This is a genomic window from Asanoa sp. NPDC049573 (genome assembly GCF_040676615.1).
Classification (GTDB): domain Bacteria; phylum Actinomycetota; class Actinomycetes; order Mycobacteriales; family Micromonosporaceae; genus Asanoa.
Genome location: NZ_JBFAPI010000013.1, coordinates 110,694 through 167,245, shown reverse-complemented (window position 1 = coordinate 167,245; position 56,552 = coordinate 110,694). Strand labels below are relative to the sequence as shown.

Below are 56,552 nucleotides of genomic sequence, written 5' to 3'. Positions count from 1 at the left end.
CCGGGATTGGCGGGCTGCGGGCATAACTCGGCATTCTATCGGTAGCCGGCCGGACGCTCGCGCGACGACAGTTCAGGGCATGACGACGATGCGAGCGGCCGTGTGTGTGCGGGCGGGTGGCCCGGAGGTCCTGGAAATCCGCGAACTGCCGGTGCCGGCGGTGCGCGACGGTTGGAGCCTGGTGCGGGTGATGGGCGCGGGCCTCAACCGGTCGGAGTTGCGTACCCGGCAGGGGCACTCACCCGGCGTGCGGTTCCCGCGCGTGCTCGGGATCGAGTGCGTCGGCGTGTTGGCCGCGTCGACCGATCCCACGCTGCCGGAGGGCGCGACGGTCGCGGCGGTGATGGGCGAGATGGGCCGGCAGTTCGACGGCGGCTACGCCCAGTACGCGCTGCTCCCGAACCCGCTGCTCATGCCGGTGAGCACCACGCTCCCGTGGGAGGTGCTGGCCGCGCTGCCGGAGACCTACCTGACCGCGCGGGGCGCACTCGACGCGCTGGGGACCGGGCCGGGCGAGCGCCTCCTGATCCGTGGCGGCACCTCGTCCGTCGGCCTGGCGGCCGCGTCGATCGCGCACGCCGCCGGCGTCGAGATCGCGGCCACCACCCGCCAGCCGGCGAAGGCCGGCACGTTGACCAGGGCCGGGGTCGACCACGCGCTGATCGATGACGGCGGCCCGCTGCGCCTGCCCTGGCCCGACGGGCCGGGCCACGTCCTGGATCTGGTCGGTGCCCGCACGGTCGCCGACTCGCTGCGGCTGGTCCGCCGCGGCGGCACCGTCTGCGTGGCCGGCTCCCTCAGCGGATGGTCGATTTCCGACTTCGAGCCGATCGCGATGATCCCCTCCGGAACCCGCCTCACGGCCTTCCACAGCGACGACGCGAAGGGCGGCGCGGGCGCGGCCGTGCTCGAACGGGTGGTCCGCGACGTCGAGGCCGGGGATTACCGCCCCAACGTCGACCGGGTCGTCGGGCTGGCCGAGATCGCCGAGGCACACGGATACATGGAGACGAACCAGGCGGCCGGCAAGGTGGTCATGCTGCCCTGGAACTGAGCCTGGGTGCCGCGAACCGGATCAGGAGCGGTGGTGGCGCAGGTACTCCAACGGGATGTCGAGGGCGGCGGCGAGCCGCTCGACGACGGTCGGATCCGGGCTCCAGCCGTGACGGAGGGCGCGGATCGTCGACTCCGACAGGAAGCACTGCCGGGCCAGCGCCCGGGTCGAGACCCGGCGCACGTCCATCACCGCGCGGATCACGGCCGCCGCCGGGTCCGGTTCCGGCTCGCCCGGGGGCGTGGTGCCGGGGCCGATCACCGTATTGCCGATCTTGGCCTGGAACCACAGCAACTCGGTGTCCTGGAACCGGACCCGGGCGGCGAACGGGAGCGGACCGGCGTCGTCGGCGGCGGCCGACCCGGGCACGGCGACCTCGGAGAAGTCCGACGGCGCGACCCTCGCGAAGCACGGCCGGGCCGGCCGGACCTCGGTGATCCGCCACGCTGGGTTCCACCAGGGCAGGTCGCCCAGCAGGTCGGTGAAGAAGGGCGGCAGCACCGTCAGGTCGACCGGCTCGTGCGGGCGCGGCCGGTAGTCGGGCCAGAACGTCAATGCCGTGACCACGTCGGTGCTCAGGCGCATCGCCGGAGCCTAACCGCCTACGATCCGACGCGTGGATCTCGACGCTGTGCGCACGTTCGTCGCCGCCGCGGATGCCGGTCAGTTCCAGGATGCCGCCGTGGCGCTGTCCGTCACCCAGCAGGCCGTGTCCAAGCGGGTCGCGGCGCTCGAGAAGGATCTCGGTGTGCGGCTGTTCACGCGCACGGCCCGCGGCGTGCGACTCACCATCGACGGCCAGACGTTCCTGCCGCACGCCCGGGAACTGCTCCGGGTGGCGGCGCGGGCCGACGCGTCGGTGCGGCCCGGCCGGCGCGCCCTGCGCATCGACGTCCACAGCCGACGGACCGCGCCGGCGGTGCTGTTGCAGGAGTTCCATCGCGCGTACCCCCGGATCGACCTGGATGTCGTCACCCTCGACGCCGACGCGCGTGGCGCGACCGCCGCCGTCGAGGCGGGCACGGTCGACGCCACCTTCCACGCCGTCCCGGTCTCCGCGCGCGACCTGCCCGGCGCGGTCCGGACGGCCCGCGTGATCGACGAGCACCACGAGATCCTGGTCGGGCCGCGCCACCCGCTGGCCGACGCCGATGCCGTCACGCCCGCGCGACTCGCCGACCACCGCATCTGGATGCCCGGCCTGGCCCCCGGCACCGAATGGGCGAGCTATTACGACGAACTCGCCGCCGCGTTCGGGCTCACCATCGACCTGGTCGGGCCGGCCTTCGGCAACGAGGCGCTACTGGCCGAGATCGCCGACTCGGCGGAACTGGCGACGCTGGCCGGCGAACGTACCCGATATCTGTGGCCGGACAGCTATGACCTGCGGCGCATTCCGGTACGCGACCCGGCACCGATCTATCCGATATCGCTGATCTGGCGTGTCGACAACCCGCATCCTGGGCTCGCCACGCTCCGTGAACATCTCGGTCAGCGACGGGTGAGCACGGCGGACGAGAAGGTGTGGCTGCCGACCTGGTCGGACCCGGACCGGAGATGGGTGTGACCGACGCACGCCTTGACCCGCGCTGGTAGCGTGCCACGTCGACATGACGATCATGGGGGAGGCAGCAATGCATCGGTCCCGGCTTGTCCTGGGGGCCGCCGCCCTCGCGGCGGTGATCGCGCTCGCGGGATGCGACCCACAGTCCACATCGGATGGATCGAGCTCGCCGCACCCCGCTGGCACCAGCGCCGCCCCGGCCACCAGCGCGGCCACCATCCCGCCCATCGACACGGTCACCGAGAAGGCCTGCACCGACCTCAAGAAGGACATCAAGGACAACGCCGACAAGGTGGCCAAGGCCGAGAAGATCGGCCCGCCGGCCGGCTACACCGCGGTCAGCGCACAGTGGGCGGCCGGATCGGCCATCGTCATCGCGCACTCGATCGGCGCCAAGGAAACCGTCAGCGCCGCCGCCGACAAGGTGCAGGCGGAGATGATGAAGCTGAGCGAGGCGACCGGCAGGTCGGCCGACGCCAAGCCGAGCCGGAAGAACCTGGAAGCCGCCATCGCGGAGCTGACCGCCGCCTGCGCGCAGGCCTGAACCCGGGGCCACCTCGGCCCCGGTGAGGGTGCGCGGCTAGCCGGCGTCCCAGAAGGCCATGGCCAGGGCGAAGGCGCGGAGGTCGCCGGTCGTGGTGCCGGACATCCTGTTCATGGCGTACGCGATGGTGGTGTGTGCGTCCAGGTCGATGATGGCCAGCGAGCCGCCGTAGCCGCCCCAGTAGAGGGTGTTCGGGTTGGGCATGAAGCCCGTGTTGAGGGCGAATCCCAGACCCCACCTGATCGGCACCCCCAGGATCAGGTCCGTGCCCTCGACCTGTGCCTCGAGCGCCCGCCGGCAGCCGGCCTCGGACAGGAAGCGCCGGCCCCGGGCCATGCCGCCGTTGGCCAGGATCGCGTGGATCCCGGCGATGGCGCGGGCGTTGCCGATGCCGCCGACGGCCGGGATCTCCGCGCCGCGCCAGGCCCTGGTCCGGGTGATGTCGACCGCCAACCGCGGGTTGTCGGCCACGTTCGCCTGCAACTCGCTGTCGCCCACCGCGGGCGGTGCCGGCGGCGGGATCAGGTCGGCGACCCGCGCGTCCTGCGACGCGGGCAGGCCGATGTGGAAGTCGGCGCCCAGCGGTTCGGCGATCTCCTCGCGGAACACCGTGCCCAGCGAGCGGCCGGTGACCCGCCGCACGACCTCGCCGACCAGGAAGCCCTGGGTCATCCCGTGGTAGCCCGACCGCGTCCCGGGAGCCCAGTAGGGCTCCTGGGCGGCCAGCAACGCGGTCACCTTCTCCGAGTCGTAGAGGTCGTCCGGCGTGACCGGCTCCCGCCAGCCGCACAACCCGGCCGAGTGGCTCATCAGATGGGCGACCGTCACGTCCTGCTTGCCGCCGGCCGCGAACTCCGGCCAGTAGCGGGCCACCGGCGCCGCGAAGTCGAGGTCGCCGCGGTCGGCGACCAGCAGGGCGGTGAGCGCGGTCATGGTCTTGGTCGTCGAGTAGACGCCGACGATCGTGTCGGCGCCCCACGGCCGCGTGCGACCCTCGTCGGCGAACCCGCCCCAGAGGTCGACCACGGTCTCGCCGCCGACGGTGACGCAGAACGAAGCGCCCACGTCGTCGCCGCTGGCCAGGCTGCGCTCGAACTCGGCCCGTACCCCAGGGAACCCCATCGGCCGACCATGAAGCAGCGCACCGACCGTGTCCAGCCATTTACCGAGGGCCGCTAGCCGCTGCGGTCCCGGCGGGTGGTTGAGCTCAACCCGGGTTGAGGTGCTTGGCTGTCGGCCATGGATCTCACGGGCCTGCGGGTCGCCGTCACCGGTGCCGGGCGGGACACCGGGCGGCTGCTGGCCACCGCGTTCGCCGACCGGGGCGCACATGTCTTCGTCTCCGCCCGCGAACGGGCGGCCGCCGAGCGGGTCGCCGCCCTGGTCAACGAGCGCGGCCCGGGTCGGGCCGAGGCGTTCCCGTGCGACCTGGCGGTGCCCGAGTCGGTGCGGGGGTTCGCCGCGTTCGTGGCCGGGCGGACGGGGCACCTCGACGTGCTGGTCAACAACGGTGCCGTCTACGTCGACGGCGCCGACCTGACCGACGCGTCGGACGAGACCATCCAGACCGTGATGGCCGCCGGTGCGACCGGCACGATGCTCCTCACCCGGCACCTTCTTCCGTTGTTGCGGGCCTCGTCGCGGCCGGACATCGTCAACCTGGTCTCGGCCTGCGGCGAGGTGGGACACCACCGGTCCGGCGCGCATCCGGCCTTCTACGCGGCCAAGCACGCGCACGCCGGGCTCGCCGAGATCCTCTCCCACCGGCTGCGGCCGGAGGGCATCCGGGTGGTCTCGCTGTTCCCGCCCGACTTCGTGCAGGACGGCCCGCGGGCCGCCGGCGGCGAGCTCACCGCCGCGTCGGTCGTCGACTGCGTGCTGTTCGCGGTCGGGCAACCGCGCGACTGCTTCATCCGCGAGTTCCGCTTCGAGCAGGTGCGCGTTCAGTCGACGTCAAGTGCGCCTTCGTAGCGTCGAGTCCGCAGATGTCGCTGAACCCGAGGGGCGTACGACGATGACAACCACCACCCGCCGCACCGTCCTGGCCGGATCCGCCGCCGTCGCGGCGGGCGCCCTGCTCGGTGCGCCCGCCGCCCAGGCCCGCGGCCGCGGAGCGCACGGGCCCAAACCGACGGTCGTGCTCGTGCACGGCGCGTTCGCCGACGCGTCCGGCTGGAACGACGTGGCCGGACGGCTGATCCGCGACGGCTATCCGGTCCTCGCGCCGGCCAACCCGTTGCGCGGCGTCGCCGCCGACTCCGCCTACCTGGCCAGCATCCTGGCCACGGTCAGCGGCCCGGTGGTGCTCGCCGCGCACTCCTATGGCGGGATCGTCATCACCAACGCGGCGACCGGCAACCCGGCGGTCAAGGCCCTGGTCTACGTGGCCGCGTTCGCACCGGCGCGGGACGAGACGCTGGTCGGCATGCAGAGCCGGTTCCCCGGCAGCCAACTGAGCGAGGCGGCGCTCGAGTTCCGGCCGTATCCGGAGGGGGTCGACGCCTACATCAGGCAGGAGGTGTTCCACGACGTCTTCGCCGGCGACCTGCGGCGGTCGACGACCGAGCTGATGTGGGCGGCGCAGCGGCCGGCCGACGTGCGCGCACTGCAGGAGCCCTCGGCCCCGCCGGGGTGGGCCACCATTCCCTCCTGGTATCTGGTCGCCCGGGACGACAAGGTGATCCCGCCGGCGGCGCAGCGGTTCATGGCGCGGCGGGCCGGCGCACAGGTCCGCGAGGTGGGCGCCTCGCACGTCGCGATGATCTCGCAGCCCGCCGCCACGTTCGACCTCATCAAGCGCGCCGCGGCCTGAGACCAGGGAGCCTGGACATGCCCACTCGAGTGAACCGTCAGACGGTCGACCTGTCCGCGTACCCTGACCTGATCGTCATGTATCTGGGCATGCGGGTGAACCACTTCTACGGGATCCGCACGTTCTTCAGCTTCGGCCGCAAGATCAGCCAGTCAGTGGCGGGCAAGCCGGACGGCCTGTTGCTGCACGAGCCGGTCTACTACTCGATCTTTCCGATGAACATGGGGATGCGGCAGTACTGGCGGGACCTGCCGTCGCTGCTGGAGTACGCCCGGACAGCGGAACACCGCGAGTGGTGGATGAGCTTCCTGAAGGACTCCGGCGGCACCGGCTTCTGGCACGAGACCTATTCGGTCAAGGGCGGAATGGAAGCCGTGTACGACGACGTGCCCAAGCCGCTCGGCTTCGGGCAGTTCGCCGGGCTGCGGCGGGCGCGCGGACCGATGTTCGGCTCGGCCGCCCGGCTGGGACGCGAGGACGGCGGAGCCCCGGTTCTCGACGAGACGGAACTCTACGAGTCGTAGGCGGCGTCGAGATGCGCGGCCAACCGGGCGAGCGCCGGCGGCAGCCGCTCGCACAACTCGATGACCTCCGCGAAGAGCTTGCGGCCCACGGCCTCGCCGGTCAGGTCGCGATGGACGAGCACCTGGCGGTAGGCGTCGCGCAACTCCGGCCCCGGGCTGATGCCCAGGTCGTCGGCGAGCCTGCGGCGGATCGCGCGGTAGGCGGCCAGCGCCTCGGCCCGGCGGCCGGCCGTGGCCAGCACGGTGACCAGGGCCGCCTGGACGGGTTCGTGGAGCGGGTCCATCTCGGCCGCTCGGCGCACCGGCGCGATGAGCAGCGACGAACGGCCGAGCGGGACGGCCAGGCGGGCGGCGGCCAGCGCCGCGTCGAGGAACTCGCCGTCGACGCCGGCGAACACGGCCCGGGCCGCCGGCGTGTCACCGACGCCCTCGCCGGCCGGGCCGTGCCCGAGTCGCAGCGCCTCGGCGTACAGGTCGAGTGCGCGGTCGCCCTCCGCCTGGCGCTTCGCCTCGGCGGCCAGCCGCCGGAACCGGACCAGGTCGAGGGTGTCCGGCCCGGCGGTGAACCGGTAACCGTCGCCATGGCGTACGACGTAGCGGCCGGGCGTCCGCGACGGCAGGCCCGGCTCGAGCAGGCGGCGCACCGCGCCGACGTACTTCTGGATGATGTTGGTCGCGGTCGGCGGTGCGCCCTCGCCCCACAGCGCATCGATCAGCTCGCCCGTGCTGACCGGCCGGCCCTCCCGCGCCAGCAGGAGCGCGAGTAGGCACCGTTGCTGCGGCGGCCCGGTGTCCACGTCGGTGCCGGCCCGGCGGACCCGCAACGGGCCCAGGATCTCGAGGCGCACGGTCATGTGCCTGACGGTAGGCAGCGGACCGGCCGGTCAGGCTACGTCGGATGACGTAATCTTCCGGGCCAGTTCGGCGCGCGAGCTCACCTGGATCTTCGGGTAGATCCGGTAGAGATGGGTGCTGACGGTCCGCGGCGACAGGAACAACCGCTCGCCGATCTCCCGGTTGCTCAGCCCCTCCGCCGCCAGCCGGGTGATCTGCTGCTCCTGCGGCGTCAAGGTGGCCAGCGCGTCCAGCGGCTTGCGCCGGGTCTCGCCGGTCGCCCGCAGTTCGGCCCGCGCCCGGTCGGCCCACGGCGTGGTGCCGAGCCCGTCGAACGTCGTCGCCGCGGCCCGCAGCAGCGGCCGGCTCTCGGTGATCCGGAAGGCCCGGCGCAGCGCGGCGCCGTAGGTGAGCTGGAGCCGGGCCCGCTCGAACGGCCAGCCGCTCAGGTCGTCGGCCAGCGCGGCGGCGAAGTCGCCGCTGAGCACCGCGCGGGCATAGCCGAGCCCGACCCGCAGCGAGGGCGACTGGCTCCGCTCGGCGACGGGTTCCAGCTCGGTGACCACGGCGCCCAGTCGCTCGTGGAAGCCGCCGAGGACGGCCGCCTCGGCCAGGTCGGCCAGGGCGTGCAGGTGGTAGTTCGGGAAGTAGGCGCTGTCGGCCGGATCGAAGATCCGGAACAGCTGGCGGAACGCGTCGTCGGCGTGGCCCTCGGCGAGCGCGGCGACGCCCCGCGCGCGCTGCACCAACGCCAGCAGGGGCAGCCGGCGGGCGGCGACCAGCACCGGCTCGACGGCGTCGGCGAGGCGGCGGGCGGCCGCGCCGTCGCCGCGCAACGCCTCGGCGTGCGCCAGCAGGAGCTTGCTGCCGAGCAGCCAGGTCGACTGGTGCGTCTCCTCGGCCAGGGCCACGCACTCGGCGGCCAGCGGCAGCGCGGCGCGGGCGTCGCCCAGGCCGACGCACGAGGACGCGGCGGAGTTGAGGGCCCGGGTCAGTGTGCCGATCCAGCCCTGCGTGCGCAGTTCGACCACACCGGACAGGGCCAGCGAGCGGCCGATGTCGAACGCACCGATGGCGAAGGTGGCCACCGCCAGGTCGAAGCGCATCGCGGGGGCCAGGTCGATCCGGTGCACGAGGGCGCGGAGCCTTTCCAGCCCGGCGGCACCGTGCGCGACCGGGTCGATCAGCAGCAGGAGCACGGTCAGCCGCGGATCGTCGTCTGGGAGACCGAGCGCCAGGGTGACCTCGGTGAACCGGTCGCGGACGGCGGCCGGCACGCTGGAGTAGTAGATCCGCAACCCGAGTTCGATCATCGCGCCGGCGGCGGCCTCGGTCTCGCCGTCGCGGTGCATCGTCTCCACGGCGTCCGCGTAGGCCAGCAGCCGTTCGTGCCCGGTCCAGGGGGTCTCGAACACCGCCTCGCGCAGCCAGTGCAGCCGGGCCTGGTCGGCCGGTCGCAGGGCGCTCGGGTCGACCTCGCCCAGCAGGCGCCGGACGCCGTGCGCGTCGCCCTGTTCGTACGCCAGTTGGGCGGCCACGAACTGCCGCCGGGCGCGCGCGCCCGGGTCCTCGCTGAGCTGGACCGCCCGGCTGACCGCGGCGAGCGCGAACGCGGCCGCGTGCCGCTCCGCGGCGCCGGCCGCGGCGTCCGTCAGCTGCCGGGCCAGCGCCTCGTCGGGACCCGGCACGGCCGAGGCCCGGTGCCACAGACCGCGTTCCGGGCTGGCGGCGAGGACCTCGGCGAGCGCGGCATGCACCCGGCGGCGGTCTCCCGGCGCGGCCTGCTGGCGCAGCGCCGACCGCAGCAGCGGGTGCCGGAACCGCAGCTCGTACTGCTCGTCGACGCTCACCAGGCGCGCGGTCACCGCCGGCTGGACCGTGTCGGCCGGCACCGGGACGCCCGTCAGGATGCCCGCGGCGGCCAGGATCTCGTCGAGGTTGCCGCCGTCGTGCAACGCGGCGATCAGCAGCAGGTCGCGGGTCGGCGGCGGCAGCTCGGCGACCAGGCCGCCGAAGGTCTGTTCGATCCGGGTGCTCAACGGGACCGACGACGGCAGCAGCGCCGAGCCACCGGAGCGCGCGGCGGCGGCGCCGAGCTCGACCAGGCCGAGCGGGTTGCCGGCCGCCTCGTCGAGCACCCGCGCCCGCAGGGTGCGCGCCAGATCGGGCGCCACCCGGTCGAGGAGGGCGCCGGCGTCTGTTGTGGACAGTGGCTCCAGCCGCAACTGGGCGAGGCCGGCCGCGGCCAACCGGCGGTCGATGTCGTCGCCCTCGCGGACGGCCATCACGACGGCGATCCGGTCGGCGCCGATGCGGCGGCACAGGAACGTCAACGTCTCCCAGCTGGCGCCGTCGAGCCAGTGTGCGTCCTCGACCGCGAGCAGGACCGGCTCACCGAGGTCGCCGAGCAGTTCCAGCACCTCGACCGCGACCCGGTAGGGGGAGCGGTCGGCCATCGGGGCGGGGCGCAGCGGCCGGAGCAGGTGCTCCAGGGCGGCGTACGGAACCTGCACCTCCACCTGCACGCCCGTCACGCTCAGGACACGTACACCGCGCTGGTGTGCGGTTTCGACGGTCTGCTCGAGCAGCGCCGACTTACCGATGCCGGCCTCACCGCGCAGCACGAGAACGGCGCCCTGCCCACCGGCGGCGTTGGCGAGCAGGGCTTCGAGCGCGGCGACCTCGTCGTCGCGCCCAACGATCTCCATGCCCTAATAGTGCAGCGGCACGGAGGGTGACCTCCAGCGGGTTCAGCCCGCGGCGGCGGCCAGGATCGCGTCGATCGTCGCTTGTGGATGCGAGACCATCGACACGTGCGAGCCGGCGACCTCGCTGATCGTGGCTCCGGCCCGCTCGGCCATCTTGCGCTGGACGTCGGGCGGGATGACCCGGTCCTCGGTGCCGACGACGGCCCAGCTCGGCCGGTCGCGCCAGCCGGGTGCGCCGGACGGTGTCTGGTTGGCGCTCAGCGTGATCGGCCGCTGGCCTTCGAGGATGAGCCAGCGGTCGGCCTCCGGCAGGTCCTGCGCGAACGAGTCGAACACCGTGTCGTGCTTGAGGAACGCCTCGGCGTCGCCCTCGGGCGCGCCCGGGTAGCCGGCGATGTCGAGCACGGTGGTCGGATCGGGCACGGCCAGCGCCGAGCCGGAGCCGCCGAGGATCTGGAAGACGGTCTCGCCCTCGTCGGGGATGAACGCGTCGACGTAGACCAGCGCGCGCACGTCACCGGCGGTGGCGGCGTTGGTGATGACGAACCCGCCGTAGGAGTGGCCGACCAGCACGACCGGGCCGCTCGTGCGCTGGGCGACGAAGGACGCGAGGTAGGAGGCGTCGTGCGACAGCCCGCGCAGCAGGTTGGGTGGCGTGAGGACGGAGAAGCCCTGCTCCCGCAGGGCCGTCGCGACGGCGTTCCAGCTCGAGGCGTCTGCCCACGCACCGTGGACGAGGACAATGGTCGGCTTCATGGACGCGAGCGTAGGTAGCGCGTCTGAACAGACGCTGAACAGCGCTCACGGTTTGCGGGCGACACCGCCGAAGGCGTCGGTCTGCTCGGGCTCGGCGTCGGCGTCGGCGTGCCAGGCGGTGATCTGGGCCAGGCCCGGCTCGACGAGTTCCAGACCGGTGAAGACCGAGGCGAGGTCGGCCTGGCTGCGCAGGTGGTATTCGTCGCCGCCGCTCTCGACCAGGCGCTTGGCTCCTTCGACCACGCTCGGGGTCGTGTCGGTGCTGTCCCAGAACACGAGGTAGCTGCCGGAGGCGGTGGCGGCCACGACCCGGTCGATGATCGACCTCACCACGCCCAGGTCAGGCTCGTAGCCCATCACGCCCATGAACATCACCGCGACCGGCTTTCCGAAGTCGAGCGTCCGCGCGGCCTGTTCGAGGATCTTCTCCGGCTCGTAGTAGTCGGCCTGCAGGTAGGTGACGTGCTCGTCGGAGCCGGCCGCGCCCAGCAGCGCCCGGGCGTGCACCAGCACGAGCGGGTCCTTGTCGACGTAGACGGTGCGGCTCTCCGGCGCGATCTCCCGGGCGATCTCGTGGGTGTTCTGCATCGCCGGCAGGCCGGTGCCGATGTCGAGGAACTGCCGGATGCCGCGTTCGGCGGCCAGGAACCGCACCGCGCGGGTCAGGAACCGGCGCGAGTCGCGGGCCATCAGCCGGATCTCCGGGTAGACGCCCGCGACGGCGTCGCCCGCCGCCCGGTCGGCGGGGTAGTTGTCGACTCCGCCCATCCAGTAGTTCCAGATGCGGGCGGCGTGCGGGATCTCCGGCCGAAGCTGGGCGGTCAGGTCGGAATCCGAGATGGTCATGCGCCGATTCTTCCACGGCGATGATCGTGGTCGATAGGTCCGACCGCCCGGTCAGAAGATGACCACCGACCGCAGGGCGTCGCCGCGGCGCATGGTGTCGAAGGCCGCCTCCACATCGGTCAGGGCGATCTCCTCGGTGACGAAGGCGTCGAGGTCGAGGCGGCCCTGGCGGTAGAGGTCGACCAGCATCGGGAAGTCGCGGCTGGGCAGGCAGTCGCCGTACCAGCTGGACTTGAGCGCGCCGCCGCGGCCGAACATGTCGATCAGCGGCAGGTCGGGAACCTTCATGTCGGGGGTCGGCACGCCGACCAGGACCAGCGTGCCGGCCAGGTCGCGGGCGTAGAACGCCTGCTTCCAGGTCTCCGGCCGGCCGACCGCCTCGACCACGACGTCGGCGCCGTCGGCACCCTCGTACACCTCGGCGCAGATGCGTTTGATCTCTTCCACCGGGTCGGCCTGCGACGAGTCGACGGTGTGGGTGGCGCCGAGGTCCTTGGCCTTCGCCAGCTTCTTGGCGTCGATGTCGACGGCGATGATCGGGCTCGCGCCGGCCAGCGCCGCGCCGGCGATGGCGGCCACCCCGACGCCGCCGCAGCCGATCACGGCAATGCTCCGGCCGCGGGTGATCCCGCCGGTGTGGATCGCGGCGCCGATGCCGGCCATCACGCCGCAGCCGAGCAGGCCGACGGCGGCCGGCCGGGCCGCCGGGTCGACCTTCGTGCACTGGCCGGCGGCGACCAGGGTCTTCTCGGCCAGCGAGCCGATGCCGAGGGCGGGGGAGAGCTCGGTGCCGTCTTCGAGGGTCATCTTCTGCTTGGCGTTGTGGGTCGCGAAGCAGTACTGCAGGTCGCCGCGCTTGCAGGCCCGGCACTGGCCGCAGACGGCGCGCCAGTTGAGCACCACGAAGTCGCCGGGCGCCACGCCCGTCACGCCGGGGCCGACGGACTCGACGACGCCCGCGGCCTCGTGGCCGAGCAGGAACGGGAAGTCGTCGTTGATCCCACCCTCGCGATAGTGCAGGTCGGTGTGGCAGACCCCGCAGGACCGCACCTCGACCACGGCCTCACCCGGGCCGGGGTCGGGCACGTTGATCGTGACGATCTCGACCGGTGCGCCCTTCTCGCGGGCCACCACTCCCTGAACCTGCTGCATCCTGGCGCTCCTGCCTGCTGGGCCGACCTGCCCATTCAACACGAAGACGACCCGAGCAGGTCAGACGCGATAGGGGGTGAGGTCGAGCCCGGGATAACGCAGGGCCATGCCGGCCAGGGTCTCCGCTGCCCAGTAGGGGTGTCCGGGCGGCGGGAAGCCCAGGGCGCCCAACTGGCGCGGGGTGGCCCGGGCGACGAAGTCGACCCAGGGATCGAGGAAGCTGCGGACGGCCCAGCCCACCCGCTGTCCCCAGTGGACGCTGGCCGGGCGGAAGCACAGTTGCATGCTGTAGCGGGCGCCGCCCGGCGCGGTCAGCTGCGTGCCGCGATGGAAGGTGCCCGGCTCGAAGGCGATGACGGTGCCGGCCGGACCGGCGCCGGAGACCTCGGCCGCGTAGAGGTCGGGGCTGCCGCTGCCGTCGTCGTAGCGGAACCCGGCCGGCCGGCCGGGCCGCAGGTACCAGTTGGGCACCGCCGGCAGGTGTGCGGTGTGCCGGCGCGGGACCAGGTGCGGCGGCCCGAGTTCTTCCGGGACGTCGTGCAGGAAGACGAACATCTCGACCTGCCGGCAGCCGGGGGTGGTGCTGGGCACCAGGATGGTGTGGTTGAGATAGTCGCGGTGCAGGTCCTGGTCGTAGTCGCAGGCGCCGGTGTATTTGGCCCACGCCTCGGCGCCGTACATCAGGATGTCGTCGTCGTCGAGCAGGGCCGCGGCCAGCGTCAGCACCTTGTCGTGCACGGCGAGCAGGCTGAGGTCGGTGCTGGCGAACGGGAACGTGTCGATGCCGGCGAACTCGTCGCCGACGAAGCGGTCGCGGCGCGGGTCGGTGCCGCTGTGGAAGCCCTCCGCCGAGGGGAACATCGGTTCGAGATCGGCCTCGAGGTCTTCGGCCGGGATGAACCCGGGCAGGATCACGAAACCGTCGGTCTGCCAGGCTCGCACCGCGCTGTCGAGGTCCACCGGGCCAGGATCGGCGGGGCGCGTCCGGCCCGGCAACCGGTTTTCCTCAGCCGCCGGGCAGCAATGCGTGGAAGAGGTCTTCGATCGGGCCGAGCAGGTCGTCTTCCCGCGCCGAGGCCAGCGGTTCCATTGTGGTGTTCGACCGGAGCAGGGCGAGGCCGAGCGCGGCCGACAGCGCGATCTGGGCCCGCAGCAGGTGCGCGTCGTCGCCGGCGGGTCCACCGGCCGCGGCCGCCATCCGTTCGGCGAACGACCGCAGGATGCCGAGCCGGATCTGCTCGGCCCGCTCGTCGCCCGACGAGCGGAGCAGGAGCAGCAGTTGGTCGGGGTGTTCGCCGGCGTGCTGGCCGGACAGCTGCCGGGCGATGGTGCGGGGCACCTGGTCGAGCCCGACGTCGGAGCGGACGGTGTCGCCGAGTTCGTCGCCGACCCCCCGCAGGCACGCCTCGAACAGGCCTTCCTTGGACGCGAAGTAGCGGCTGATCAGGGCCACGTTGACGCCGGCCTCGTCGGCGATGTCGCGCACGGTGGTGGCCGCGTAGCCGTGCTGCGCGAACCGGCGCCGGGCGGCACGCAGCAGCAACCGTCGGGTGCTGGCGGCGTCCCGGCGCCGCTGTTCGCCTGCCGTCACCCGGCCAGCGTACAAGCGCGCCGAATGTGATGTAAACCATCGTTGACTTAGCACCTGACGTGCGGATACTTGACAAGTCAGCAGTTGTTTACAACGCGCTTCGGGGATTCCATGACAGAGATCATCGAGCGGCGGCGCCAGGCCGCCGCCGGCCGCGCGGCCGGCCACCGCCCGAACAGCACGCTGGTGGTGCTGTTCCTCTCGCTGGGCGGCCTCGCGTTCGCGGTGCTGCAGTCGCTGGTCGCACCCGCGTTGTCGACGATCGGGCGGGACCTGGGCGCCTCGACGGCCGACGTGAGCTGGATCCTGACCGCCTACCTGCTGTCGGCGTCGGTCCTGACGCCGATCCTGGGCCGCCTGGGCGACATGATCGGCAAGCGCCGGGTGCTGATCGTGGTGCTGATGGTGCTGCTGCTCGGCACGTTGCTGGCCGCGCTGGCGCCCAACCTGGTCGTGCTGATCGTGGCCCGCGCCCTGCAGGGCGCCGCCGGCGCGATCCTGCCGCTGTCGATCGGCATCGTCCGTGACGAACTGCCGCGCGAGAAGGTCGGCGTCACCGTCGGCCTGCTCTCGGCGATCTTCGGCGTCGGCGCCGGTGTCGGCATCGTCGCCGCCGGCCCGATCGTCGAGCACCTGTCGTGGCACTGGCTGTTCTGGCTGCCGCTGGCGGTCGTGGTCATCGCCCTGGTAGGAGCGATCTTCGGCATCCCGGAGTCGCCGGTCCGCAAGCCCGGCCGCCTCGACGTGCTCGGTGCCGGGATCCTGTCCGTGGCCCTGGTGTCGCTGCTCCTCGCGATCAGCAAGGGCCAGAGCTGGGGCTGGGGTGCCACCTCCACCGTGGGCCTGATGGTGCTGGGCCTGGTCGCCCTGGTCGTCTTCGTCCTGGTCGAGTCGCGGGTCCGCGAGCCTCTCGTCGACATGCGCCTGATGAAGCGCCGCGGTGTCTGGGCGACCGACGTCGTCGCCCTGGGCCTCGGCTTCGCGATGTTCGGCACCTTCCTGCTCATCCCGACGCTGCTGCAACTGCCCGCGGCGACCGGCTACGGCTTCGGCAAGTCGGTCTCCGAGTCGGGGCTGTTCCTGCTGCCCACCGTGGCCACGATGGTGGTCTTCGGCCCGCTGGCCGGCCTGCTCGACCGCCGCTTCGGCCCCAAGCTTCCGATGTTCCTCGGCGTCAGCCTGGTCGTGGTGTCGTTCGCCCTGCCCGCGATCGGCCACGGCGCGGTCTGGCAGATGCTGCTCTCCGGTGTGCTCACCGGCGCCGGCATCGGCCTGGCGTTCGCCGCGATGTCCAACGCCATCATCGAGAGCGTTCCGGCCGCGCAGACCGGGGAGGCGACCAGCGTCAACACGATCGCCCGGACCATCGGCAGCAGCATCGGCACCGCTGTCGTCGCGGCCGTCATCACCTCGCACAGCACCCCTGCGGGCCTGCCCACCGACGACGCGTTCACCTACGGTTTCTGGGTCTGCGCCGCCGCGGGCCTCGTGGCGGTGCTGGCCTCGCTGGTCCTGCCGTGGGGCCGCGGTCGCCGCGAGCAGCCCGTCAAGGCCTAGCCTGTCGGGGTGTCGCTGACCTTGAACGAGGCCCGGGCCCGGGCCGCCATGCTCTCCGACGTCCGCTACGACCTCGAGTTCGACGTCACGGCTCCGGACACGTTCCGGAGCCGGGTCGCCGTGCGGTTCCACACCACCGGCGGCGACACGTTCCTCGAGCTGCACCGGGCCGAGTCGCTCGAGGTGACCCTGGACGGGTCGATCGTCGCGCCCGGCTACGACGGGCGCCGGATCCCACTCGACGGCCTGGCGCCGGGCTCGCACGAGGTGGTCGTCGACGCGCGGCTGCGCTACGTCACCGACGGTGAGGGGATGCACACCTTCACCGACCCGGTCGACGGCGAGCGTTACGTCGGCGGGTATCTGGGCGTCGACATCACCCAGCGCCTGTTCGCCTGCTTCGACCAACTCGACCTGAAGGCCCCGATCACACTGACGGTGTACGCCGATCCGACGTGGACGGTCCTGTCCAACGGGCGGCGGACGGGAGCCGATGGTGGCCGGTTCACGTTCGCCACCACCCAGCCGATCCCGTGCGACATCTTCGCCGTCGTGGCCGGGCCGCTGCACTCGGTCACCTGGGAGCACCGCGGCCTGCCGATGGGCTGGCACGCCCGCCGCTCGCTGGCCGCCGAACTCGACCGCGACGCCGCAGAGCTGCGGCGGGTGACCGAGGTCTGCTTCGACCACTACGCGCGGATCTTCACCGAGCCGTTCCCGTTCGACTCCTACGACCAGGTCTTCGTGCCCGAGCTCAACTGGGGCGCGATGGAGTGCCCCGGCTGCGTGACGTTCGCCGAGGACATGCTGCCGCGGGCGCGGGTCACCGACGACGACCGCCGGCACCGGGCCGAGGTGATCGCGCACGAGATGGCACACATGTGGTTCGGCGACCTGGTCTCCCCGGTGTGGTGGGAGGACATGTGGCTCAACGAGTCGTTCGCCGACTTCATGGGCTTCGAGGTGGCCGAGACCGTGGCCGGCTACGCCGGCACCCGGGTGTCGTTCGAGGCGGCCTACAAGCCGCGCGCCTACCTGGCCGACCGGCGCCGGTCCACCCATCCCGTCGCGCCGAACGCCGAGGACGTGCCCGATGTCGACACCGGGACGACCATTTTCGACCACATCTCGTACGGGAAGGGCAACGCGGTCCTCCGGCAGTTGGTGACCTGGCTCGGCGAGGCCGACTTCCTGGCCGGGGTCAACGCTCACCTGACCCGGCACCGGTTCGGCAACGCCACCCTCGAAGACCTGCTGGCCGCGCTAGACGCCGCCTCGCCGCGCGACGTGCGCGGTTGGGCCCGGCTGTGGCTGCGGCAGTCGGGCCACGACACCATCCGGGTCGAGCGCCGGGGCGAGGTGCCCGTGCTTCGCCGGGACGGCGTCCGCCCGCACCGGTTCACCGTGGCCGCGTTCACGCCGGCGCTCGAGCAGGTCGGCGCCCGGCTGGTCGACCTGGACGACGAGCCGGTGGACCTGCCGGATTGGGCCGGGCTGGTCGTGGTGCCCAACGCCCACGGCGAGACGTTCGCCCGGATCGACCTCGACCCGTTCTCGCACGACGCCGTGTCGCGCGGCCTGACCGACGTGGCGGACCCGTTGGTGCGGGCGGTGCTCTGGGCCACGGTGCTCGACCAGGCGCCGCCCGCGGCCCACCTCGACCTGCTGGCCCGGCACCTGCCCCGGGAGCCCGTGCCGACGCTGGTGAGCGCGGCCCTCGACCGCACCCTGCGGCTGCTGCGCGGCGTGCCCACCGACGCGTCCGCGGCGCTCGCGACCGTCGCCGCGGCGTGCGCCGTCGAGGCCGAGCCGGACGAGCAGCGGGCGGTCGCGCTGGCGCGCGGGCTGGCCTGGAGCACCAGCGACACCGCGCTGTTGCGGGGCTGGCTGGCGGCCGACGCCACCGGCCAGGGGCTGGCGCTCGACCCGGGGCTGCGCTGGGCCGCGGTGCGCCGGCTGGCCGAACTCGGTGGCCTGGACGCCGGGGAGATCGAGGCCGAGCGGCTGCGGGACGGCACCACGTCGGCCGACCTGGGCGCGGCCACCGCCCTGGCCGCCCGCCCGACGGCCGAGGCGAAGTCGGCGGCGTGGGCGGCGATGACCTCGGAGCCCGACATCCCGGTCAGCAGGTTCCGCGCGCTGGGCGCCGGCCTGTGGTCGCTGTCGCAGCGGGATCTGGTCGCGCCGTACGTCGCGGACTACGTCGCGACCGCGCCGGCGCTGGCCCGGCGGGGGTCGGCGTTCGCCGAGGCGGTCGGCCGGGCGTTCCCGGCCCTGCCGCTGACGGCGGCCGAGCTGGACCTGGTCCGCGAGGCGCTGCGCGGCGACGTGCCCGCCGTGCTGCGGCGCGTCTGGGAGGACGAGCTCGACGACCGGCCCTGAGCGTTCTAACCGTTCTTGTCAGTGCCGTCCGGTTTGCCGGCGGGGCGGCGGCGGCGACCCGTCGGCGGGTCGAGGTCTTCGTCGTCCTTGAGGTGGTTGAGGTCCTTGAGGATCGGCTTCAGCAGGACCGCGTCGGTCTTCGAGGTCTTCTCGTGACTTTCTTCCGGCTCGCTCACGGTGGTCCTCCTCGGTTCGTGTCACCAGCGCCTACCCGCCTGACGGCCGGACATGCGTCGTGCCCGTCGGCCGCTACGAGCGGACGTGACGGCGGACGCGCGGAACTCCCGGTGGTCGTCGACGATCAACACGGTCCGCCGCACCCGTCGACGCTCGCACGGTCGACGCCGCCTTCCATTGTGGCCACCCGCAGGTGGGCCTAGCCTGGCCGCCATGATCGAGCAGATGTCGTGGTTGAACGAGCCCGCCGAGTGGTCGCTGGACGGCGCTGTGCTCTCCGCCGTTACGGAGCTCAGGACGGACTTCTGGCGGGAGACGTTCTACGGTTTCGTCAACGACAACGGGCACTTCTTCAAGCAGTCGGTGACCGGCGACTTCACGGCCGAGGCGGTCGTGTCGGCCGAGCACACGACGCTCTTCGACCAGGCCGGCATGATGGTGCGGGCCGACGAGCGCAACTGGCTCAAGAGCGGCCTGGAGGTGACCTCGGGCGCGGTGCAGGTCAGCACCGTGTTCACCCGCGGGTTCTCCGACCTGTCCATCGCGCCGGTCACACCGTCGACCGGCGAGGTCGCGATGCGGGTGACGCGCTTCGGCGAGGCGCTGGCCGTGCACTGCCGCGGTGGCGACGGAGGGTGGCAGTTGCTCCGCCTCGGTCACCTCGACCTGCCCGCGACGGTCGACGTCGGCGTCATGTGCTGCTCGCCGGAGCGGGCCGGGCTGCGGGCCACGTTCCGCAACTTCCGGGTCGGGCCGCCGATCTCGCGCGAGGGCCTCGAGTGAGGTGACCTACGACCGGCCGCGGGTCGCGCTGGCCTAGCATGTGGCGATGGCGATCGCCGGGGCCGGGCAACTGGCCAAGCTCGGGATCCGTCCTGGCGTTCGCTGGGACGTGGTCGGTGCTGACGGCGACTGGCGTTTCCAGGAGCAGCCCGCTGCCGGGGATCGTTCGGCCGCGGCGGCCGATGTCGTTCTCGCCTTCGCCCGTGACCTGGCCGACGTCGCTTCGGTGGTGTCGGCGCACGAGGGGCGGATCTTTCCGGCCGGGGCGCTCTGGGTGGCCTGGCCGCGGAAGGCCGCCGGCCACGCCAGCGAGGTCACCGAGAACGCCATCCGCGACGCGGCCCTGCCGCGCGGCCTGGTCGACGTGAAGGTCGCCGCCGTCGACCACGACTGGTCCGGGCTCAAGCTGGTCTGGCGCAAGGAACGCCGCGGCTGAATCAGGCGTGTTCGGCCTGGAGGCTTTCCGTCACCGGCCGGCGGCCGCCGAGGCGTGCGGGCAGCGCGGTCAGGGCGGCCACCACCAACACCGTCGCCGCGACCAGCGCCAGCAGTTGCCAGGCCGACGGGAAGGTGGCCCGGTCACTCTCGCCGCCGGTGATCGCGATGATGGCGTCGAACAGGCCCCAGCCGCCTGGGAATATGCCCAGGACGGCACCGGCCAGGGCCGGGAACACCTGTGCGGCGGCCAGGGCCAGGGTCACCTGGCGCGGCGTCGCGCCGAGGGCGCGGGCCAGGGCCGAGGCGTGCCGGTTGTCGAGCACGGTCGCCCAGGTGACGAAGACGGCGTTGACCGCGGCCAGGGAGAGCAGGACGACCATGACGACCAGGAGTACCTGGCGCAGCGAGTCGGTCTGTGCCCGGTCGTAGCCGCCGACGAACGGGTTGTCGCGCAGGTAGGTGTCGAGCATCAGGATCACGAACGTGCCGCTGACCGTGATCGCGATGCTGAGCACGCCGAGCACGACCCGGCGCGGCCGGCGGCCCGCGACCCGCAGGGCGAGCAGCAGCGGCACCGGCAACCGGGTGGACGCGGCGATCAGCCAACCGGTGCGGCGGGGCGGGCGGGCCGCGTCGGCCAGCGCGCTGACCGTGCTGGTGCGGGCGGCCCGCAGCGCCGGGGCGGCGGTGGCGACCACGGCGACCCCGAGCGCCACCGCGGTCACCAGGGCGATCGTGGGCCAGGTGAGCGACGGCGTGCCGGCGCCGCCGAGCAGGCCCGGGCCGGCCCGGGTGAGCAGCGGCGCGGTCAGCGCGCCGAGGGCCAGGCCGGCGGCGGCCGCGACGAGGGCGATCAGCACGTATTCGGCGAGCAGCACGGCGGCGACCAGGCCCGGCGTGCCGCCGACCGCCTTGAGCAGGCCGACCCGGCGCGTCTGGTCGGCCATCCGGCCGCCGACGAGCACCGCGAGGCTGGCCACCGCGAGCAGGCCGAGCAGCCACGCGCCGATCAGCAGCAGGATCCGGGCGTCGCCGGCCAGTTCGGTCGCGTCGGCGAGGACGTCCTGCCAGGGCTGGAGGCGCAGTCCGGGGTCTGTGGCCCCGAACGCCGCCGCCGCGGCCGGGTCGGCCAGCTTGAGGTTGACCGTGTAGGCCAGCGAATCCGGGTGCAGGCTGAGCAGGTCGGCCCGGGTGAGCCAGATCAGGCCGGGGTTGCGCAACACGTCCGGCGGCAGGTCGTCGGTCGGTGAGCCGTGTGCGCAGGGGACGAGGACGACACACGAACCGCCCGGGTAGGGCGCCACCGCGGCCGTGACCGCGAACCCGGCGACCACGAACGAGCGGCCGTCCACCGTGACCGGATCGCCGACCCGCACACCGAGGGAGTCGGCGAACGCCGCCTCGACGACGACGCCGCCCTCCCGGACCCAGCCACCCCGGACCACCGACGGCTGGTCGACGGAGGCGGGTGCGGCGTCGCGCCCGATCGCCTGCACGTCCGACCTCTGGAAGCTCGCCGGTGCGATCGGGAACGGTCCACTGTGGTCGATGACACCGGCCGCGCCGGTCAGGCGGTCGAGGTCGGTCGGCGTCGCCGAGCTGGCGACCAGGTCGGGGCCGTTGGTCGCGACCCTGGTCTCCTGGAACGGGTCGCTCGCCGAGTCGCGGAGCACCAGGCCGAGCGTCAGCGTCGTGGTGGCCGCCAGCACGGCGAGCAGCAGCAGCGCGGCCTCGCCGCGGCGGCGCCGCAGGTCGCGCACGGCGAGGCGGCTGACGAGCAGGATCCTGCCCATCGCCGTCAGCCGTCCAGCCCGACGAGGGTGCCGAGGTGGCCGGTGCTGCCGCCGGTCAGCCGGGTCTCGTCGACGAACGCGCCGTCGCGCATCGAGATCAGCCGGTCGGCGGTGGCCGCGATGCGGGCGTCGTGTGTGACGACGACCAGCGTCTGGCCGGCCTCGTGCAGGCTCTCGAAGAGCTGCAGCACGTCGAGGGTGGCGGCGCTGTCGAGACTGCCGGTCGGCTCGTCGGCGAGCACGACCGTGGGCTCGTTGATCAACGCACGGGCGACCGCGACCCGCTGGCGCTGGCCGCCGGAGAGCGCCGAGGGCAGGAAACGGGCCCGGTCGGCGAGCCCGACGCGGTCCAGCAACTCCACGGCCCGCCGCCGGGCGGCGCGCGGTGAGCTGCCGGCCAGCAGCGCCGCCAACTCGACGTTCTCCACCGCGGTGAGCTCTTCCATCAGGTGGAAGGCCTGGAAGACGAAGCCGACGGCGGTGCGCCGGACCCGGGCCAGGGCCTTCTCGCCCAGCTCGTCGATGCGGGCGCCGTCGAGCCAGACCTCGCCGCCCGAGGGCCGGTCGAGGCCGCCGAGCAGGTGCAGCAGCGTCGACTTGCCGCAGCCGCTGGGCCCCATCACGGCCACCGTCTCGCCGGCGGCCACGTCGAGGTCGATGCCGTCGACCGCGCGTACCAGACCGGTGCCCTTGCCGTGCTCCTTGTGCAGCCCCCGGGCCCGCAGCATGGTCACGATCCACTCCTTCGGTGTGTCCAGGTCCGCTCGCACGCTTCGAGCCAGCGCAGGTCGGCCTGCAGGCGCAGGACGACGCCCTCCAGCAGCAGGGCCGCGTTCGAGCCGGGCGGCTCGGCCATCGCGGCCCGCTGCGCCTCGCGCAGCCGGCGGAGCAACTCGCGGCGCTGGGTGTCGACGATGGTCAACGGGTCGGCGATCCCGGCCGCGGCGGCCGCGACCAGCTTGAGGTGGAACTCGGCGAGATCGGGTTTGGGCCAGCTGACCTCGGCGATCCACTCGGCGACCCGCTGCTGGCCCGCAGCCGTGAGCGCGTACACCTTGCGGTCGCGGTCGGCGCCCTCGGCCGCCAGCAGGCCGGCCTTCTCCAGCCGGGTCAGCGTGACGTAGACGTGCCCGGCGTTGAGCGCGTCGCCGAGCGGGCCGAGCGCGTCGCGGAGCCGGGCCCGCAGCTCGTAGCCGTGCGACGGCTCCTTGGCCAGCATGGCCAGCAACACTTCCTGCTGCATCGCACCCCCTCTAACCGTTAGCCCCTATAGCTAACGGTTAGCTGGTGGCGCTGTCAAATGTGGAGCGCCCGTCCGGGTGTTCTGTGGTGCAATGTGGAGACTGTGGACCCTCAACCGCGGCGCGTGCCGCCGGCCGACGAGTCCGTCGACGCGCTCGCGGACCGCCCGCTCGCGTTCTTCAACGCCCTGCTGACCGAGCACTTCGTCCTGGAGTCGGCGCGGGGGATCACCGTCAACGAGTCGAGCAGTCGCGCGTCGCTCTACCTGATGACGCTGTCCAGTTCGCTGGTCGCGTTCGGGTTCCTCGCCTCGACCCACTTCGCGCTGTACTTCCTCGCCGTCATCATCCCGGTCGTCTTCATCCTGGGCGTGTTCACGTACGAGCGGCTCGTGGAAACGTCGCTCGAGGACGTCGCGGCGCTGGTGTCGATACAGCGGATCCGTCGCTACTACGGCACACTGCTGCCCGGCGCGGACCGCTACTTCCCGGTGCCCACCGCCGAACGTGCGCCCAACGAGATGATCGATATCGGCCAGCGCGGCTACCGGCGCGGCGTATTCTTCACGATCTCATCGGCGATCGCCGTCATCAACTCGATCGTCGCCGGTTCGGGCGTCTCGCTGCTCGTCTACCAACCGACGAGGAGTATCGGCATCGCGATCGGGACCGGCGCCGCCACGGGCGCCGTGCTGATCGTTGCGCACGGCGCCTACCAGGAGCACCGCTACGGGCGCCACCGCGACATCATCAACGCGCAGCGGTAGCGCCAGGCATAGCAGTCAGAGCTAACGACGGGCGCTCCAGTGTGCGACGAGTTCGCCGCCCGCGGCGCGGTGTTCCCGCAGGTGGTCGAGCCACGACGGGCCCAGCTGGGTGAGCTCGACGAGGTTGCCGTCCGGGTCGTGGACTGCCGTGATCCACGACTCGGTGCCGAACTCGACCGGTGGGTAGCGCAGCTCGACACCCTGCGCGGTCAACCGGGTGACCAGCGCGTCCAGGTCGAACACCAGGAACGCGAGCTTGACACCGCCGCCGCCGGTCGGCTCGCCGGGATAGTCGTCGGCCGGGTGGATCGCGAAGTGCACGTCGCCCAGCTCGCAACCCCAGTGCGGCGCGGAGTCGCCGTGTCGCTCCTCGACCAGCGGCACGCCGAGCAGGTCGCGGTAGAAGTGGACCAGGCGATCCGGCTCCGCCGACACCACGATGAGCCCGGAGAGGAACCGCAGGTTCTCGGACATCGCCCATCCCCTCGTCGGCAAGCGACGGCATCCTATCGACCGGGCGGGGCACCCCGTTGGACCAGCGCGCCGAGCCCCGTGGCCCGCAGCGTCCGGGCGACCGTCGGGCTCGGCCCGACCAGGGCGAAGGACACACCACGAGACCGCGCCACGGTGTACGCGCGACCCAGCGCGGCCGCGCCCGCGGCGTCCAGCAGCGGCACCCGGCGCAGGTCGACCCGTACGCCCGTGCGGGCGTGCCGGCAACAGTGCGTCAACGCGGCCCGCAGCCGTTCGGCGTTGTCGGCGTCGACCTCGCCGCGCGGGGCCACCACCGTGACGCCACCCGCCGGGGCGACCTCGATCGCCAGGTCGCTCTCGTCGGAGCCCGGCCACGGCGGCGGCGTGTCGCTCAGCATCGCCTCGCGCAGCCAGCCCAGCGTGCGGGAGAGCAGCCGCGACACGTGCATCTGGGACAGGCCGGTTTCCGCCGCTATCTCGGCCTGCGTGCGGTCGCCGTAGAAGCGCAGCGTCAGGATCCGCCGCTCGCGGGCCGGCACCCGGGCGAGCAGGTCGCGGACGGTCAGCCGGTCGTCGACCAGGTCGAGTTCGCGGTCCGGCGCGCCGATCAGGTCGCCGAGGTCGCAGGCGCCGACGGCGACCGGGGCGTCGAGCGACCGGGCCACCTTCGCATCGCTGGCCAGCAGCGCCGTCGTCAGCTCCACGGTGGAGACCCCGAGCCGGGCCGCGACCTCGGCGCGGGTCGGCGGCCGGCTCAGCTCGGTGGTCAGGTCGTCGGTCGCCGCCCACAGCCGCAGGGTCAGCTCCTGCACCGGCCGGGGCACGTGGGCGTGCCAGCTCAGGTCGCGGAAGTGCCGCCGGAGCGCGCCACGGACCGTCACCACGGCGTACGCGGTGAACGAGCCTCGCTCGGGGTCGATCCGGTCGACGGCGTTGAGCAGCGCGAGCCGGGCGACCTGGCGCAGGTCGTCGTCGGGCACGCCGCGCCCCCGGTAGCGGCCGGCCAGCCGGTCGGCGAAGGGCACGAGCGCGGTGACGAACTCGTCCCGGTCCCGGCCACCGGACTCCTGGTAGCGCCGTGCCACCCCGTCCAACGAGCCGTCCGGCACGGACGTGCAACCCGGAGCGGACATCTGGACACCCCCAACCAACGTCACTTGTCGCGCGACAAGTATCACGCCGCGGTCGTCCACCCGCAGTGCGAGCGGGAGTTCGCGTCGGTTGTGGTGGGGTACCCGCGAGCTGGTCAAGCAGATCGTCGAGGCGCTGACCGTGCACACCTACATCGAGAACGAGTGCATGTATGCAGAGCTCGATGTCGCCGCGTCACCGAAGGGTCTCAAGAACGCGTTGAACGCACTGACCGCGTGAAACGGCGGGTTCGCCCGCCCGGGACGGGCGGGCGAACCTGACGACCGTCAGGGGCAGGGGGAGAACAGCCGGCGGGTGCCGGTCGTGTAGGCCGCCTTGTCGCTGAAGCGGCAGCCGAAGTCGGGTGCGGCGAGGGACCTCGGGTCGACCCGGTCGCCCGCCGGCCTGCGGTTGTGCCGGACCCAGCCGACCAGGTCGTCCCAGGCGGCGCCGGCCTCGCCCGGGCTGAACTCGCAGTGCTCGGTGGCCCGGACCGCCCGCTGCACCAGCAGCCGGCCACGGCCGTTGCGGTCCACGTCGGCCTTGTACTGCTGCTCGTTGACGAACGGCACGAACATGTCGCCGATCGTGTGCAGCGACAGCACCGGCACCCGCGGCCGGCCCTCGATCTTGGGCACCTGGGTGAGCCGGCCGGACAGCCGCTGGTAGAGGTCTTCCGGCGCGACCCGCTGGACCTCGCGGTTGACGTCGACCGGCGCGTTGGGCGAGTAGCGCGTGAACAGGTTGGTCGCGATCAGACCCGGGTCCTGCGCCGGCGTGTCCGTCGCGGCGCTCGGCGCGCCCAGCCCGAACACGAAGTCCTTCCAGTACGCGAACGACGCCGCCGCCGCCGGGCGCGGGCCGCCGGTCAGGTTGACGACGATGTCGCGGAACTGCCGGCCCAGCGCGTTGGCCGGCTCCGGCGCGAGCGGGTTGATCGTCGCGATGCCGAGTCGCTGCTGCGCCGCCGGCACCACGCTGGTCAGGTAGTCGGCGCCCGCCGGGTAGGTCTTCACGCCGCTGAGCGCCCCGGCGGTGAGTTGGAAGTCGAGGAAGTAGTCGATCAGGCGCTGGTCGCCCATGACGCCGCACATCGGCAGTGCGCCGTCGTACAGGCTCGGGTATTCCTCCAGGGCGCGGCCGATGATGTAGCCGCCCATCGAGACACCCGCGATGTAGGTGCGGTGTGGCCGGCGGACCGTCCGGCTGAAGTGGTCGGTCAGGTCCTTGGTGCTGAGCACGCCGGCGCGGATGTCGAAGCCGTTGCCGCTGTAGGAGGACGCCGCCCACGCGTACCCCTGGTCGAGAAGTCGTTGCCGCAGCCCGAAAGCGGGCGGGTCGACGGTCAGCACGGTGCCCTGGCCGCGGTAGCCGTGTGCCCACATCACCAGGTCGCCGTTCCAGCGGGCGGGTACCTCGATGATGTAGGCGGCGTGCGCGTGGGTGCCCTGCTTGACGGTGGTCGCCTGGCCGCCCGCGGTGGCCGGCGCCAGCGGCGGGTTGACGATCGTGTAGCCGGGAAGCGGTTGGTCGCCCGGTGTGCCTCCGGCGGCCGCCGCCGCCGCGGGCAGGGCGGTCGCCGCGGTGACGGCGGCGACCATGGACACCAGGACGCGGAACAGGAGGGTACGGCGCATCGTCGCGCTCCTCCCCGAGGGGTTGGGGAGTCGACGGTAGGCAGGCCGGCTGACGGGTGTCAATACTGCACTGCGAGTGCGAAAACCCCGTCCGCCCACGGCTGGGCGCCCGCTGCGCCTATCGTGGCCGTGAGGAGCCGGGATGTTGCTAGGGAGGCGCCGCGAGCGCGCCGTGTTCGACGAACTGTTGGACGCGGTCCGGTCGGGCGAGAGCCGGGCGCTGGTCGTCCGGGGCGAGCCGGGCATCGGCAAGTCCGCGTTGCTCGACCACGTGACCATGCGGGCGGCCGGCTGCCGGGTGCTCACCGCCGCCGGCGTCCAGTCGGAGATGGAACTCGCCTTCGCCGGCCTGCACCAGCTGTGCCTGCCCTTCACCGACCGTCTCGGCGGCCTCCCCGACCCGCAGCGGGCCGCCCTGGAAATCGCCATGGGCACGCGGGAGGGTCCGCCGCCGGACCGGTTCCGGGTGGGCCTCGCGGTGCTCAACCTGCTCGCCGAGGTGGCCACCGAGGCGCCGCTGGTCTGCGCCGTCGACGACGCCCTGTGGGTCGACCGGGCCTCGCTGCAGGCGCTCGCGTTCGCGGCCCGCCGGCTGCGCAACGAGTCGGTCGCGCTGGTGTTCGCCACCCGTGAGCCGGAGCCCGCCGAGCTGACCGGCCTGCCCACCCTCGATGTCACGGGCCTGGCCGACGAGGACGCCCGCGCCCTGCTGGGCACGGTGCTGCTCGGGCCGGTCGACGAACCGGTCCGCGACCGGATCATCGCCGAGGCCCGGGGCAACCCGCTGGCCCTGCTGGAACTCGCGCCCGCGCCGGACACTCCCGGCGAGGCACCCCTGCCGGCGCGGATGGAGGAGCACTACCGCCGCCGGCTCGCCGCGTTCGGCGCGCACACCCGGCTGCTCGTGCTCGTCGCGGCCGCCGACCCGACCGGCAACCCGGTGCTGCTCTGGCGGGCCGCCGAGCGGTTGATGATCCCGGCGAGCGTGCTGGCGCCGGCGGCGGCGGCCGGACTGATCGAGATCGGTCCGCGGGTGCGCTTCCGGCATCCGCTGGTCCGGTCGGCCATCTACGCCGCCGCACCCGGCGTCGACCGGCAGCGGGCGCACGCCGCGCTGGCCGAGGCGACCGACCGGGAGCAGGACCCGGACCGGTTCGCGTGGCACTGCGGGCAGGCCGTCGAAGGCCCCGACGACGAGATCGCCGAGCGACTGGAGCGCTCGGCCGGCCAGGCGATGGCGCGCGGCGGGCTGGCGGCCGCCGCCAGCTTCCTGCGCCGGTCGGCCGAGCTGACCGGTGATCCGGCACGCCAGGCCGGCCGCACCTTGAAGGCCGCCAAATGCAGCCTCGAGGCCGGCTCGCCGGACAGCGCCCTGGCCTTGATCGCATTGGCCGAGGCCGGCGCGCCGGACAAGGTCCGGCGGGCCCAGGCGGCGCTGCTGCGGGCCAGGGTGGCGTTCGTCCGCAACCGTGACGCGGCGGCCTCACCGCTGCTGCGGGCCGCCGCCGCCGACCTGGAGGAGATCGACCCGGAGCTGGCCCGGATCACCTACCTGGAATCCGTCTCGGCGGCCATGTTCGCCGGCACGCTTGGCGGTGACCAGTTGCGCGAGGCCGCCCTGGCCGCCCGCGCCGGCCCGCCGGCCCCGGACCCGCCGCGCGCGGCCGACCTGCTGCTGGACGGCCTGGCGCTGCGGTTCACCGAGGGCTACCCGGCCGCGCTGCCGCTCTTGCGCAGCGCGGTGGTGGCGTTCCGCGACGGGCCGTCGGTCGGCCCCGAGGCGGCGCGCTGGCTCTGGCTGGCCTGCACCACCTCCGCCCAGGTCTGGGACTTCGCCAGCTGGCAGCGGCTGGCCGGCAGGTTCGTCCGGCTGACCCGGGAGAACGGCGCGCTGGCCACCCTCCCGGTGGCGCTCAACGCGCGGATGGCCGCACACGTGCTCGCCGGCGACCTGACCGCCGCCGCGGAGCTGCTCGACCAGTTGCGGGCGGCGACCGACGCGACCACGGCCCGCCCGTTCGCGCCGCTCGGTGAGCTGTTGCTGGCCGCGTGGCGCGGTGCCGCCGCCGAGACGGAGGCGCTCGCCGAGGCGACGATCGCCGACGCACGCGGCCGCGGCGAGGGCGCCGGGCTGGTCGCCGTCGGCTGGGCCCGCGCAGTGCTGCACAACGGTCGCGGCGAGTACGCGGCCGCGGCCGACGCCGCCGCGAGCGAGGACCACGATCCGCCGGTGCTCGGCTTCCCGCCCTGGGGCATCCTGGCCGAGCTCGTCGAGGCGGCGACCCGGGCCGGCCGGCCGGAGCGTGCGGCGGCCGCGCTGGAGCGACTGGCGACGGCCACCACGGCCGCCGGCACCGCATGGGCCCGCGGCATCGAGGAGCGCAGCCGGGCGCTGACCGTCGATGGCCCGGCCGCCGAGGAGCACTACCGCGCCGCGATCGACCTGCTGGGCGACACCCCGCTGCGCGGCGAGCAGGCCCGGGCCCACCTGCTCTACGGCGAGTGGCTGCGCCGGGTCGGGCGCCGGGCCGACGCCCGCGAGCAGCTCCGGGTCGCGCACGCGGAGTTCGCCGACCGGGGCATGGGGGGCTTCGCCGAGCGGGCCGCCGGTGAGCTGGCGACCACCGGCGAAACCGCGCGCCGCGGCGCGGCGGCGCCCGGCGGGCGGCTCACCGCCCAGGAGGCGCAGATCGCACGGCTGGCCCGGGAGGGGCTGTCCAACGCGGAGATCGGCGAACGGCTGTTCCTGAGCCCGCGTACCGTCGAATGGCACCTCCACAAGATCTTCGCCAAGTTGCGCATCACCTCCCGGCGCGACCTGCGCCGCTGACGGGTGACGCCCGTTCGGGAACGCCACCGCCGGCCCGGCCCGTCGTTGTCCAGCCGAGCGGGCCCACTCGGTCCTGTGTGGACTGTGAGCGGGTGGGTGAGACATGGGTCGGGTGCGCGACTGGCTGGCCCGCTATGCCCCGGCCGAGGCCGCCGGCATCACCGGCGCGCTGCTCGCCGCGGCCGCCGTCGACTCGCCCGAGGCGGCCGCCGTCGCCGGGACGGTGGGCGAGACGGTCGGGTTCTACGCCACGATCCTCGTGCGCGACCTGCGCGCCGGCGGCCGGCCGGCCGCGGTGGTCCGCGACCTGGCCGTCGAGTTCGGCGCGGCCGAGGTGCTCGACACCCTGCTGGTCCGCCCGGCCGCGATGTATCTCGCGACCCGGGCCCTGGGCACCGCGACGGCCGGCGTCGTCGCCGGAAAGCTGGCCGCCGACGCGGTGTTCTACACGATCGCGATCATCGGGTACGAACTGCGCCGCCAGCGTGTCGCCGCATCGAAGGGCTTGACTGGTCCGCGACCACCTGGCTAGCGTCCATTCCCGACGTTGAATCTTCCACGGGGGAGGGCTCCACCATGTCGCTGCGCGCCAACGCCGTCCGGGTCGCCATTGTCGGTGCGGTCGCCGCCGCCGTCACCGGGATCGCCGCCGCGCCCTCGCAGGCCGGCATCTACACCTGGCAGCGCCAGGGCACCTACGCCAGCAACGCCGAGTGCGTCGCGGCCGGCACCGCGGCGGTCCGCACCAGCGAGGCTGACGCCTACCGGTGCAGCGGCGCCGCCGGCACCGATCTCTACCTGGGCTACATCTGGTAGCTTCCTCGCGCGTGACCGACTACCGCATCGTCAACCGGGCCAACTGGGACGAGCGGGCGCCGGCCCACGCCGCCTCGCCCGACTACGCGCTGGAGGCGTTCGCGGCCGACCCGGCGTTCCTCAGCCGCGACGTGCGCTTCGACCTGCCCCGCCTCGGTGACGTGCGCGGGCTGCGCGGGGTCCACCTGCAGTGCCACATCGGCACCGACACGATCTCGCTGTCGCGGCTCGGCGCCCGGATGACCGGCCTCGACTTCTCACCGGCGTCGGTGGCCGAGGCCCGCACGCTCGCGGCCAAGCTGGGTGACCCGACCGAGTTCGTCGAGGCCGACGTCTACTCCGCGGCCGACGTACTCCCGGAAGGGTCCTTCGATCTGGTCTTCACCGGGATCGGCGCGCTCTGCTGGCTGCCGTCGGTCGACCGGTGGGCGGCGGTGGTGGCCCGGTTGCTCCGGCCCGGCGGCCGGCTGTTCATCCGCGAGGGGCACCCGGTGCTCTGGTCGATCGACGACGCCCGCGACGACGGCGACGACCTGGTCATCCGCCATCCCTACTTCGAGACCGCCGACCCGCTCGTCTACGTCGAGGGCGGCACCTACGTCGAGACCGACGCCGTCTTCGCGGAGAACGAGACGCACAGCTGGAACCACGGCCTCGGCGAGATCGTCACCGCGTTGCTGGCCCACGGGTTGCGGCTGACCATGCTGGTGGAGCACGACAGCGCGCCCTGGGAGGGCCTGCCGGGCCGGATGGTGCGCGGCGACGACCTGGAATGGCGGTTGCCCGAGGGTCGCGCGCGGGTTCCGCTCACCTACACCCTCCAAGCGGTCAAGATGGGTGGGTGACCGACCTACCGCAGACGATGACCGCCTGGCAGGTGGTCGACCCGGGTCCGATCGCCAGCCACCCGTTGCGTCAGGCCGAACTGCCCGTGCCCGTGCCGGAGCCCGGTGAGGTGCTGCTCAAGGTCGAGGCGTGCGCGGTCTGTCGCACCGACCTGCACGTCGCCGAGGGTGACCTGCCGCCGCACCGCAGCCCGGTGGTGCCCGGGCACGAGATCGTCGGGAAGGTGGTCGCGCGGGGCTCGGCGGCGACGGCCTTCGAGATCGGCGACCGGGTCGGCGTGCCCTGGCTCCGGCACACCGACACCACCTGCGTCTACTGCCGGCGCGGCACCGAGAACCTGTGTCCGGCCTCGCGTTACACCGGGTGGGACGCCGACGGTGGCTATGCCGAGTACGCGGCCGCGCCCGAGGACTACGTCTACCCGCTGCCCGGCGACCGCGACCCGGTGGAACTGGCCCCGCTGCTCTGCGCCGGCATCATCGGCTATCGCGCGCTGCTGCGCGCGGACCTGCCGGCCGGCGGCGCGCTGGGCATCTACGGCTTCGGTGGCTCGGCACACCTGATCGCGCAGGTGGCCATCGCGCAGGGTGCGACCGTACACGTGATGACCCGGTCTCCGGCCGCGCAGCGGCTGGCCCTCGAACTCGGTGCGGCGTCGGCCGGCTTCGACCAGGATCGGCCGCCGGAGAAGCTGGCCGCGGCGATCCTGTTCGCGCCGGTCGGCACGCTGGTGCCGGTCGCCCTGGCCGCGCTCGACCGCGGTGGCACGCTGGCCGTCGCCGGCATCCACCTCAGCGACATCCCGACGCTCAACTACGAGCGGCACCTGTTCGAGGAGCGCACGCTGCGCAGCGTCACCGCCAACACCCGCGCCGACGGCCGGGCGTTCCTGGCCGAGGCGCTGGCCCGGCCGCCGAAGGTGCACGTGCGGCGCTATCCGTTGGCGGAGGCCGGCACCGCGCTGGCCGACCTGGCCGCGGACCGGGTCGACGGCGTCGCGGTGCTGCTGCCCTAGGCGAGCACCTCCTGGTAGACGGCCATCGTCCGCTCGGCGATCGACGCCCAGGAGAACGTCGTCACCGCCCGCTCGCGGCCGGCCGCGCCCATGCGGTGGGCCCTTTCCCGGTCGCCGAGTGCGGCGTTGATCGCGGCGGCCAGGTCGGCGACGAACCGATCGGGATCCAGCGGCGTGCCGGTGCCGTCGCCGGCCTGGTCGATCGGCACCAGCAGCCCGGTCACGCCGTCGTCGACCACCTCGGGGATGCCGCCGGTCGCGGTCGCGACGACCGCCGTCTCGCAGGCCATCGCCTCCAGGTTGACGATGCCCATCGGCTCGTAGATCGACGGGCAGACGAACACCGTGCTGTGCGTGAGCAGCTGGATGACGTCGGGCTTGGGCAGCATCTCCGGCACCCAGAAGATGCCCTCGTGCCGCTGCCGCAGCTCGTCGACCAGGTCGCGGACCTCGGCGGCGATCTCCGGGGTGTCGGGCGCGCCGGCCAGCAGCACGAGCTGCGCGTCGGCCGGCAGCTCGCGGGCCGCGCGGAGCAGGTAGGGCAGGCCCTTCTGGCGGGTGATCCGGCCGACGAAGATCGCTGTCGGGCGGGCCGGGTCGGCGCCGATCCGGGCCCAGACGCCGGTCTGCGGGTCGGGCCGGTACTGCACCGTGTCGATGCCGTTGTGGACCACGCGTACCCGGTCGGGATGCACGCCGGGGTAGGCGGTGAGCACGTCGCGGCGCATTCCCTCGGAGACCGCGATGACCGCGTCGGCGGCCTCGATCGCGGTGCGCTCGGCCCACGAGGACAGGCGATAGCCGCCGCCGAGCTGCTCGGCCTTCCACGGGCGCAGGGGTTCGAGGCTGTGCGTGGTGACCACGTGCGGCACGCCGTGCAGTAGCTTCGCGACGTGGCCGGCCAGGTTGGCGTACCAGGTGTGGCTGTGCACGACGTCGGTGCCCGCGGTGCCGGCCGCCATCTCGAGGTCGACGCCGAGCGTACGCAGCGCCGGGTTGGCGTCTTTGAGCCCCGGCGGGTCGGGATAGGCGGTCACCCCCGGCTCGGCGCGCGGCGCGCCGAACGCGTGCACCCGGACGTCGGCGAGTCGCCGCAGGTCACGGGCCAGATATTCCAGGTGTACGCCGGCGCCGCCGTAAACCTCGGGCGGGTACTCCCGGGTGAGGAGATCGACTCGAATCCTGTCCACACCGGAAACCATAGGCGGCAGCAACGGAAACTGCGTTGGGACGGGGTGCCCCTCCGCTGGTGCCCGGAGCCGAGGGTGGCTAGCGTCTGCTCATGGCACCCAAAGTCCTCGCGATGGTTCTCGCCGGTGGCGAGGGCAAGCGCCTGATGCCGCTCACCGCAGACCGGGCCAAACCGGGCGTCCCGTTCGGCGGCATCTACCGGATGATCGACTTCGTCCTCTCCAATCTGGCGAACGCCGGTTATCTGAAGATGGTCGTGCTGACCCAGTACAAGTCGCATTCGCTCGACCGGCACATCACCAAGACCTGGCGGATGTCCAACCTGCTGGGCAACTACGTGGCCCCGGTGCCGGCGCAGCAGCGGCTCGGTCCCCGTTGGTTCGCCGGCTCGGCCGACGCCATCTACCAGAGCCTCAACCTGATCCACGACGAGAAGCCCGAGTACGTGATCGTGTTCGGCGCCGACCACATCTACCGGATGGACCCGGCCCAGATGGTCGCCCAGCACATCGAGTCGGGCGCCGACGTGACGGTCGCCGGCATTCGGCAGCCGATCTCGATGGCCGACCAGTTCGGCGTCATCGAGGTGGCCGGCGACGGCCGCCGGATCCAGGCGTTCCGCGAGAAGCCGACCGACGCCCGCGGGCTGCCGGACTCGCCCGAGGAGATCTTCGCCTCGATGGGCAACTACGTGTTCCGGACCGACGCGCTGATCGACGCCGTGACCCGCGACGCGCAGAACCCGTCGAGCAAGCACGACATGGGCGGCAACATCATCCCGATGCTGGTCGAGAAGCAGAGCGCCAACGTGTACGACTTCGCCGACAACGTGGTGCCCGGCAGCACCGAGCGCGACCGCGGCTACTGGCGCGACGTGGGGACCCTCGACTCGTTCTACGAGGCGCACATGGACCTGATCGCGATCCACCCGGTGTTCAACCTCTACAACTTCGAGTGGCCGATCTACACCGACTACAACCCGTGGCCGCCGGCCAAGTTCGTGCACGGCTGGCAGGAGCGGGTCGGCCGGGCGGTCGGCTCGATGGTCTCGCCCGGCGCGGTGATCTCCGGGTCGCTGGTGGAGAACTCGGTGGTCTCGCCCAACGTCAAGGTCCACTCGTGGTCACACGTGTCCGGTTCGGTGCTGATGGAGGGCGTCGACATCGGCCGCCACGCGGTGGTCCGCAACGCGATCCTCGACAAGAACGTGGTCGTCCCGGAGGGCGCCGAGATCGGCGTCGACCTGGAGCGCGACCGCCGCCGTTTCACGGTCTCCGACAACGGCATCGTGGTGATCGGCAAGGGCCAGCGGGTCGACGCCTGACCGAACCCGACAACGGCGAACAATCCTCGTCCTCGACGCGACGGCGCGGGGGAGAGCCGACTACGGTGGAGATCATGGCTGAGGTCGATCCCGTGCCGCCCAAGACCGCCCCCGCCGAGGCGCCCCCGCCGCCGGCCGCGAACGCCGGCCGAACCCCGGCCAAGCCCGGCCCACCCGGTGGGCGAGCCGTCCCCAAGCCCCCGCCCGCCAAGCCCCAACCCATCCCGGCGCCCCTTGCGGCACAGCCCGGCCTTAGCGCCGCAGCGCCGGCCGCAGGCCCGGAGTCGACCGCGTCGTCGCGGGCCGTGGAGCCCGAGCCGAGCGCGGCGGCGACGACCGGGAAGCTTGAGGCGACCCCGGCGCTTCTTGCGGCGAAGCTTGGAGCGGCGCCGGCAGCGCCAACCGCGAAGGCGGAGCCCAGCCCGTCGGCTCTTGCCGCGAAGCCTGGAGGTACGTCGGCGGCGCCTCCCGCGAAGCCTGAGCCGACCGCTTTCGCGGCTGCCGCGACGCCGGAACCGGATCCCACGGCGGCCGAAAGCCCGGCGCCGGCCCCGGTCAACCCGGTGCCGACCCCGCCGGTGGCCAAGGCCGGCCCGGCGCAGCCGGGACCAGACCCCGCGGCGGCCGCCGCCGCGGCGAAAGCACCGGTCAACCCGGCCCCGACGCCTCCCGTGGCCAAGGCGGGTTCCGCGTGCCCGGACCAGCCCCCTTTGGCGCCCGAAAAGCCCGCCCCCGCCGCAGCCGAGTCCGTGCCGGTAACGCCGCAGCCAGGCGCGGCCGCGTCCGTGCCGGAAACGCCGCAGCCGAGCGAGGCCGCGTCCGTGCCGGAAACGCCGCAGCCAGGCGCGGCCGCGTCCGTAACGGAAACGCCGCAGCCGAGCGCGGCCGCGTCCGTGCCGGAAACGCCGCGGCCAAGCGCGGCCGGCCGCGCGGAACCGACGCCAGCACCCGCCGCGACCTCGACCGCGTCCGCGGAACCCGCTCCGGAAGACGGTGCCAAGTCTGCGCCGGCGGAGCCGGTGGCGGTGGCAGACGAAAAGCCGGTCGTTGCCGAGCCGGCCACGGCGCCGGCGCCGCCTACCGGACGCCAGGTGCCGGTCGAGCCCGACCCGGCCGACGGGCGGATCCCGATCGACGATGTCCGGCCGGTGGTGAGCGGCGGCAAGTACCCGGCCAAGGCGGTCGTCGGCGAGATCATCCCGGTCTCGGCCACCGTCTTCCGCGAGGGGCACGACGCGGTCGGGTGCAACGTGGTCTGGCGGGACGCCGACGGGACCGAGGGGCCGTTCACCCGGATGAACCCCGGCGCGCCCGGCACCGACCGCTGGCACGCCACCTTCACCCCGACCGCGGTCGGCGAGGGCGGCTTCGCGGTGGAGGCGTTCAGCGACCCTTACCTGACCTGGCGCGACGCCGTCGAGAAGAAGATCGCCGCCGGGCAGGATGTCACCGACCTGGCCAACGACCTGGTCGAGGGTGCCGCTCTCCTCGACCGCGCGGCCGACGGCGTGCCCGACGACCAGCGGGCGCGGGTGACCAAGGCGGCCGAGGCGCTGCGCGCCGAGGACCTCGCGCTCGGCATCAGGGTCTCGCCGGCGCTCGGGCTGGCCGACCTGCTCTGGGACCACCCGGTGCGGGAACTCGTGAGCCGCGGCGACACGTACCCCGTCTGGGTCGATCGTAAGAAGGCCCTGTTCTCGGCCTGGTACGAGTTCTTCCCGCGCTCCGAGGGCGCCGTGGTCGGCGACGGGCACAGCCGGCAGGGCACCTTCGAGACCGCGCAGGCGCGGATTCCGGGCGTGGCCAGGATGGGCTTCGACGTGCTCTACCTGCCGCCGATCCATCCGATCGGCCGGGTCAACCGCAAGGGAAAGAACAACGCCCTCGTGGCCGAGGACGGTGACGTCGGCTCGCCGTGGGCGATCGGGGCCGAGGAGGGCGGGCACGACGCCATCCACCCGCGGCTGGGCACGCTCGACGAGTTCCGGGGCTTCATCGCCAAGGCCGCCGAGCACGGGCTCGAGGTCGCGATGGATCTCGCTCTGCAGTGCGCGCCGGATCACCCCTGGGTCACCGAGCACCCCGAGTGGTTCACCACGCGGGCCGACGGGACGATCGCCTACGCGGAGAACCCGCCGAAGAAATACCAGGACATCTACCCGTTGAACTTCGACAACGATCCGGAGGGGATCCGCCAGGAGATCCGGCGGGTCGTCCTGTACTGGGTCGGGCAAGGCGTCAAGATCTTCAGAGTGGACAATCCGCACACCAAGCCGGTCAACTTCTGGCACTGGCTGATCGCGGAGGTCAAGGCCGTCGAACCCGACGTGCTGTTCCTCGCCGAGGCGTTCACCCGGCCAGCGATGATGAACGGGCTCGGCAAGATCGGCTTCAGCCAGTCCTACACCTACTTCACCTGGCGTACGTCGGCCTGGGAGATGCGGGAGTACTGCGAGCAACTGGTCGCGGCGGCCGACCACATGCGGCCGAACTTCTGGCCCAACACGCCCGACATCCTGCACGAGACGCTGCAGCACGGCGGCCCGCCGATGTTCAAGATCCGCGCGGTGCTGGCCAGCATGTTGATGCCGTCGTGGGGTGTCTACGCCGGCTACGAGCTGTTCGAGCACGTGGCCCGGCCGGGCGCCGAGGAATACCTCGACAACGAGAAGTTCGAGTTGCGCCCGCGCGACTGGGCGGGCGCCGAGGCCGCGGGCCGCTCGCTGGCCGGGTTCCTGGGCCGGCTCAACGCCATCCGCCGCGACAACCAGGCCCTGCACTGGCTGCGCAACCTGCGGTTCCACGACATCGACAACCCGGCGCTGCTGTGCTGGTCGAAACGCGACCCGCGGGTCGACAACACCGTTCTGGTCATCTGCTCGTTCGATTCGAGCGGGACGCAGTGGGGAAACACCACACTGGACATGCCGGCGCTGGGCCTGGACTGGCACGAACGGTTCGTGGCGACCGACCAGCTCACCGGGGCCACGTACGACTGGGGCCAGCGCAACGCGGTCCGGCTCGACCCGTTCCTCGAGCCGGCGCACATCCTCTCGGTGCGACCGCGTCGGTGAGGGCGATGGACCGCGCCGGCCGGCGCGGGGTGAGGTAGGGACTGACCTGATGGACGAGTTGATCTCCGGTGCGGTGCACGACCCGCACGCGACACTCGGCGCGCATCCGCGCGACGGGCGGACCACCATCCGGACGTTGCGCCGCGGCGCCGACTCGGTCTCCGTCGTGGTGGGCGACGAGAGGCACCCGGCGACCCGCGTACACCCGGAAGGGATCTTCGAGGTCACCGTCCCGGGCGAGGTCTTCGACTATCGGATCGAGGCCGACGGGCGGGTGCACGACGACCCTTACCGGCACGGCCCGACGATCGGCGAGATCGACCTGCACCTGATCAACGAGGGCCGGCACGAGAAGCTCTGGGACGCGCTCGGCTCGCACGCCCGCGACGGTGGCGTCTCGTTCACCGTGTGGGCACCGAGCGCGCAGGGCGTACGGGTGGTCGGCGACTTCACCGGCTGGGGCCCGCACGACGGCTGGCCGATGCGCTCGATGGGCAGCAGCGGCGTCTGGGAGGTCTTCGTGCCCGGCGCCGGCGTGGGCAACCGCTACAAATACCGGATCCTCGGCCGCGACGGCGTCTGGCGGGAGAAGGCCGACCCGCTGGCCCGGCGCACCGAGATCCCGCCGCGCACGGCGTCGGTCGTCGACGAGTCGTCCTACGACTGGAAAGACGGCGAGTGGATGACCCGCCGGGCGGCGACCAAACCGCACCAGGAGGCCATGAGCATCTACGAGGTGCACCTCGGCTCGTGGCGGCCCGGCCTCGGCTATCGCGACCTGGCCGACCAGCTCACCGACTACGTGGTCGAGATGGGCTTCACCCACGTCGAGTTCCTGCCGGTGATGGAGCATCCGTTCGGTGGTTCGTGGGGCTACCAGGTCACCGGCTACTACGCGCCGACCGCGCGGTTCGGTGACCCCGACGACTTCCGCTACCTGGTCGACCGGCTGCACCAGTCGGGCGTCGGGGTGCTGCTCGACTGGGTGCCGGCGCACTTCCCGCGCGACGAGTGGGCCCTGGCCCGGTTCGACGGCACGCCGCTCTACGAGCACGGCGACTGGCGCAGGGGCGAACACCCCGACTGGGGTACGTACATCTTCGACTACGGGCGGCGCGAGGTGCGCAACTTCCTCGTCGCCAACGCGCTCTACTGGTGTGCCGAGTTCCATGTGGACGGTCTGCGGGTCGACGCCGTCGCGTCGATGCTCTATCTCGACTATTCGCGCCAGGACGGGCAGTGGGAGCCCAACCAGTACGGCGGCCGGGAGAACCTCGACGCGATCGGCTTCCTGCAGGAGACCAACGCGACCGTCTACAAGCACCACCCCGGCGTCGTGATGATCGCGGAGGAGTCGACCGCCTATCCCGGCGTCACCTGGCCCACCTCCGGCGGCGGCCTCGGGTTCGGCTTCAAGTGGAACATGGGCTGGATGCACGACACGCTCCTCTACGCGTCGAAGGAGCCCGTCCACCGGCAATACCACCACAACCAGGTGACCTTCTCGATGGTGTACGCGTGGAGCGAGAACTACGTGCTGCCCATCTCGCACGACGAGGTCGTACACGGGAAGCGGTCTCTTCTTTCCAAGATGCCGGGCGACCTCTGGCAGCGGCTGGCCAACGTGCGCGCGCTGCTCGCCTTCATGTGGGCCCACCCGGGCAAGCAACTGCTGTTCATGGGCTGCGAACTGGGCGACGACGAGGAATGGAACGAGGAGCGCGGGCTCAACTGGTCGCTGCCCTCCGACCCGCAACGCTCCGGCCTGCAGCGGATGGTCCGCGACCTGAACGCCGTCTACAAGAGCGCGCCCGAGTTGTGGACGCAGGACACCACGCCGGCCGGATTCCGCTGGATCGTCTCCGACGATGCGGCCAACAACACGCTCGCGTTCATCAGGCTGGCGCCGGACGGCTCGCCGCTGGTCTGCGTGGTCAACTTCGCGGCCGTCCCGCACGAGAACTACCGGATAGGGCTGCCCCGCGCCGGCGCGTGGTCCGAGGTGCTCAACACCGACGCGGCCGACTACGGCGGCTCGGGGGTCGGCAACCTGGGCGTGGTGCGGACCGAAGACGTGCACTGGCACGGCATGCCGGCGTCGGCCCGGCTGCGGGTGCCGCCGCTCGGCGCGCTCTGGCTGCGTCCGGCGTGACCAGGTGGGGCCCTTCGCAGGGCCCCACCCTCGTTCACCAGTTGAAGCCGGCCGCGTAGCTGGCCTGTGCGAGCGCGGCCTGGCCGGCCGCGTTGGGGTGGAAGTAGTCCCACCCGGAGACCTGGTTGAAGCTGAACGGGTAGTTGAACACGGCGTTGTCGTCGAAGTCGCAGTTCGGGCCGTAGGCCGCGCAGGCCTGGGCCAGTTGCGCGTTGAAATCGACGACCCGCTGGCGTACCCGGTCGCGCCGGGCGTTGTCGGCGGCCGAGGTCGAGGTCGGGTTGGCCAGCATCGACTTGCAGATGCCGAACAGCGACCAGGCCGTGCGGGCGGTGCCGCTGGTCCGGCCGACCTCCCAGAGCCGCTTGATGTCCGGGATGCTGATCACGGCCACCTTGGCGTTGGGCAGCCCGCTCTTGAGGGTGTTGAGAGCGGTGTCGAGGTAGCCGCGGAACGTGCCGACCGCGGTCATCGACGACTCGGAGCTGGTGCAGGCGTCGTTGGCACCGATCAGGATCGTGACGTACTGCGGGTTGCGCGACACGGTCGTGGTCGCCTGGCCGGGCATGTCGTCGGCCTTGGCGCCGGACGCGGCCTGATTGTAGTTCTTCCCGTTGATCGCGCTGTTCTTCGCACGGATCCGCAGGTAGTGGCTGTTGATGCCGGAATCGCTCCCGGTGCTGAACGACCGCGACGTGCAGTCGAAGTAGAAGCCGCAGGCGTTGAAGCCGCGGGTGATCGAGTCACCCATGCTGGCCATCGACGAGGGCGGCGGCCCAGGGTCGGCCTGGGCGGGCGAGCTGACCGCGAACAGCCCGGCGCCCGCGACGAGCGCGGACGAGGCGAGCAGCGCGAACAGCCGGCGGTGGGGGGATTTGGTAGGACTCACGCGCGACCTCCCAAGGGTGCACGAGTTACCGCCGGGTAACGACGAGTGCACGCACGTTAACTCGGTGTAAGATCGATGACAATGGCTGCGTACGAGGTTTCGCCCCACCCGCAACACCAGCCTCGCTGCCGAGCAGCCTCGAATTCGCGCGCCGCGCCGGTGTTTCCGCAGGTCAGGCGGGTGTCTGCTGCCGTTCGAGCCAGGGGAGCACGGCGTCGCCGGGCATCGCCGGCGCGTAGAGGTAGCCCTGGCCCACGTCGCAGCCCGCCTCGCCCAGCAGGCGGGCGGTGTAGCGGTTCTCGACGCCCTCGGCCACCACCCGCAGGCCCAGCGCCCGGGCGAGGTCGACGGTCGACCGCACGATCACGGCGTCGTCGGCGTTGTGCGCGATGCCGGCGACGAACGACCGGTCGATCTTGATCTCTCCGAGCGGCAGCCGCCGGAGGTGCTGCAGCGACGAATAGCCCGTGCCGAAGTCGTCGAGCGAGATGGCGACACCCGCCGCCGCGAGGCGCTCGATCGTCGCCCGCAGCTGGGCCAGGTCGGCCGTCAGCGCGCTCTCGGTGACCTCGACCTGGATCAGCGACGGCGGCACGCCGTGCTCGGTCAACCGCCGGCTCAGCTGGGTGACGATCTCGTCGCCGTGCAGGTCCCGGATGGAGACGTTCAGCGAGGTCCGCAGCGTGAGCCCGGCAGCCAGCCAGTTCGCCTGCTGCGCGACCACCTCGTCCACCACCCGCTGTGTGATCATCCGCATCACCGGGGTGTGCTCGGCGATCCGCAGCAGTTCGGCGGGCGGGATCGACCCGAGCGTCGGGTGCTGCCAGCGCAGCAGCGCCTCGAAGCCGACGACCCGGTCCGTCGCGATGTCGACCTGCGGCTGGTAGTGCAGCGCGACCTCGCCCGGGCCGCCGGTCTCCAGGGCGCGCCGGAAGTCGCTGAGCAACGCGAGCCGCTCCGGGTTGTTGTGGTCGTCCTCGGCCCGGTAGACCTGCACCGGCCAGCCGCGCTGCTTGGCGAGATACATGGCGACGTCGGCGTGCCGCATCACGGTCGCGAAGTCTTCGCCGTCGCGCGGCGCGAGGGCGACCCCGATCGAACCGGTGATGTCGACCTGGAGGCCGTCGAGCATGACCGGTGTCGACATCGCGTCGGTGATGGCCTCCGCGAGCCCGCATGCCTCGGTCTCGCCGGTGACCGGCGCCACGACCGCGAACTCGTCGCCGCCCAGCCGGGCCGCCGTCGCCGCCGCGGGCACCGCGGAGCGCAGCCGCTGCCCGACGGCCACCAGCAGCCGGTCGCCGACCTCGTGGCCGAGCGCGTCGTTGACGTACTTGAAGCGGTTGAGGTCGAGCAGCAGCATGGCCAGCGGCGGGTCGTGGGCCGGGTCGTCATCGGTCGGCCGGAGCCGGGCGAACGCCGCCCGCAGCCCGGTGCGGTTGCTCAGGTCGGTGAGCGGGTCGCGGCGGGCCAGCAGGTCGCGTTCGGCGGCCAGGCGGGCCATCCGCTCGACCGCGTAGAGCGGCACGAACACCAGCGGCACGAAGGCCGCGCTCATCCACGCGGTGACCGCGAGCACCGGGGCGAGCAGCAGCAGCGCCGCGATGAAGAGCAGCTCGTAGGTGGGCGCCGGGCGCAGCACCTGGAAGCGCGGGCCGCCCCGGGAGGCCAGGCCGGCGACCGAGCGCAGCACCTGGTAAGTGATCAGCCAGACCGCCGCGGCGCCGACCACGGAGATCACGTCGCGCAGGGCGTCGCCCGCGTTGATCGTCTGCAGCAGTTCGCCGCTGCCGATGGACAGCACGCCGAAGGCCGCCGTCGACGCGACGGCGAACTGCGCGGCCATCAGCGCGGCCCGCAGCGGTGGATAGCGCATCCGCCAGGCCACCACCGCGGCCGCGGCCAGTTGCACCACGATCGCCGGACCCAGCCCCCAGTGCAGCAGGATCGCGAACGAGAAGCACAGTGAGGGGCAGACGATCACGGGCCGCCCGCCGCGCCCGGTGGCGATGAACGCGCGGGCGTCGGCCAGCACGGCCAGGCCCGCGAGCAGCCAGCACTCGGGATGGCTGGTGCCGGTGCTGAACTGGCCGTTGGCGAAGGCGAGGCCCAGGCCGAGGGCGGCCAGCGCCACCACGACCACGCTGTAGGCGAACAGCAGCGGCCGCGCGCGGGCAGACCCCTGAACGACCTCACCGACCCCGGGGGACCAGGGAGTCGATGCCGCGTCGACCCTGAACATCCAGTCCACCGTACGAACGCTTCTCGGATAAGTCACGATTAAATCGGGCGTATCGGGTTTAATCCGAATCACAGCTGAGTATCGAAAGCACTTGACGCTGGTCTTGGGGCGCCCGACTATGGGAGCGCTTCCATCGACATCGCTCCACGGATGGGCGTGCCGGGTTCGTGTCCTCCGGGCGGACGCGGGCGAGCAGGGCACCGGCGGTCGTCGCGTGGCGCTGCCGCACGTACACCCTGAGCGAGGAGGAACCGTCCCCATGATCATCCCTGCCCGCGGCGCCCGCCTGGCGCGGACGGCCGTGATCGCCGTCGCCGCGGCGCTCGCGGTCCCGCTGGTCGTGGCGCCACCCGCCGCGGCCGACGCGCCCCTGCGCGTGCACGCCGCCGCGCGTGGCAAGTTCATCGGCTACGCGGCCAACACCGGGCCGCTGGCCAACGAGGCCGCCTACCGCTCGATCGCAGCGGCGGAGTTCAACCAGGTCACGCCCGAGAACGCGCTGAAATGGGAGTCGACCGAGCCGTCCGACGGCACCTACACGTTCGCCGGCGCCGACCAGGTGGTCGCGTTCGCCACCGCCAACAACCAGCAGGTGCACGGACACACGCTGGTCTGGCACAGCCAGACACCGGGCTGGGTGCAGGGCCTGTCGGCCGCGGCGATGCGCACCGCCATGCAGGACCACATCGCGACCGTCGTCGGCCGCTATGCCGACAACCCGGCCGTGGTGTCGTGGGACGTGGTCAACGAGGTGTTCGACGACAACGGCAACCTGCGGACGAGTTTCTGGCTCAACACGCTCGGCTCGTCCTACATCGCCGACGCGTTCCGCCTGGCCCGCGCGGCCGACGGCAACGCGCGGCTGTGCATCAACGACTACAACGTCGAGGGCATCAACGCGAAGAGCACCGCGATGTACAACCTCGTCCGGCAACTGCGGGCCGACGGCGTGCCGGTCGACTGCGTCGGGTTCCAGGGCCACCTCGCGATCCAGTACGGGTTCCCGTCGCAGGTGCGCGAGAACATGGAGCGGTTCGCGGCGCTCGGTGTGCAGGTGCGGGTGACCGAACTCGACGTGCGCATGCAGCTGCCGCGGGACTCCACGAAAGACGCCACGCAGGCGACCTACTACCGCAATGTGGTGACCGCCTGTCTGGCCGTCCCCGCCTGTGCCGGCATCACGATCTGGGGCTTCACCGACAAGTACTCCTGGGTGCCGGACGTGTTCTCCGGTGAGGGCGCGGCGCTGCCGTGGGACGCGAGCTATGTGGCCAAGCCGGCGTACACGGCGGTGCACGACGCGCTCGACGACGGATCGTCGCCGGGGCCGGACACGACGCCGCCGTCGGTCCCCGGCACACCGGTCGCCTCGGGGGTGACGGCCTCTGGTGTGTCGCTGTCGTGGACCGCCTCCACGGACGCGGTCGGCGTCACCGGGTATGACGTGTTGCGTGCTCTGGGCGCCGGCGCTTTCGCGGTGGTCGGCACGGCGCCGTCACCGTCCTTCGTGGACAGTGGGTTGGCGGCCTCGACGACCTACCGTTATCAGGTGCGGGCCCGGGACGCGGCCGGAAACACGTCGGCGTTGTCGCCGGCCGTCACGGTGACCACGATCGCGGGCGGCGGTGGGCCGGGGCCTGGTGCGTGCCGGGTCGCGTACACGATCAGCCCGTGGGGTGGCTCGCCGGGCTTCACGGCGGGCGTCGTGCTGACCAACACCGGCACGTCCGCGCTGTCGGCGTGGACGCTGGCCTTCACGCTGCCGAGCGGCCAGCAGATCACCCCGCCGGGCTGGTCGGCGACCTGGACGCAGTCGGGCCAGGCGGTGACCGCGGCGCCGCTGTCGTGGAACGCGACGCTCGCACCGGGCGGCTCCACGACGATCGGTTTCAACGGCACCCACACCGGGGGTACGGGCGAACCGGCCACCTTCACGGTGAACGGCGCCTCCTGCGCGGTGGTGTGACCGGGGTGGGCGGTCCGCTCAGGCGGACCGCCCACTCACCAGCTTGCGCAGCAGCCGGCCGAGTTCGTCGCGTTCGGGTCGGGTGAGGGGCTCCAGCACCTCGTCCTGCGCCGCCCTGAGGAGTCTGTCGAGCCTGCTGAGCTGGCGGCGCCCGGTGGTGGTGATGGTGATGATGTTCTGCCGCCGGTCGCCGGGGTTGGGCGAGCGCTCCACCTGGCCGGCGGCGGCGAGTTCGTTGACGACAGCGACGATGTCGCTGCGGTAGATGCCGGTGCGGTCGCTGAGCTGAGCCTGGCTGGCCGCCCCGAACTCGGCCAGGGTGGCGAGCACGGCGTAGTGCCACTTGCGCGCCCCGGCGCCGGCCAGTGCCTCGTTGACCACCCGGTCGGAGTGCATGGCGGCCAGGCCCAGCAGCCGGCTGTGCAGGCTCCGCAGGCGCTCCGGGGTCTCGTCGATCACACGGCCATCGTAGCAGTTGCGTTAGTGCGACTAACGAACCTATCGTTAGTGTTACCAACGATTAGGGGGAGCTGTCATGACCGAGTTCAACGCACAGCTGATCGGCCGCACGGAGAAGGCGCTGAACGCCATCCTCGCGCGCCAGTTGACGGACATCGGCATCACCGAACCGCAGTGGGTCGCGCTCACGCTGACCGTGACCGGCGGCGGATCCGGGGTGGTGGCGCGGGTTTCCGAGGCCCTGCGGGTCCCGGAGTCCACGGCGCGCTCGCGGCTCGCTGAGTTGGGCGCGGCCGGGCTGGTGCGCCCGACGGCCGACGGCGGGTTCGAGGCAACCGAGGAGGGTGCGGCGCGCTGGGGGAGCGTGCGTGCCGCCGTCGGCCCGATCACCCGGACGCTGTGGGGCGACCTGCCCACCGAGGACCTGGCGGTCGCGGGGCGCGTCCTCGAGACCGTGTTGAGCCGGGCGAACTCGGTGCTCTCGGCCGCCGCCTGACGCCGGGCGCTACGGTCGCACGCCGGCGGTGCGACCGTAGCGCCCGCTCTCCGCGCCCGGGTTTGGCTCCGCGCCCGGGTTTGGCTCCGCGCCCGGGTTTGGCTTCGCGCCCGGGTTTGGCTTCGCGCCCGGGTTTGGCTCCGCGCCTGGCTTTGGCTCCGCGCCTGGCTTTGGCTCCGCGCCTGGCTTTGGCTCCGCGCCTGGCTTTGCTCTGCACCCCTGTAGGAAGCGCGCACCGGCAGCGGGCGCTTCCCACAGGGGTGCAGAGCAAAGCCGGCCGATGCGCGGGTCGGCCGGGCAGGCGATGATGTGCCGATGACCGAACCGAGCGGCGTGATCTTTCCGCCCACCGCGAGCGGTACCGGCGTCACCTCGTCGCTGGGGCGGGCGGTGGTGGCCGACGCCCTGCGCGGCGTCGATCCGATCGGCGCGGCCGCGGCCCAGCGCGAGACCGACTGGCGGCGCGGCTACCTCGTGCACTTCCGCCGGCTGGTCGAGGCCGGCCTCGGCGACGGCGACGCCGCCCGCCGGATCGCCCGCGACGGGCTGGCGTCGCTGGCCGAACGGATGCGCTTCCGCACCGAGGCGGGCGCCGTGGAGCCGCTGGCCAGCGCGTTCACCGGGCCGGTCGAGCCGATCGCCACCGCGACCGCCGGCGGTCATGGGCAGGTCGACAAGGAGTTCAGCCTGCCGTTCCGGGGCGAACGGCTGCGCGGTGACGCGATCAAGCGGCGGCTGGACGCCTGGATCGGGGCGGGCGTGATCGAGCCGTCCTGCGCGGAGGCGATCCGTGCGGTGCAGGCCAATCCCGACTGGCTCGACCTGGGCGGCACCACCGTCGTCGCGCTGGGTGCCGGTGCCGAGATGGGGCCCGTGCCGTCGTTGCTGCGCTGGGGCAACCCGGTCGTCGCCGTCGACCTGGCCCGGCCGGCGCTGTGGGCGCGGCTCCTCGAGACCGCGGGCCGCTACGGCGGGCGGCTGCACCTGCCGGTGACCAAGGGCGACGGCGACCTCGCCGACCGGGCGGGTGCCGACCTGCTGCACGGCATCGGTGCCGTGGCCGGGTGGCTCGACGGGTTCGACAGCGGGCTGGTGCTCGGGAACTACGTCTACGCCGACGGCGCCATCAACGTCCGGCTGAGCACCGCGGTCGACGCCCTCACCGGGCACCTGCGGCAGAGCAGACCCGACACCGCGCTGGCGTTCCTGGCCACGCCGACCGACGTGTTCGCCGTGCCGGGCGCCGCGGTCGCGCACGCCGAGCGGGCCTACGCCGCGCCGGAAGGGGTGGGCCGGCTGCGGCGGCCGCTGCGGTTGCTGTCCGGCGGGCGGATGCTGCGGCGCAACTACGCGCCGGGCGACGACCCCGGCATCTGCGACTCGCTGGTCGCGCAGCAGGGGCCCAACTACGCCCTGGCCAAGCGCGTGCACCGGTGGCGGGCGACGGTGGCCCGGGCCGAGGGTGCGACCGTGAGCATGAACGTCGCGCCGCCGACGCGGACGCGCTCGGTGGTCAAGAACCGGGCGCTGGCGGCGGCGTACGCGGGTGCCCATCGCTTCGGTGTCGAAGTGTTCGAGCCGGCGACCAGCAACACCCTGATGGCCGCCCTGCTGGTGCACGACCTGCGCAACCCGCCCCGGCCCGCCGCGCACGTCTGGCACGAGGAGGCCGAGTACGCGGCGCACGGCGGGTTATGGCGATGCGCGTACGCCCCGCGCAGCGCCCTGGGCATCGCCGCCCTGCTCGGCTGGGGCGCCGCCCGAGGCTAACGTCCTAGGATGCCTTAGAGGGTGTGCCCGGTTCTTGATCTAGAGCCTCCGGGCACCGACACTGACGGCGTGGAAGGGATCGAGACCGCGCTCATCGTGCCGGTGCCGGAGGCGGAGGATGCCGTCGGCGCCTACCGCGCGCGGTTCGACTCGGCCGCGCGGTGGGGGGTGCCGGCGCACGTGACGGCGCTGTACCCGTTCGTAGCGCCCGACGCGCTCACTCCCGAGGTGCTCGACGCGGTGCGGGCGACGGTGGCGGCCACCCCGCGGTTCAGCGTCGAGTTCACCGAGGTCCGCTGGTTCGGCGAGCAGGTCGCCTGGCTGGCACCGCGGCCCGACGCGCCGTTCCGGGCACTCACCGAGGCGCTCTGGGCGCGGTTCCCCGACCACCCGCCCTACGGCGGTACGTTCGTCGACGTCGTACCCCATCTGACGATCGGGCACGACGTGCCGGTCGACGCGTTGCGCGGCGCGGCCGCCGCGGTGACCGCGCGGCTGCCGCTGCGGGCCGAGCCGCGTGAGGTCTGGCTGATGGTCGGCGCGCCGGAACCGGACTCGTGGCACACGGCGGCACGGTTCGCGTTCGGTGCGCCATAACGCTGTAGCGATCGTGTCAAGATCGGCCCGGCGGACGGGTGCGGCGCGGGAGTATGGAACGCGATGGCTCGTGGACAGTTGCGGATCTATCTCGGTGCGGCACCAGGCGTCGGGAAGACCTTCGCCATGCTCGAAGAGGCCCAGCGGCGGGCCGGGCGCGGCACCGACCTGGTGATCGGCTTCGTCGAGACGCACGGGCGGCCGCACACCGCCGAGATGCTCGACGACCTCGAGGTCATGCCGCGCAAGGAGATGAGCTACCGGGGCGCCCGGTTCACCGAGATGGATGTCGACGCGATCCTGAACCGCAACCCCCAGGTCGCCGTCGTCGACGAGCTCGCGCACACCAACGTGCCCGGCTCCCGCAACGAGAAGCGCTGGCAGGACATCCAGGAACTGCTGGACGCCGGCATCACCGTGCTCTCCACGGTCAACATCCAGCATCTGGAGTCGCTCAACGACGTGGTCGAGCAGATCACCGGCGTCGTGCAGCGGGAGACGGTGCCGGACAGTGTCGTGCGCGGCGCCGACCAGGTCGAGCTGGCCGACATGACGCCCGAGGCGCTGCGCCGGCGGATGGTGCACGGCAACGTCTACCCGCCGGAGAAGGTCGACGCGGCGCTGGGCAACTACTTCCGGGTCGGCAACCTGACCGCGCTGCGCGAACTGGCGCTGCTCTGGCTGGCCGACAAGGTCGACGAGCAGCTCGACCGCTACCGCGAAGAACACGGCATCGGCACCACCTGGGAGGCGCGCGAGCGGGTGGTGGTCGCGCTGACCGGCGGCCGGGAGGGTGCCACCCTGATCCGCCGGGCGGCCCGGATCGCCGCCCGGAGCAAGGGCGCCGACCTGCTGGCCGTGCACGTGGCGCGCAGCGACGGCCTGGTCGATGCCGACCCGACCCTGCTCGGGCGGCAGCGGCTGCTGGTGGAGAGCCTCGGCGGCACCTACCACCAGGTGGTCGGCGCCGACGTGTCCCGGGCGCTGCTCGACTTCGCCCGCGGCGTCAACGCCACCCAACTCGTGCTCGGCGGCAGCCGGCGCGGCCGGATCGCCCAGCTCTTCTCGGCCGGCGTCGGTGTCACCACGACGGCGCAGTCCGGGCCGATCGACGTGCACCTGGTCACCCACGAGGAGATCGGCCGGGGCCGGCGACGCTGGCGGGCCGGGGGAGCGGCGCTGTCCCGTAGCCGGCGGATCGCCGGGTTTCTGGTCGCGCTGATCTGGCTGCCGGCGCTGACCGCGATCCTGGTGCCGTTCACCGACAACCTGTCGCTGGCCAGCGACATGATGCTGTTCCTGCTCGCGGTCGTCGTGGTCGCGCTCGTCGGCGGGCGCTGGCCGGCGATCGCGGCGGCGGTGGTCGGCTTCCTGCTGCTCAACTATTTCTTCACGCCACCGCTGCACAAGTTCACCGTCAACCAGACGGAGAATCTGCTCGCGCTGGCGGTGTTCGTGGTGGTCGCGGTGGCGGTCAGTGCCGTGGTGGACACCGCCGCGACCCGGACCCGGGAAGCCGCGGGTGCCAGTGCCGACGCACAGACCCTGGCAACCGTGGCAGGCAGCGTGCTGCGCGGCGCCCGGCCCCTCGAAGCGCTGCTGCGCCAGCTCCGCGAGATGTTCGGGCTGGAGTCCGTGACCCTGCTGGAGCGGGCACCGGGTGCGGTCGACGTGCCGGACCGGCGCCGCGACCCGACCGCGTGGCGGGTCGCGGCCGTGGACGGCACGCCACCGAGCCACAGCCCGGCCGAGGGCACCGGCGACGTCCCGATCGGCGACGACCTGGCCCTGGTGTTGCGGGGGAGCACCCTTGCGGCCAGCGACCGGCGGATCCTGGAGGCGTTCGCGGCCCAGGCGGCGGTCGCGCTGCGCCAGGAACGGCTCACCGAGCAGGCCGCCGAGGCGCTGCCGCTGGCCGAGGCCGACCGGATGCGCACCGCGCTGCTGGCCGCGGTCAGCCACGACCTGCGTACCCCCCTCGCGTCCGCGAAGGCGGCGGTGACCAGCCTGCGCAGCGACGAGGTGGAGTTCTCCCCCGACGACCGCGACGAACTGCTGGCCACCGCCGACGAGTCGCTCGACAAGCTGGGCCGGCTGGTGGCCAACCTGCTCGACATGAGCCGCCTGCAGGCCGGCGCCCTCGGTGTGGTGCCGGCGTCGCTGGGCCTGGAGGAGGCGGTGCCGCGCGCCCTCGACGAGCTGGGCGAGGTGGCCCGGCCGGTGGTCCTGCGGATGCCCGACGACCTGCCGCTGGTGCGCGCCGACCCGGGTCTGCTGGAGCGGATCCTGGTCAACGTGATCGGCAACGCGATCCGGTTCAGCCCCGACGACCGCCCGCCGAAGATCACCGCGGACGAGCACGCCGGGCAGGTCGCACTGCGGGTGATCGACCACGGCCCCGGGATCCCGACCGCGGCCCGCGACCGGGTGTTCCAGCCGTTCCAGCGGCTCGGCGACCACACCAACCACGAGGGTGTCGGGCTCGGGCTGGCCCTGTCGCGCGGGCTCGCGGAGGCGATGGGCGGCTCGCTCGCGCCGGAGACGACCCCCGGCGGCGGCCTGACGATGGTGCTGACGCTGCCCTCGGACGAGGCCGACGTGGAGCCGACCGAGACCCGCGCGACCGAACTGGCCGACCAGGCGATCCGGGAGCGGCTGCGGCGCTGGCCGCGCGACGCCCAACTGTCGTCGCGGCTGGGCTCGGCCGCCCCGCCCGACCTGCCGGTGGAGGAGCCGGCGCGCCCCGAGCGCGGGCCCGTGCCGGAGCCGGTGCACGTGCGACCCGACGACGAGAACGAGGACGACAAGCGGTGACCCGGATCCTGGTGGTCGACGACGAACCGCAGATCCTGCGGGCGATGCGGATCAACCTGCGCGCCCGCGGCTACGACGTCGACGTGGCGCCCGACGGCGGCACCGCGCTGAAGTCGGCGGCGGCCCGGCCGCCGGACCTGGTCGTGCTCGACCTGGGACTGCCCGACATGGAGGGCACCGAGGTGATCCGCGGGCTGCGCGGCTGGACGACGGTGCCGATCATCGTGCTCTCCGGCCGGGCCGACAGCGCCGACAAGGTGGCGGCGCTGGACGCCGGCGCCGACGACTACGTGACCAAGCCGTTCGGGGTCGACGAACTGCTGGCCCGGATCCGCGCGGTCACCCGCCGGATGGGCGGCACCACCGATGCCACCCCGACGGTCAAGGTCGGCGCGTTCACCGTCGACCTGTCGGCGCGCCTGGTGGAGCCGCCGGACGGCGGCGCCGAGGTGCGGCTCACCCCGACCGAGTGGCACCTGCTGGAGATCCTGCTGCGCAACCCCGGCAAGCTGGTCAGCCAGCGGCAACTGCTGCAGGACGTGTGGGGGCCGCAGTACCAGACGGAGACCAACTACCTGCGGCAGTACATGGCGCAGTTGCGCCGCAAGCTGGAGGCCGATCCCGGCCACCCGCGGCACCTGCTCACCGAACCGGGGATGGGTTACCGTTTCGCGCCCTGACCTGGTGCCACTCCGGCACAGCAGAATTTCTCCGCGGCGCTGTCCTGCACGCCGGTCGGCCGATCGTCCTTATCGTGGAGGCCGGTGAGAGGCGCCGGCCCGGCACAGCGAGGAGCACGAGCATGCCACTGTACGCAGCGTTGACCTACACCGCGGACGTTGACTGGACCCGGCCCGAGTTCGCCGCCGAGATGAAGGAATACAACGAGTTCGGCGCGGCCGCCCAGGCCGTGCTGCGCGGGGGCAAGGCCCTGTATCCGACCGCCACGGCCACGACCGTGCGGGTCACCGGCGGCAAGGGCGGCGACGTGGTGGTCAGCGACGGCCCGTACGCGGAGACCAAGGAGGCCCTGACCGGCTTCTACCTGATGGAGTGCGCCGACCTCGACGAAGCGGTGCAGCTCGCGGCGCGGATCCCGGCCGCCTGGGCCGGCGCGGTCGAGGTGCGTCCGGTCATCGACTTCGGGAACTGAGCTGGACGAGCTGGCCCGCCTCGTCCGGGACGAGCGCGCCCGGGTGCTGGCCACCATGGTCCGCGTCACCGGCGACGTCGACCTGGCCGAAGACGCGGTGCAGGACGCGGTCGTGCGGGCGCTGGAACGCTGGCCGGTCGACGGCGTCCCGGCGAGCCCGCGCGGCTGGCTCGTGGTGACGGCGAAGCGCCGCGCGGTGGACCTGATCCGCCGCGAGGCGCGCCGCTCCGGGAAGGAGGCGGCCGCGACGATGCTGGCCGATCCCGGCGGCGAACCGCCCGACGTGGTCCGCGACGACCTGCTCCGGCTGATCTTCACCTGCTGCCACCCGGCGCTGAGCGAGCCGGCGCAGGTCGCGCTCGCCCTGCGTACCCTCGGCGGCTTCACGACGGCCGAGGTCGGCCGGGCGCTGCTGGTGCCCGAGGCGACGATGGCGAAACGGCTGACCCGGGCCAAGCAGAAGATCGCGCAGGCGCGGATCCCCTACCGGGTGCCCGCGGCGGAACAGCTCCCGGCGCGCCTGCGGGCCGTCGCGGCCACGATCTATCTGATCTTCAACGAGGGGTACGCCGCCGGCAGCGGCGCCGACGTCCTGCGCACGGGCCTGACCGGCGAGGCGGTCCGGTTGGCCCGGCTGCTGGTCGAGCTGATGCCCGACGAGGCCACCGCGGTCGGCCTGCTGGCGTTGCTGCTGCTGCACGACGCCCGCCGCCCGGCCCGGGTCGACGGTGCCGGCCTGCCGGTGCTGCTGGCCGACCAGGACCGGTCCCGCTGGGACGCCGCCACGATCCGCGAGGGGGTCGAACTGGTCGGCGCCGCGTTGCGCCGCACCGGCGACCGGCCGGACCCCTACGTCGTGCAGGCCGCGATCGCCGCCTGCCACGACCTGGCGCCGAGCTACCGGGCGACGCCGTGGGACGCGGTCGTCTCCTGGTACGACGTGCTGCTGTCCATCTCGGACCAGCCGGTGGTGCGGCTCAACCGGGCGGCCGCGGTCGCCGAGCGCGACGGTCCGGCCGCCGGGTTGGCGCTGGTCGACGCGATCGCCGGCCTGTCCGGGTATCCGTGGTGGCACGCCTCCCGCGCCGACCTGCTGCACCGCCTCGACCGCGGCCCCGAGGCGGCGGCGGCCCTCGGCCGCGCCGTCGGCTGCGGCCTCCCGGCGCCGCAGGCGGAGCGGCTACGCCACCGTCTCGCGGGGTGACGGCGCCGCGGCGAGCGCTCGCCTATCGGCCCGCGGGCGCCGCGCGGGCCGAGCGGTCGTGCTTCGGGCCGCGGGCGCCGCGCCGGGCGAGCGGTCGGGTGCGGCTGCCGGCGTCGCAGGCCGAGCGGTTACGCCACCGGCTCGCGGCTGCGCGGCGCCGCGGGCGGCATGGCTACGCCACCGGCTCGCGGATGGATGGTGCGGTCAGTTCCGCCTTGCGGCGGTCGACCTGGGCGGCGAGGGTGAGCGGGTCCACCGCCGCGAGGTGGTCGCGGACCAGGAGGTGGATGAAGCGGTATTCGCCGTCGGTGTAGGTGAGCAGGCCGCGGTCGGCGGCGAACCGCAGGAACGACCGCCGCCACGGTGACGGTTCGCCATCGACCGCCATTCCGACCCGGGCAACCCAGCGGGAAATCACGTCGATCACGGCGAACGCCAGGCCGACGCCGTTGGTCATACCGACCAGCCACCCGGTGGTCGCGGCCCAGAACGACCCCGTGCCGAGACCGGTCAGCGCCAGTGCGGCGGCGGTGCCGGCCACGAACACCGCCAGCAGGACGAGCGCGCGGCGGCCGAACTCCGCCTCCGTCGTGCGATCCTGCGGGATCGTGCCGATGATCGCGGACAGGGTCGCGAACCCGGCCGTCGTCACGGCGCCGACGGCCCAGCCGGCGCCGGCCACCGGCGAGTAGCCGAGCAGCAGGATGCCGGCCGCTGCGAGCACGCCCGCGCCGGTGCAGACCGCGACCAGGACCCAGGAGGTCACGTCCATCGCGGCGCGGTCGAACCACCACATGGTGGCGGCGCTGAGCAGGGCGACCCCGAGCGCCGTGGCGGCGGCTCCCGCGGGCTCCGGCGGCACCAGGCCGGCCAGGGCCAACAGGCCGCACGCGACCACGCCCACGGTGACGAACGCGGCGGCGGCGTAGCCGGCCAGCACGGCCCGGTTGCGGACCGGCACGGCCGGTGGCACGGCGGCGAAGACGCTGACCACGGTCAGGCCGAAGAGCGCCGGCAGCACCGTCGCGGCCAGGCCGGTGCGCGCTGCCATGATCACCGTGCACCAGCCGGCGACGGCGACGGCGGAGATCGGCAGCAACACGCTCTGGACGAGGTTGAGGGCCCGGTCGGGCAGGATCCGGTAGGCGCTGTCGCCGTCGAAGGCGACCACCCGCACGCCGGCCTCACCGCGGGTCGCGCCGTCGGCCAGGTTGCGCAGGGCCGCCAGCGTGCGGGCGGGGTCGTCGTCGCGGCCGGCCCGGCGCCGGGAGAGCACCTCGACCACGTAGGCGTCGAAGAGCAGGCGGCGGCGCGCGGCCGGTTCGGCCGAGCCGGCGAACGCGGCCCGGTCGGCATTGGCGAGCACGGTGATCGAGAGCATCAGCGGCGTGGTCAGCACGTCCCACAGTTCGTCGTCGGCGTCGAGCCCGGCCATCACCTCGGCCAGCGACGGGTCGGCGGCGGTCAGGAACGCGCGGACCTGGTCGCGGGTCAACGGCCGGATGGTCACCGCACCCTGGAGCCGCAGCCGGGCGCCGACCTGGTCGTAGTCGGCCTCCCGGCAGCAGACGGCGACCCGGGTGACGCCCAGGGCGTTGATCTCGGCGACGCACCGGGCCCGGTCTTCCTCGGTCACCTCGTCGAGGCCGTCGAGCAGCAGCACGATCCGGTCGTCGTGCAGCCACGCCGCGCCGATCTGCGGGCCGATCAGGTAGCGGCGCGCCATCGCCTCGACGATCCAGTCGTCGAGCGCCGGGCGCTCGTCCGCGGAACCCGGCAGCGTGAACCGCCGGCGCCGCGGCCGGACCCAGTCGGCCAGGTCGAGGAGCACGGGTACGAACGGTTCGCCGGCGGCGTGCGCCTGGTCGACCAGGGCGGCCGCCAGGTCGAGCAGTTGGGTGGTCTTGCCCGCGCCCGGTGCGCCGAGGATCAGCATCGACTCGTTGAGCTGCCCGAAGACGTCGCCGATGCCCAGGTCGGGTGACAGGGTGAAGACGTCGCCGCTGACCCGGGCGACCAGGTGGGCCGGCTGGCGGACGGCCGCGGGGCGCTCGTCGAGGGCCAGCGCGATCCGCACGCGCTCGGCCAGCGAGCCCTGCTGGCGCGCCGACACGTAGCGGGTCACCTGGGCGAGGGCCAGCGGAACGTTGCGGGGGTCGCCGACCCGGTGCCGGATCACCTTGTCGTGTGCGGCGGGAGCCAGCCGGTCGACCGCCTCCAGCACGATGACCGCCACCACGCAGCCGATGGCGACCGGCCAGAGCCAGCCGACGAACGGCCGCATCCAGCCCGGTGGGTCGCCGCCGGTGCTGATGTTGACCGCGAACGGCACGACCAGCAGGGTGGCGACGGCGCTGAGGGCGATCTGGAAGACGCGCAGCAACGGTCGCCTCCCGATGACGGTCGAGGGTGGACGGTGCCGATCGTAGTCAGTATTCGTCGTGCAGGCGCCACCAGCTGTAGGGCTCGGTCTGCGGCCAGCCGAGGGGGGAGTCCTCCCAGTTCTCCTGCCGGCCGTAGGGCGTCAGGTCGAGGATGTTGAAGTCGAAGCGCAGCCGGTCGACGCCGCGGGCGTTGGTGTAGTAGGTCTGGAACACGTCGACGCCGTCGGTGACGAACACGCTGAGCCCGAACCCGCCGCCGGCACCGTGGTCGTCGGCGAACGTGGTGCCGCGCGACGAGTAGACCGGGACCGTCCATTCCATCCGGCGCCGCACCTGCTCGAGTTGCTCGAACGGCATGTCGGAGACGACCGCGTAGGAGACACCGCGCGCGTGCAGGTGCTCGAGCCGGCCGACGTTGTCGGTGAAGCTGGCGCAGCCCGAGCAGATGTCGTCGGGGCCGTTGTCCATGAACTGGTAGACGACGAGTTGGTCGCGGCCCTCGAACAGGTCGCGCAAACCCGCTTTGCCGTCGCGACCGGTGAACGCATAATCGTCTCGCATCCGG

Annotated in this window: 51 protein-coding genes (2 of these 51 cut by a window edge); 28 read left to right on the top strand and 23 right to left on the bottom strand. The window is 72.9% G+C overall.

Features of this window, described 5'->3' with window-relative positions:
* Positions 1 to 24, bottom strand: the 5' end (the start) of a protein-coding gene (locus tag AB0J74_RS26750; RefSeq protein ID WP_363452568.1) for a helix-turn-helix transcriptional regulator. The gene continues 744 nt to the left of window position 1, outside the view; 24 of the gene's 768 nt are visible here — the first part of the coding sequence; its start codon is at positions 22 to 24; its stop codon lies beyond the left edge, outside the window.
* A gap of 55 nt (positions 25 to 79) precedes the next feature.
* On the opposite strand from AB0J74_RS26750, the gene AB0J74_RS26745 reads away from it, so the two are divergent.
* Positions 80 to 1,054 (top strand): zinc-binding dehydrogenase, encoded by a 975-nt coding sequence (locus tag AB0J74_RS26745; protein ID WP_363452566.1) that lies wholly within the window; start codon positions 80 to 82, stop codon positions 1,052 to 1,054.
* Positions 1,055 to 1,075: 21 nt separating this feature from the next.
* Here AB0J74_RS26745 and AB0J74_RS26740 read toward each other — a convergent pair whose 3' ends face one another.
* Complete coding sequence (locus AB0J74_RS26740) at positions 1,076 to 1,639, bottom strand: helix-turn-helix transcriptional regulator (RefSeq protein ID WP_363452564.1); 564 nt, start codon at positions 1,637 to 1,639, stop codon at positions 1,076 to 1,078.
* A gap of 31 nt (positions 1,640 to 1,670) precedes the next feature.
* Between AB0J74_RS26740 and AB0J74_RS26735 the strand changes: the two genes are divergently transcribed.
* Positions 1,671 to 2,621: a LysR family transcriptional regulator gene (locus AB0J74_RS26735; protein ID WP_363452561.1), complete on the top strand. Its 951-nt coding sequence runs from the start codon at positions 1,671 to 1,673 to the stop codon at positions 2,619 to 2,621.
* 67 nt (positions 2,622 to 2,688) lie between these two features.
* Entirely contained in the window at positions 2,689 to 3,162 is a 474-nt protein-coding gene (locus AB0J74_RS26730; RefSeq protein ID WP_363452558.1) for a hypothetical protein, read from the top strand.
* Between the two features lie 36 nt (positions 3,163 to 3,198).
* On the opposite strand, the gene AB0J74_RS26725 is transcribed toward AB0J74_RS26730, so the two are convergent.
* Positions 3,199 to 4,284 (bottom strand): serine hydrolase domain-containing protein, encoded by a 1,086-nt coding sequence (locus tag AB0J74_RS26725; protein ID WP_363452556.1) that lies wholly within the window; start codon positions 4,282 to 4,284, stop codon positions 3,199 to 3,201.
* 117 nt (positions 4,285 to 4,401) lie between these two features.
* Here AB0J74_RS26725 and AB0J74_RS26720 point away from each other — a divergent pair, with 117 nt between their 5' ends.
* From AB0J74_RS26720 to AB0J74_RS26710, 3 genes are read left to right on the top strand one after another with little or no spacing between them, the layout of a single operon-like run.
* Positions 4,402 to 5,133, top strand: coding sequence for an SDR family oxidoreductase (locus AB0J74_RS26720; protein ID WP_363452554.1), 732 nt, complete (start codon positions 4,402 to 4,404; stop codon positions 5,131 to 5,133).
* Between the two features lie 43 nt (positions 5,134 to 5,176).
* On the top strand, positions 5,177 to 5,974 hold the full coding sequence (locus tag AB0J74_RS26715) for an alpha/beta hydrolase (RefSeq protein WP_363452552.1): 798 nt from the start codon (positions 5,177 to 5,179) through the stop codon (positions 5,972 to 5,974).
* Positions 5,975 to 5,991: 17 nt separating this feature from the next.
* Positions 5,992 to 6,498 (top strand): DUF4188 domain-containing protein, encoded by a 507-nt coding sequence (locus tag AB0J74_RS26710; RefSeq protein WP_363452550.1) that lies wholly within the window; start codon positions 5,992 to 5,994, stop codon positions 6,496 to 6,498.
* Here the strand turns inward: AB0J74_RS26710 and AB0J74_RS26705 are convergent.
* Genes AB0J74_RS26705 through AB0J74_RS26675 form a run of 7 tightly spaced genes read right to left on the bottom strand, consistent with a single transcriptional unit; the run spans position 6,486 to position 14,385 of the window.
* The gene (locus tag AB0J74_RS26705) at positions 6,486 to 7,352 is read right to left on the bottom strand and encodes a BTAD domain-containing putative transcriptional regulator (RefSeq protein ID WP_363452548.1); all 867 of its coding nucleotides are present in this window, start codon (positions 7,350 to 7,352) and stop codon (positions 6,486 to 6,488) included. The two genes, AB0J74_RS26710 and AB0J74_RS26705, sit on opposite strands and share 13 nt — an antisense overlap.
* A 30-nt stretch (positions 7,353 to 7,382) precedes the next feature.
* Positions 7,383 to 10,040: an AAA family ATPase gene (locus AB0J74_RS26700; protein WP_363452546.1), complete on the bottom strand. Its 2,658-nt coding sequence runs from the start codon at positions 10,038 to 10,040 to the stop codon at positions 7,383 to 7,385.
* 42 nt (positions 10,041 to 10,082) lie between these two features.
* Positions 10,083 to 10,796 (bottom strand): alpha/beta hydrolase, encoded by a 714-nt coding sequence (locus tag AB0J74_RS26695; protein WP_363452544.1) that lies wholly within the window; start codon positions 10,794 to 10,796, stop codon positions 10,083 to 10,085.
* 45 nt (positions 10,797 to 10,841) lie between these two features.
* Entirely contained in the window at positions 10,842 to 11,642 is an 801-nt protein-coding gene (locus tag AB0J74_RS26690; RefSeq protein ID WP_363452542.1) for an SAM-dependent methyltransferase, read from the bottom strand.
* 51 nt (positions 11,643 to 11,693) lie between these two features.
* On the bottom strand, positions 11,694 to 12,794 hold the full coding sequence (locus AB0J74_RS26685; RefSeq protein WP_363452540.1) for an S-(hydroxymethyl)mycothiol dehydrogenase: 1,101 nt from the start codon (positions 12,792 to 12,794) through the stop codon (positions 11,694 to 11,696).
* Between the two features lie 60 nt (positions 12,795 to 12,854).
* The gene (locus AB0J74_RS26680; RefSeq protein WP_363452538.1) at positions 12,855 to 13,754 is read right to left on the bottom strand and encodes a phytanoyl-CoA dioxygenase family protein; all 900 of its coding nucleotides are present in this window, start codon (positions 13,752 to 13,754) and stop codon (positions 12,855 to 12,857) included.
* A 46-nt stretch (positions 13,755 to 13,800) separates the two neighbouring features.
* Positions 13,801 to 14,385, bottom strand: a complete 585-nt coding sequence (locus AB0J74_RS26675; RefSeq protein ID WP_363452536.1) for a TetR family transcriptional regulator — start codon at positions 14,383 to 14,385, stop codon at positions 13,801 to 13,803.
* 111 nt (positions 14,386 to 14,496) lie between these two features.
* Here AB0J74_RS26675 and AB0J74_RS26670 point away from each other — a divergent pair, with 111 nt between their 5' ends.
* Together AB0J74_RS26670 and pepN are read left to right on the top strand one after the other, a co-directional pair.
* The gene (locus AB0J74_RS26670) at positions 14,497 to 15,942 is read left to right on the top strand and encodes an MFS transporter (protein ID WP_363452533.1); all 1,446 of its coding nucleotides are present in this window, start codon (positions 14,497 to 14,499) and stop codon (positions 15,940 to 15,942) included.
* A 9-nt stretch (positions 15,943 to 15,951) separates the two neighbouring features.
* Positions 15,952 to 18,324: an aminopeptidase N gene (gene pepN, locus AB0J74_RS26665; RefSeq protein WP_363452531.1), complete on the top strand. Its 2,373-nt coding sequence runs from the start codon at positions 15,952 to 15,954 to the stop codon at positions 18,322 to 18,324.
* Positions 18,325 to 18,329: 5 nt separating this feature from the next.
* Here pepN and AB0J74_RS26660 read toward each other — a convergent pair whose 3' ends face one another.
* Positions 18,330 to 18,500, bottom strand: a complete 171-nt coding sequence (locus tag AB0J74_RS26660; protein WP_363452529.1) for a hypothetical protein — start codon at positions 18,498 to 18,500, stop codon at positions 18,330 to 18,332.
* Between the two features lie 214 nt (positions 18,501 to 18,714).
* Between AB0J74_RS26660 and AB0J74_RS26655 the strand changes: the two genes are divergently transcribed.
* Positions 18,715 to 19,284: a DUF1349 domain-containing protein gene (locus AB0J74_RS26655; RefSeq protein WP_363452527.1), complete on the top strand. Its 570-nt coding sequence runs from the start codon at positions 18,715 to 18,717 to the stop codon at positions 19,282 to 19,284.
* A gap of 46 nt (positions 19,285 to 19,330) precedes the next feature.
* Positions 19,331 to 19,720, top strand: coding sequence for a DUF3052 family protein (locus AB0J74_RS26650; protein WP_363452525.1), 390 nt, complete (start codon positions 19,331 to 19,333; stop codon positions 19,718 to 19,720).
* Position 19,721: 1 nt separating this feature from the next.
* On the opposite strand, the gene AB0J74_RS26645 is transcribed toward AB0J74_RS26650, so the two are convergent.
* From AB0J74_RS26645 to AB0J74_RS26635, 3 genes are read right to left on the bottom strand one after another with little or no spacing between them, the layout of a single operon-like run.
* Entirely contained in the window at positions 19,722 to 21,515 is a 1,794-nt protein-coding gene (locus AB0J74_RS26645; RefSeq protein ID WP_363452523.1) for an FtsX-like permease family protein, read from the bottom strand.
* Between the two features lie 5 nt (positions 21,516 to 21,520).
* Positions 21,521 to 22,243: an ABC transporter ATP-binding protein gene (locus AB0J74_RS26640; RefSeq protein ID WP_363452718.1), complete on the bottom strand. Its 723-nt coding sequence runs from the start codon at positions 22,241 to 22,243 to the stop codon at positions 21,521 to 21,523.
* A 2-nt stretch (positions 22,244 to 22,245) separates the two neighbouring features.
* Positions 22,246 to 22,758 (bottom strand): PadR family transcriptional regulator, encoded by a 513-nt coding sequence (locus tag AB0J74_RS26635; RefSeq protein ID WP_363452521.1) that lies wholly within the window; start codon positions 22,756 to 22,758, stop codon positions 22,246 to 22,248.
* A 102-nt stretch (positions 22,759 to 22,860) separates the two neighbouring features.
* Between AB0J74_RS26635 and AB0J74_RS26630 the strand changes: the two genes are divergently transcribed.
* Complete coding sequence (locus AB0J74_RS26630; protein ID WP_363452519.1) at positions 22,861 to 23,523, top strand: hypothetical protein; 663 nt, start codon at positions 22,861 to 22,863, stop codon at positions 23,521 to 23,523.
* Positions 23,524 to 23,544: 21 nt separating this feature from the next.
* On the opposite strand, the gene AB0J74_RS26625 is transcribed toward AB0J74_RS26630, so the two are convergent.
* Together AB0J74_RS26625 and AB0J74_RS26620 are read right to left on the bottom strand one after the other, a co-directional pair.
* On the bottom strand, positions 23,545 to 23,997 hold the full coding sequence (locus AB0J74_RS26625; RefSeq protein WP_363452517.1) for a VOC family protein: 453 nt from the start codon (positions 23,995 to 23,997) through the stop codon (positions 23,545 to 23,547).
* 32 nt (positions 23,998 to 24,029) lie between these two features.
* Positions 24,030 to 25,130 (bottom strand): sigma-70 family RNA polymerase sigma factor, encoded by a 1,101-nt coding sequence (locus tag AB0J74_RS26620; protein ID WP_363452515.1) that lies wholly within the window; start codon positions 25,128 to 25,130, stop codon positions 24,030 to 24,032.
* An 88-nt stretch (positions 25,131 to 25,218) separates the two neighbouring features.
* Between AB0J74_RS26620 and AB0J74_RS26615 the strand changes: the two genes are divergently transcribed.
* The gene (locus AB0J74_RS26615; RefSeq protein WP_363452513.1) at positions 25,219 to 25,368 is read left to right on the top strand and encodes a hypothetical protein; all 150 of its coding nucleotides are present in this window, start codon (positions 25,219 to 25,221) and stop codon (positions 25,366 to 25,368) included.
* A gap of 47 nt (positions 25,369 to 25,415) precedes the next feature.
* Here AB0J74_RS26615 and AB0J74_RS26610 read toward each other — a convergent pair whose 3' ends face one another.
* Positions 25,416 to 26,765, bottom strand: coding sequence for a hypothetical protein (locus tag AB0J74_RS26610; protein WP_363452512.1), 1,350 nt, complete (start codon positions 26,763 to 26,765; stop codon positions 25,416 to 25,418).
* 142 nt (positions 26,766 to 26,907) lie between these two features.
* Between AB0J74_RS26610 and AB0J74_RS26605 the strand changes: the two genes are divergently transcribed.
* From AB0J74_RS26605 to AB0J74_RS26585, 5 genes are all read left to right on the top strand, one after another.
* Positions 26,908 to 29,595, top strand: a complete 2,688-nt coding sequence (locus AB0J74_RS26605; RefSeq protein ID WP_363452510.1) for an AAA family ATPase — start codon at positions 26,908 to 26,910, stop codon at positions 29,593 to 29,595.
* 103 nt (positions 29,596 to 29,698) lie between these two features.
* Positions 29,699 to 30,127, top strand: coding sequence for a hypothetical protein (locus tag AB0J74_RS26600; protein WP_363452508.1), 429 nt, complete (start codon positions 29,699 to 29,701; stop codon positions 30,125 to 30,127).
* A 44-nt stretch (positions 30,128 to 30,171) separates the two neighbouring features.
* Complete coding sequence (locus AB0J74_RS26595; RefSeq protein WP_363452506.1) at positions 30,172 to 30,411, top strand: hypothetical protein; 240 nt, start codon at positions 30,172 to 30,174, stop codon at positions 30,409 to 30,411.
* Between the two features lie 11 nt (positions 30,412 to 30,422).
* Entirely contained in the window at positions 30,423 to 31,256 is an 834-nt protein-coding gene (locus AB0J74_RS26590; RefSeq protein ID WP_363452504.1) for a class I SAM-dependent methyltransferase, read from the top strand.
* Positions 31,253 to 32,272, top strand: coding sequence for a zinc-dependent alcohol dehydrogenase family protein (locus AB0J74_RS26585; protein WP_363452502.1), 1,020 nt, complete (start codon positions 31,253 to 31,255; stop codon positions 32,270 to 32,272). The genes AB0J74_RS26590 and AB0J74_RS26585 overlap by 4 nt, the downstream gene beginning before the upstream one ends.
* Here AB0J74_RS26585 and glgA read toward each other — a convergent pair.
* A complete protein-coding gene (glgA, locus tag AB0J74_RS26580) occupies positions 32,269 to 33,462 on the bottom strand; it encodes a glycogen synthase (RefSeq protein WP_363452500.1) in 1,194 nt (397 codons plus the stop codon). The genes AB0J74_RS26585 and glgA overlap by 4 nt on opposite strands.
* A 92-nt stretch (positions 33,463 to 33,554) precedes the next feature.
* Here glgA and glgC point away from each other — a divergent pair, with 92 nt between their 5' ends.
* The 3 genes from glgC to glgB all read left to right on the top strand — a co-directional run bounded on the left by glgC (position 33,555) and on the right by glgB (position 40,013).
* Positions 33,555 to 34,787: a glucose-1-phosphate adenylyltransferase gene (gene glgC / locus AB0J74_RS26575; protein ID WP_363452498.1), complete on the top strand. Its 1,233-nt coding sequence runs from the start codon at positions 33,555 to 33,557 to the stop codon at positions 34,785 to 34,787.
* A gap of 1,091 nt (positions 34,788 to 35,878) precedes the next feature.
* Positions 35,879 to 37,861, top strand: a complete 1,983-nt coding sequence (locus tag AB0J74_RS26570) for an alpha-1,4-glucan--maltose-1-phosphate maltosyltransferase (RefSeq protein WP_363452716.1) — start codon at positions 35,879 to 35,881, stop codon at positions 37,859 to 37,861.
* A gap of 49 nt (positions 37,862 to 37,910) precedes the next feature.
* Positions 37,911 to 40,013: a 1,4-alpha-glucan branching protein GlgB gene (glgB, locus tag AB0J74_RS26565; protein ID WP_363452496.1), complete on the top strand. Its 2,103-nt coding sequence runs from the start codon at positions 37,911 to 37,913 to the stop codon at positions 40,011 to 40,013.
* Between the two features lie 34 nt (positions 40,014 to 40,047).
* On the opposite strand, the gene AB0J74_RS26560 is transcribed toward glgB, so the two are convergent.
* Both AB0J74_RS26560 and AB0J74_RS26555 read right to left on the bottom strand, forming a co-directional pair.
* Positions 40,048 to 40,902, bottom strand: coding sequence for an SGNH/GDSL hydrolase family protein (locus AB0J74_RS26560; protein WP_363452494.1), 855 nt, complete (start codon positions 40,900 to 40,902; stop codon positions 40,048 to 40,050).
* Between the two features lie 172 nt (positions 40,903 to 41,074).
* Entirely contained in the window at positions 41,075 to 43,144 is a 2,070-nt protein-coding gene (locus tag AB0J74_RS26555) for an EAL domain-containing protein (protein ID WP_363452492.1), read from the bottom strand.
* Between the two features lie 259 nt (positions 43,145 to 43,403).
* Here AB0J74_RS26555 and AB0J74_RS26550 point away from each other — a divergent pair, with 259 nt between their 5' ends.
* Positions 43,404 to 45,110, top strand: a complete 1,707-nt coding sequence (locus AB0J74_RS26550) for an endo-1,4-beta-xylanase (RefSeq protein WP_363452490.1) — start codon at positions 43,404 to 43,406, stop codon at positions 45,108 to 45,110.
* An 18-nt stretch (positions 45,111 to 45,128) separates the two neighbouring features.
* Here the strand turns inward: AB0J74_RS26550 and AB0J74_RS26545 are convergent, their stop codons facing one another.
* Positions 45,129 to 45,569: a MarR family transcriptional regulator gene (locus AB0J74_RS26545; protein ID WP_363452488.1), complete on the bottom strand. Its 441-nt coding sequence runs from the start codon at positions 45,567 to 45,569 to the stop codon at positions 45,129 to 45,131.
* A 76-nt stretch (positions 45,570 to 45,645) separates the two neighbouring features.
* Here AB0J74_RS26545 and AB0J74_RS26540 point away from each other — a divergent pair, with 76 nt between their 5' ends.
* The 7 genes from AB0J74_RS26540 (at position 45,646) to AB0J74_RS26510 (ending at position 53,603) form a co-directional block, all read left to right on the top strand.
* Entirely contained in the window at positions 45,646 to 46,065 is a 420-nt protein-coding gene (locus AB0J74_RS26540) for a hypothetical protein (RefSeq protein ID WP_363452486.1), read from the top strand.
* Positions 46,066 to 46,380: 315 nt separating this feature from the next.
* Positions 46,381 to 47,835, top strand: a complete 1,455-nt coding sequence (locus AB0J74_RS26535) for a hypothetical protein (RefSeq protein ID WP_363452484.1) — start codon at positions 46,381 to 46,383, stop codon at positions 47,833 to 47,835.
* A 69-nt stretch (positions 47,836 to 47,904) separates the two neighbouring features.
* Entirely contained in the window at positions 47,905 to 48,432 is a 528-nt protein-coding gene (locus tag AB0J74_RS26530; RefSeq protein WP_363452482.1) for a 2'-5' RNA ligase family protein, read from the top strand.
* Positions 48,433 to 48,495: 63 nt separating this feature from the next.
* Entirely contained in the window at positions 48,496 to 51,246 is a 2,751-nt protein-coding gene (locus tag AB0J74_RS26525; protein ID WP_363452480.1) for a DUF4118 domain-containing protein, read from the top strand.
* Entirely contained in the window at positions 51,243 to 51,926 is a 684-nt protein-coding gene (locus AB0J74_RS26520) for a response regulator (RefSeq protein ID WP_363452478.1), read from the top strand. The genes AB0J74_RS26525 and AB0J74_RS26520 overlap by 4 nt, the downstream gene beginning before the upstream one ends.
* 122 nt (positions 51,927 to 52,048) lie before the next feature.
* Positions 52,049 to 52,399, top strand: coding sequence for a YciI family protein (locus AB0J74_RS26515; RefSeq protein ID WP_363452476.1), 351 nt, complete (start codon positions 52,049 to 52,051; stop codon positions 52,397 to 52,399).
* Position 52,400: 1 nt separating this feature from the next.
* Complete coding sequence (locus AB0J74_RS26510; RefSeq protein WP_363452714.1) at positions 52,401 to 53,603, top strand: sigma-70 family RNA polymerase sigma factor; 1,203 nt, start codon at positions 52,401 to 52,403, stop codon at positions 53,601 to 53,603.
* A gap of 172 nt (positions 53,604 to 53,775) precedes the next feature.
* On the opposite strand, the gene AB0J74_RS26505 is transcribed toward AB0J74_RS26510, so the two are convergent.
* On the bottom strand, positions 53,776 to 55,986 hold the full coding sequence (locus AB0J74_RS26505) for a hypothetical protein (protein ID WP_363452474.1): 2,211 nt from the start codon (positions 55,984 to 55,986) through the stop codon (positions 53,776 to 53,778).
* A 46-nt stretch (positions 55,987 to 56,032) separates the two neighbouring features.
* Positions 56,033 to 56,552 carry the 3' portion of a DUF899 family protein gene (locus AB0J74_RS26500; protein ID WP_363452472.1) on the bottom strand. 128 nt of this gene lie beyond the right edge of the window, so the window shows 520 of its 648 coding nt (coding positions 129-648); its start codon lies beyond the right edge, outside the window; it ends in the stop codon at positions 56,033 to 56,035.

What these genes read in the sequence shown, in the direction of transcription:
- AB0J74_RS26690 (WP_363452542.1), bottom strand. Translation starts at nt 11,642, where the DNA reads ATGACCATCTCGGATTCCGACCTGACCGCCCAGCTTCGGCCGGAGATC.
- AB0J74_RS26525 (WP_363452480.1), top strand. Translation starts at nt 48,496, where the DNA reads ATGGCTCGTGGACAGTTGCGGATCTATCTCGGTGCGGCACCAGGCGTC.
- AB0J74_RS26595 (WP_363452506.1), top strand. Translation starts at nt 30,172, where the DNA reads ATGTCGCTGCGCGCCAACGCCGTCCGGGTCGCCATTGTCGGTGCGGTC.
- AB0J74_RS26605 (WP_363452510.1), top strand. Translation starts at nt 26,908, where the DNA reads ATGTTGCTAGGGAGGCGCCGCGAGCGCGCCGTGTTCGACGAACTGTTG.
- AB0J74_RS26725 (WP_363452556.1), bottom strand. Translation starts at nt 4,284, where the DNA reads ATGGGGTTCCCTGGGGTACGGGCCGAGTTCGAGCGCAGCCTGGCCAGC.
- AB0J74_RS26540 (WP_363452486.1), top strand. Translation starts at nt 45,646, where the DNA reads ATGACCGAGTTCAACGCACAGCTGATCGGCCGCACGGAGAAGGCGCTG.
- AB0J74_RS26620 (WP_363452515.1), bottom strand. Translation starts at nt 25,130, where the DNA reads ATGTCCGCTCCGGGTTGCACGTCCGTGCCGGACGGCTCGTTGGACGGG.
- AB0J74_RS26655 (WP_363452527.1), top strand. Translation starts at nt 18,715, where the DNA reads ATGATCGAGCAGATGTCGTGGTTGAACGAGCCCGCCGAGTGGTCGCTG.
- AB0J74_RS26695 (WP_363452544.1), bottom strand. Translation starts at nt 10,796, where the DNA reads ATGAAGCCGACCATTGTCCTCGTCCACGGTGCGTGGGCAGACGCCTCG.
- glgC (WP_363452498.1), top strand. Translation starts at nt 33,555, where the DNA reads ATGGCACCCAAAGTCCTCGCGATGGTTCTCGCCGGTGGCGAGGGCAAG.
- AB0J74_RS26625 (WP_363452517.1), bottom strand. Translation starts at nt 23,997, where the DNA reads ATGTCCGAGAACCTGCGGTTCCTCTCCGGGCTCATCGTGGTGTCGGCG.
- AB0J74_RS26740 (WP_363452564.1), bottom strand. Translation starts at nt 1,639, where the DNA reads ATGCGCCTGAGCACCGACGTGGTCACGGCATTGACGTTCTGGCCCGAC.
- AB0J74_RS26600 (WP_363452508.1), top strand. Translation starts at nt 29,699, where the DNA reads ATGGGTCGGGTGCGCGACTGGCTGGCCCGCTATGCCCCGGCCGAGGCC.
- AB0J74_RS26685 (WP_363452540.1), bottom strand. Translation starts at nt 12,794, where the DNA reads ATGCAGCAGGTTCAGGGAGTGGTGGCCCGCGAGAAGGGCGCACCGGTC.
- AB0J74_RS26645 (WP_363452523.1), bottom strand. Translation starts at nt 21,515, where the DNA reads ATGGGCAGGATCCTGCTCGTCAGCCGCCTCGCCGTGCGCGACCTGCGG.
- AB0J74_RS26610 (WP_363452512.1), bottom strand. Translation starts at nt 26,765, where the DNA reads ATGCGCCGTACCCTCCTGTTCCGCGTCCTGGTGTCCATGGTCGCCGCC.
- AB0J74_RS26745 (WP_363452566.1), top strand. Translation starts at nt 80, where the DNA reads ATGACGACGATGCGAGCGGCCGTGTGTGTGCGGGCGGGTGGCCCGGAG.
- glgB (WP_363452496.1), top strand. Translation starts at nt 37,911, where the DNA reads ATGGACGAGTTGATCTCCGGTGCGGTGCACGACCCGCACGCGACACTC.
- AB0J74_RS26640 (WP_363452718.1), bottom strand. Translation starts at nt 22,243, where the DNA reads ATGCTGCGGGCCCGGGGGCTGCACAAGGAGCACGGCAAGGGCACCGGT.
- AB0J74_RS26700 (WP_363452546.1), bottom strand. Translation starts at nt 10,040, where the DNA reads ATGGAGATCGTTGGGCGCGACGACGAGGTCGCCGCGCTCGAAGCCCTG.
- AB0J74_RS26535 (WP_363452484.1), top strand. Translation starts at nt 46,381, where the DNA reads ATGACCGAACCGAGCGGCGTGATCTTTCCGCCCACCGCGAGCGGTACC.
- AB0J74_RS26550 (WP_363452490.1), top strand. Translation starts at nt 43,404, where the DNA reads ATGATCATCCCTGCCCGCGGCGCCCGCCTGGCGCGGACGGCCGTGATC.
- AB0J74_RS26710 (WP_363452550.1), top strand. Translation starts at nt 5,992, where the DNA reads ATGCCCACTCGAGTGAACCGTCAGACGGTCGACCTGTCCGCGTACCCT.
- AB0J74_RS26715 (WP_363452552.1), top strand. Translation starts at nt 5,177, where the DNA reads ATGACAACCACCACCCGCCGCACCGTCCTGGCCGGATCCGCCGCCGTC.
- AB0J74_RS26515 (WP_363452476.1), top strand. Translation starts at nt 52,049, where the DNA reads ATGCCACTGTACGCAGCGTTGACCTACACCGCGGACGTTGACTGGACC.
- AB0J74_RS26635 (WP_363452521.1), bottom strand. Translation starts at nt 22,758, where the DNA reads ATGCAGCAGGAAGTGTTGCTGGCCATGCTGGCCAAGGAGCCGTCGCAC.
- AB0J74_RS26555 (WP_363452492.1), bottom strand. Translation starts at nt 43,144, where the DNA reads ATGTTCAGGGTCGACGCGGCATCGACTCCCTGGTCCCCCGGGGTCGGT.
- AB0J74_RS26730 (WP_363452558.1), top strand. Translation starts at nt 2,689, where the DNA reads ATGCATCGGTCCCGGCTTGTCCTGGGGGCCGCCGCCCTCGCGGCGGTG.
- AB0J74_RS26720 (WP_363452554.1), top strand. Translation starts at nt 4,402, where the DNA reads ATGGATCTCACGGGCCTGCGGGTCGCCGTCACCGGTGCCGGGCGGGAC.
- AB0J74_RS26705 (WP_363452548.1), bottom strand. Translation starts at nt 7,352, where the DNA reads ATGACCGTGCGCCTCGAGATCCTGGGCCCGTTGCGGGTCCGCCGGGCC.
- AB0J74_RS26670 (WP_363452533.1), top strand. Translation starts at nt 14,497, where the DNA reads ATGACAGAGATCATCGAGCGGCGGCGCCAGGCCGCCGCCGGCCGCGCG.
- AB0J74_RS26650 (WP_363452525.1), top strand. Translation starts at nt 19,331, where the DNA reads ATGGCGATCGCCGGGGCCGGGCAACTGGCCAAGCTCGGGATCCGTCCT.